Annotated in this window: 41 protein-coding genes, 2 tRNA genes and 1 pseudogene; 13 read left to right on the forward strand and 31 right to left on the reverse strand. The window is 65.7% G+C overall.

The window, feature by feature from the left end; all coding sequences use genetic code 11:
• Positions 1 to 230: 230 nt before the first annotated feature.
• Both NKF06_RS05500 and NKF06_RS05505 read right to left on the reverse strand, forming a co-directional pair.
• Positions 231 to 1,034: an ABC transporter permease subunit gene (locus NKF06_RS05500; RefSeq protein WP_253244774.1), complete on the reverse strand. Its 804-nt coding sequence runs from the start codon at positions 1,032 to 1,034 to the stop codon at positions 231 to 233.
• Entirely contained in the window at positions 1,027 to 2,028 is a 1,002-nt protein-coding gene (locus NKF06_RS05505; RefSeq protein ID WP_253244775.1) for an ABC transporter ATP-binding protein, read from the reverse strand. The genes NKF06_RS05500 and NKF06_RS05505 overlap by 8 nt, the downstream gene beginning before the upstream one ends.
• 134 nt (positions 2,029 to 2,162) lie before the next feature.
• Between NKF06_RS05505 and NKF06_RS05510 the strand changes: the two genes are divergently transcribed.
• Positions 2,163 to 4,115 carry a hypothetical protein gene (locus NKF06_RS05510; protein ID WP_253244776.1) on the forward strand — a complete coding sequence of 651 codons (1,953 nt, stop codon included), beginning with the start codon at positions 2,163 to 2,165 and terminating at the stop codon, positions 4,113 to 4,115.
• A 36-nt stretch (positions 4,116 to 4,151) separates the two neighbouring features.
• Here the strand turns inward: NKF06_RS05510 and uvrA are convergent, their stop codons facing one another.
• Together uvrA and sepF are read right to left on the reverse strand one after the other, a co-directional pair.
• Positions 4,152 to 7,100 (reverse strand): excinuclease ABC subunit UvrA, encoded by a 2,949-nt coding sequence (uvrA, locus tag NKF06_RS05515; RefSeq protein WP_253244777.1) that lies wholly within the window; start codon positions 7,098 to 7,100, stop codon positions 4,152 to 4,154.
• Positions 7,101 to 7,220: 120 nt separating this feature from the next.
• The gene (gene sepF, locus NKF06_RS05520) at positions 7,221 to 7,577 is read right to left on the reverse strand and encodes a cell division protein SepF (RefSeq protein WP_004969075.1); all 357 of its coding nucleotides are present in this window, start codon (positions 7,575 to 7,577) and stop codon (positions 7,221 to 7,223) included.
• 219 nt (positions 7,578 to 7,796) lie between these two features.
• Between sepF and NKF06_RS05525 the strand changes: the two genes are divergently transcribed.
• Entirely contained in the window at positions 7,797 to 8,477 is a 681-nt protein-coding gene (locus tag NKF06_RS05525; RefSeq protein ID WP_253244778.1) for a DUF1028 domain-containing protein, read from the forward strand.
• Between the two features lie 42 nt (positions 8,478 to 8,519).
• Here the strand turns inward: NKF06_RS05525 and NKF06_RS05530 are convergent, their stop codons facing one another.
• Complete coding sequence (locus NKF06_RS05530; RefSeq protein WP_004969073.1) at positions 8,520 to 8,999, reverse strand: RNA-binding protein; 480 nt, start codon at positions 8,997 to 8,999, stop codon at positions 8,520 to 8,522.
• Between the two features lie 196 nt (positions 9,000 to 9,195).
• Between NKF06_RS05530 and NKF06_RS05535 the strand changes: the two genes are divergently transcribed.
• Both NKF06_RS05535 and NKF06_RS05540 read left to right on the forward strand, forming a co-directional pair.
• Positions 9,196 to 9,498: a hypothetical protein gene (locus NKF06_RS05535; RefSeq protein ID WP_058826715.1), complete on the forward strand. Its 303-nt coding sequence runs from the start codon at positions 9,196 to 9,198 to the stop codon at positions 9,496 to 9,498.
• Positions 9,499 to 9,618: 120 nt separating this feature from the next.
• Positions 9,619 to 10,938 carry a ribonuclease R family protein gene (locus NKF06_RS05540; RefSeq protein ID WP_042661929.1) on the forward strand — a complete coding sequence of 440 codons (1,320 nt, stop codon included), beginning with the start codon at positions 9,619 to 9,621 and terminating at the stop codon, positions 10,936 to 10,938.
• A gap of 137 nt (positions 10,939 to 11,075) precedes the next feature.
• Here NKF06_RS05540 and NKF06_RS05545 read toward each other — a convergent pair whose 3' ends face one another.
• On the reverse strand, positions 11,076 to 11,315 hold the full coding sequence (locus NKF06_RS05545) for a hypothetical protein (protein ID WP_004065334.1): 240 nt from the start codon (positions 11,313 to 11,315) through the stop codon (positions 11,076 to 11,078).
• 82 nt (positions 11,316 to 11,397) lie between these two features.
• Complete coding sequence (locus tag NKF06_RS05550; protein WP_253244779.1) at positions 11,398 to 11,772, reverse strand: hypothetical protein; 375 nt, start codon at positions 11,770 to 11,772, stop codon at positions 11,398 to 11,400.
• Between the two features lie 173 nt (positions 11,773 to 11,945).
• Between NKF06_RS05550 and NKF06_RS05555 the strand changes: the two genes are divergently transcribed.
• Positions 11,946 to 12,365, forward strand: a complete 420-nt coding sequence (locus tag NKF06_RS05555; RefSeq protein WP_253244780.1) for a hypothetical protein — start codon at positions 11,946 to 11,948, stop codon at positions 12,363 to 12,365.
• 545 nt (positions 12,366 to 12,910) lie between these two features.
• On the opposite strand, the gene NKF06_RS05560 is transcribed toward NKF06_RS05555, so the two are convergent.
• The 5 genes from NKF06_RS05560 to NKF06_RS05580 all read right to left on the reverse strand — a co-directional run bounded on the left by NKF06_RS05560 (position 12,911) and on the right by NKF06_RS05580 (position 16,521).
• Positions 12,911 to 12,982, reverse strand: a tRNA-Ala gene (locus tag NKF06_RS05560).
• A 252-nt stretch (positions 12,983 to 13,234) separates the two neighbouring features.
• Complete coding sequence (gene rpsJ / locus NKF06_RS05565) at positions 13,235 to 13,543, reverse strand: 30S ribosomal protein S10 (protein WP_004044563.1); 309 nt, start codon at positions 13,541 to 13,543, stop codon at positions 13,235 to 13,237.
• 2 nt (positions 13,544 to 13,545) lie between these two features.
• Complete coding sequence (tuf, locus tag NKF06_RS05570; RefSeq protein ID WP_004969067.1) at positions 13,546 to 14,811, reverse strand: translation elongation factor EF-1 subunit alpha; 1,266 nt, start codon at positions 14,809 to 14,811, stop codon at positions 13,546 to 13,548.
• Positions 14,812 to 15,001: 190 nt separating this feature from the next.
• Positions 15,002 to 15,955, reverse strand: a complete 954-nt coding sequence (locus tag NKF06_RS05575) for a homoserine dehydrogenase (RefSeq protein WP_058826734.1) — start codon at positions 15,953 to 15,955, stop codon at positions 15,002 to 15,004.
• The gene (locus tag NKF06_RS05580) at positions 15,952 to 16,521 is read right to left on the reverse strand and encodes an amino acid-binding protein (RefSeq protein ID WP_008091513.1); all 570 of its coding nucleotides are present in this window, start codon (positions 16,519 to 16,521) and stop codon (positions 15,952 to 15,954) included. Before NKF06_RS05580 ends, NKF06_RS05575 begins: the two co-directional genes overlap by 4 nt.
• 432 nt (positions 16,522 to 16,953) lie before the next feature.
• On the opposite strand from NKF06_RS05580, the gene NKF06_RS05585 reads away from it, so the two are divergent.
• Complete coding sequence (locus NKF06_RS05585) at positions 16,954 to 17,688, forward strand: plastocyanin/azurin family copper-binding protein (protein ID WP_253244781.1); 735 nt, start codon at positions 16,954 to 16,956, stop codon at positions 17,686 to 17,688.
• A gap of 307 nt (positions 17,689 to 17,995) precedes the next feature.
• On the opposite strand, the gene NKF06_RS05590 is transcribed toward NKF06_RS05585, so the two are convergent.
• On the reverse strand, positions 17,996 to 20,179 hold the full coding sequence (locus NKF06_RS05590) for an elongation factor EF-2 (protein ID WP_004969064.1): 2,184 nt from the start codon (positions 20,177 to 20,179) through the stop codon (positions 17,996 to 17,998).
• Positions 20,180 to 20,369: 190 nt separating this feature from the next.
• Here NKF06_RS05590 and NKF06_RS05595 point away from each other — a divergent pair, with 190 nt between their 5' ends.
• Positions 20,370 to 21,125, forward strand: a complete 756-nt coding sequence (locus tag NKF06_RS05595) for a DUF5781 family protein (protein ID WP_058826735.1) — start codon at positions 20,370 to 20,372, stop codon at positions 21,123 to 21,125.
• Between the two features lie 112 nt (positions 21,126 to 21,237).
• Here the strand turns inward: NKF06_RS05595 and NKF06_RS05600 are convergent, their stop codons facing one another.
• The 9 genes and pseudogenes from NKF06_RS05600 to NKF06_RS05640 all read right to left on the reverse strand — a co-directional run bounded on the left by NKF06_RS05600 (position 21,238) and on the right by NKF06_RS05640 (position 31,687).
• Positions 21,238 to 21,852 (reverse strand): 30S ribosomal protein S7, encoded by a 615-nt coding sequence (locus NKF06_RS05600; RefSeq protein ID WP_058826736.1) that lies wholly within the window; start codon positions 21,850 to 21,852, stop codon positions 21,238 to 21,240.
• Positions 21,853 to 21,854: 2 nt separating this feature from the next.
• Positions 21,855 to 22,282: pseudogene (locus tag NKF06_RS05605) on the reverse strand (30S ribosomal protein S12).
• A 225-nt stretch (positions 22,283 to 22,507) separates the two neighbouring features.
• Positions 22,508 to 23,401 (reverse strand): mechanosensitive ion channel family protein, encoded by an 894-nt coding sequence (locus NKF06_RS05610; RefSeq protein WP_253244782.1) that lies wholly within the window; start codon positions 23,399 to 23,401, stop codon positions 22,508 to 22,510.
• Between the two features lie 54 nt (positions 23,402 to 23,455).
• Positions 23,456 to 23,875, reverse strand: coding sequence for a NusA-like transcription termination signal-binding factor (locus tag NKF06_RS05615; protein WP_004973575.1), 420 nt, complete (start codon positions 23,873 to 23,875; stop codon positions 23,456 to 23,458).
• A gap of 2 nt (positions 23,876 to 23,877) precedes the next feature.
• Positions 23,878 to 25,137 (reverse strand): DNA-directed RNA polymerase subunit A'', encoded by a 1,260-nt coding sequence (gene rpoA2 / locus NKF06_RS05620; RefSeq protein ID WP_058826738.1) that lies wholly within the window; start codon positions 25,135 to 25,137, stop codon positions 23,878 to 23,880.
• Positions 25,130 to 28,054: a DNA-directed RNA polymerase subunit A' gene (locus NKF06_RS05625; protein ID WP_253244794.1), complete on the reverse strand. Its 2,925-nt coding sequence runs from the start codon at positions 28,052 to 28,054 to the stop codon at positions 25,130 to 25,132. Before NKF06_RS05625 ends, rpoA2 begins: the two co-directional genes overlap by 8 nt.
• 12 nt (positions 28,055 to 28,066) lie before the next feature.
• Positions 28,067 to 29,896 carry a DNA-directed RNA polymerase subunit B gene (gene rpoB, locus NKF06_RS05630; RefSeq protein ID WP_058568216.1) on the reverse strand — a complete coding sequence of 610 codons (1,830 nt, stop codon included), beginning with the start codon at positions 29,894 to 29,896 and terminating at the stop codon, positions 28,067 to 28,069.
• A gap of 1 nt (position 29,897) precedes the next feature.
• The gene (locus tag NKF06_RS05635) at positions 29,898 to 31,463 is read right to left on the reverse strand and encodes a DNA-directed RNA polymerase subunit B'' (protein ID WP_004969057.1); all 1,566 of its coding nucleotides are present in this window, start codon (positions 31,461 to 31,463) and stop codon (positions 29,898 to 29,900) included.
• Positions 31,460 to 31,687, reverse strand: coding sequence for a DNA-directed RNA polymerase subunit H (locus NKF06_RS05640; RefSeq protein ID WP_004044577.1), 228 nt, complete (start codon positions 31,685 to 31,687; stop codon positions 31,460 to 31,462). Before NKF06_RS05640 ends, NKF06_RS05635 begins: the two co-directional genes overlap by 4 nt.
• Before the next feature lie 267 nt (positions 31,688 to 31,954).
• Between NKF06_RS05640 and NKF06_RS05645 the strand changes: the two genes are divergently transcribed.
• Together NKF06_RS05645 and NKF06_RS05650 are read left to right on the forward strand one after the other, a co-directional pair.
• Positions 31,955 to 32,027: transfer RNA gene (locus NKF06_RS05645), tRNA-Asp, on the forward strand.
• Positions 32,028 to 32,469: 442 nt separating this feature from the next.
• Positions 32,470 to 33,258, forward strand: a complete 789-nt coding sequence (locus NKF06_RS05650) for an SDR family NAD(P)-dependent oxidoreductase (RefSeq protein WP_253244783.1) — start codon at positions 32,470 to 32,472, stop codon at positions 33,256 to 33,258.
• 18 nt (positions 33,259 to 33,276) lie between these two features.
• Here NKF06_RS05650 and NKF06_RS05655 read toward each other — a convergent pair whose 3' ends face one another.
• From NKF06_RS05655 to NKF06_RS05665, 3 genes are read right to left on the reverse strand one after another with little or no spacing between them, the layout of a single operon-like run.
• On the reverse strand, positions 33,277 to 33,633 hold the full coding sequence (locus tag NKF06_RS05655; RefSeq protein WP_253244784.1) for a CrcB family protein: 357 nt from the start codon (positions 33,631 to 33,633) through the stop codon (positions 33,277 to 33,279).
• A complete protein-coding gene (locus NKF06_RS05660) occupies positions 33,630 to 33,965 on the reverse strand; it encodes a CrcB family protein (protein ID WP_253244785.1) in 336 nt (111 codons plus the stop codon). Before NKF06_RS05660 ends, NKF06_RS05655 begins: the two co-directional genes overlap by 4 nt.
• A 20-nt stretch (positions 33,966 to 33,985) precedes the next feature.
• Positions 33,986 to 35,035, reverse strand: a complete 1,050-nt coding sequence (locus NKF06_RS05665; RefSeq protein ID WP_253244786.1) for an ATPase — start codon at positions 35,033 to 35,035, stop codon at positions 33,986 to 33,988.
• A 75-nt stretch (positions 35,036 to 35,110) separates the two neighbouring features.
• Here NKF06_RS05665 and NKF06_RS05670 point away from each other — a divergent pair, with 75 nt between their 5' ends.
• Positions 35,111 to 35,554: a carboxypeptidase regulatory-like domain-containing protein gene (locus NKF06_RS05670; RefSeq protein WP_253244787.1), complete on the forward strand. Its 444-nt coding sequence runs from the start codon at positions 35,111 to 35,113 to the stop codon at positions 35,552 to 35,554.
• A 45-nt stretch (positions 35,555 to 35,599) separates the two neighbouring features.
• Here NKF06_RS05670 and NKF06_RS05675 read toward each other — a convergent pair whose 3' ends face one another.
• Positions 35,600 to 36,868, reverse strand: a complete 1,269-nt coding sequence (locus tag NKF06_RS05675; protein ID WP_253244788.1) for a tRNA(Ile)(2)-agmatinylcytidine synthase — start codon at positions 36,866 to 36,868, stop codon at positions 35,600 to 35,602.
• Between the two features lie 142 nt (positions 36,869 to 37,010).
• Between NKF06_RS05675 and NKF06_RS05680 the strand changes: the two genes are divergently transcribed.
• A complete protein-coding gene (locus NKF06_RS05680) occupies positions 37,011 to 37,985 on the forward strand; it encodes a transcriptional regulator (protein WP_058568222.1) in 975 nt (324 codons plus the stop codon).
• A gap of 70 nt (positions 37,986 to 38,055) precedes the next feature.
• On the forward strand, positions 38,056 to 38,439 hold the full coding sequence (locus NKF06_RS05685; protein WP_253244789.1) for a hypothetical protein: 384 nt from the start codon (positions 38,056 to 38,058) through the stop codon (positions 38,437 to 38,439).
• A 49-nt stretch (positions 38,440 to 38,488) separates the two neighbouring features.
• On the opposite strand, the gene NKF06_RS05690 is transcribed toward NKF06_RS05685, so the two are convergent.
• The 4 genes from NKF06_RS05690 to pyrE all read right to left on the reverse strand — a co-directional run bounded on the left by NKF06_RS05690 (position 38,489) and on the right by pyrE (position 41,834).
• Positions 38,489 to 38,743 carry a glutathione S-transferase N-terminal domain-containing protein gene (locus NKF06_RS05690; RefSeq protein WP_058826747.1) on the reverse strand — a complete coding sequence of 85 codons (255 nt, stop codon included), beginning with the start codon at positions 38,741 to 38,743 and terminating at the stop codon, positions 38,489 to 38,491.
• A 110-nt stretch (positions 38,744 to 38,853) separates the two neighbouring features.
• On the reverse strand, positions 38,854 to 40,326 hold the full coding sequence (locus NKF06_RS05695) for an NCS2 family permease (RefSeq protein WP_253244790.1): 1,473 nt from the start codon (positions 40,324 to 40,326) through the stop codon (positions 38,854 to 38,856).
• A 189-nt stretch (positions 40,327 to 40,515) separates the two neighbouring features.
• On the reverse strand, positions 40,516 to 41,229 hold the full coding sequence (locus tag NKF06_RS05700) for a phosphoribosyltransferase family protein (RefSeq protein ID WP_004969046.1): 714 nt from the start codon (positions 41,227 to 41,229) through the stop codon (positions 40,516 to 40,518).
• Between the two features lie 74 nt (positions 41,230 to 41,303).
• Entirely contained in the window at positions 41,304 to 41,834 is a 531-nt protein-coding gene (gene pyrE / locus NKF06_RS05705) for an orotate phosphoribosyltransferase (RefSeq protein WP_253244791.1), read from the reverse strand.
• A gap of 109 nt (positions 41,835 to 41,943) precedes the next feature.
• On the opposite strand from pyrE, the gene NKF06_RS05710 reads away from it, so the two are divergent.
• Positions 41,944 to 42,444: a hypothetical protein gene (locus NKF06_RS05710; protein ID WP_253244792.1), complete on the forward strand. Its 501-nt coding sequence runs from the start codon at positions 41,944 to 41,946 to the stop codon at positions 42,442 to 42,444.
• Positions 42,445 to 42,591: 147 nt separating this feature from the next.
• Here the strand turns inward: NKF06_RS05710 and NKF06_RS05715 are convergent.
• Positions 42,592 to 42,900: CDP-archaeol synthase (locus tag NKF06_RS05715; RefSeq protein ID WP_253244793.1), on the reverse strand; the 309-nt coding region annotated here is incomplete at its 5' end.

Consider the following 42,900-nt stretch of genomic DNA (forward strand, 5'->3'; position numbering starts at 1 on the left):
CGCACTCGATTCGGTGGTCGCCGAGTCGCCGGCGGGCCGGTCGTGTCGTCTGGCGACCCCGACGACCGCGAGGACCGCGCCGTTGGCGGCGGCGTAGAGGTGCATGGGTGACATAAGGCGCTCGGCGGTGAAAAGCGCGGGTGCGAGGCGGTGGCTCCGGTTCGAAGCGGTGGCTTCGCGGTGGGCGCGCGGACCGCGCGGGCCGCGCGTGGCGGAGGACGGCACTATGACTACGACAGGTCGCGCCGCTCGAACACCTCGGCCGCGAGGACGACGAGAACGCACGTCACGGCGACGAGCACGGCGATTCCACCCCAGTCCACGTCGCCGGCGACGAGGAGTTCCCCGGGGTCGAGGTAGCGCGTGAGCGACAGGGCTCCGAGGAACTCGTAGTCGGTGTCGACCGTCAGGGAGTCGAGGAGGAACGTCCCGAAGACGACGCCGATGGCCGCGCCCTGTGCCCGGCGGACGCGCCCGAAGAACGCCGACGCGAGGAGGCCGACCGCGACGCAGGCGACGAGGTAGAGGCCGCCGACGGCGTGGACCGCGAGGAGGCGAGAGAGGTGAATCTCCTCGTCGATGAGGCCCGCGCCGACGACGACGGCCGCGAGGAGCGCGAGGTCGACGACGGCGACCGCGGGGAGCATCGCGAGGAACTTGCCGACGACGAACCGGGTGCGCGAGACGGGACGGACGAGGACGAGTTCGACCGACTGACGGTCCACCTCGCCGGCGACGAGCGACCCCGCGGCGTAGGCGAAGTAGCTCCCGACGATGAGGAGCCAGACGAGTTGGTAGAGTTCGACCACGAGGTAGCCTTCGAGCGACGAGAAGTCGGTGACGCTCCCGACGAAGGCCGCCCGGAACTCATCGGGGTACGACTCCAGCAGTTCGGCGAAGTCGATGTCCGACTCGCCGAACGACGGGAAGACGGCGATGGTGAGCCCCGCCGTCGCCACGAGAAGTGCGCTGACGATGGCGAGACCACGCCGACGCTGGGCAAACTCGAAGGCCGCGATGTCGAGTTCACGCATTCGCGGACTCCTCGGCGTCGGCGGGCGACGGCTCCGCGTCGTCTTCGGTCTCGTCCGGTTCGTCGGCGGCGGCGCTGTCGCCGGCGGCAACGCCGTCTTCTGCGCCGTCGCCCTTGTCGTAGAAGTGCATGAACACGTCCTCGATGGCCGTCTCGCGGACTTCGAGGTCGTCGATTCGATAGCCTTCGAGCGCGTCCACGAGGGCGTCGTAGTTGCCCGAGGTGACGAGTCGGAGTGAGCCGTCCGGTTCGATACGGGCGTCGATGGTCTCCGGGAAATCGAAGTCAGCGAGGTCGATGGCGTCCGGCGACTGGACCGTGACGACCTTGCCGCTTCGGGCGAGCAGGTCGTCGATGTCCTCGACGGCCACGAGGCGACCGTCTCGGATGATGGCGACGCGGTCGCAGACCTCGCGGACCTCGCCGAGGATGTGCGTCGAGAAGAACACCGTCACCCCGCGGTCGCGCTCCTCGCGGAGGAACTCGTAGAACTCCTGTTGGACGAGTGGGTCCAACCCCGAGGTCGGCTCGTCCATCACGACCACCCGCGGGTCGTGCATGAACGCCTGTACGATGGCGAGTTTCTGCCGATTACCCCGCGAGTAGGCCCGGACCGGCCGGTCGAGCGGCACCGGAAAGCGGTCGAGGAGTTCGTCGCGGCGGTCGTCGCCGGAGAGCCCGGCGAAGTAGTCGAGGGTCTTCCGGCCGGTCACGTCGTCGTAGAACCGCGGGTCGCCGGGGATGTGGCCGACGCGGGCGAGCACGTCGAGAAAGGCCGCGCGGTCGTCCACCGGCACGCCGAGGACGCTCGCCGTGCCGTCGGTCGGTTTGAGCAGGCCGAGGAGGAGGCGAATCGTCGTGGATTTCCCCGCGCCGTTGGGGCCGAGGAAGCCGAACAGTTCACCCTCCGAGACCGAAAGCGACAGCTCCTCGACGCCGCGAACGTCCCCGTAGAACTTGGTCAGACCGTCGATGTCGATAGCGGGGACGGACATACTCACACGTAGGCGCGCCCCGAACGTATCCCTTGCGTGACGTTACCGCCGACTGAGAGCCGAGCGTGTTGTTAAGCTTACATACCGCGTATCTAGCGCGACTGAGGCGGGTTCGGCCGCCGGTCTCCCTCACCATGACTCGTCGTCCCCGGCGGGCGAGCGCCGTGCTCCTCGCCACGCTACTGGTCCTCTCCGCCCTCGCCGGCGCAACCGGGAGCGCCGCAGCCGCCAGCCGAGTGACCGGAAGTCCCGACCTCTCGATTATCGCGCCGGAGAACCGACTCGTCGCCGGCACCGAGACCACGGTCGAAGTGTTCGTCGTCAACAGCGGGACGGTCACGAGCGACGGCCCCGAGGAGTACGAGGCGCTCGTGCAGACGGCGCGCGCGCTGACCATCCGCGGCGAATCCGAGGGACCGATTACCGTCGTCAGCGGCGAGATTCCCATCGGAACCGTTCCCGAGGGCGTCTCCGGGCCGGCGTCGCTCCGCCTCCGCGTCGCCGAGGGTGCGCGGCCCGGGACCTACGAACTCCCCGTAACGTTCACCTACGACTACACCGCCTCGGTGTACGTGGACGGCGACGACGTGGACACGACCCACCGGAGCCGCATCATCAAGCGAGACCTCGAAGTGGTCGTCGAGCGCCGACCCGCGTTCGCGGTCCGGGCGGTCGACGCCGCCCTCGCGGTCGGCGACAGCGGAACCGTCGCGCTCGACGTGGAGAACGTTGGTCCCGTCGGGGCCGCGGACGCGACCGTGACCGTCACCTCGACCGACCCGGAGATAACGTTCGGGAGCGGCGTCGCCACCGCGGAGACGTTCGTCGGCCAGTGGGAGGCGGGTGCGACAGAGCGCGTCGAGTTCCGCGCCCGCGTCGCCGACGACGCAATCGTCCGCAACTACTCGGTCGAAGTGGCCGTGACCTACCGCGACGAGGACGGCCAAACGCGGACTTCGCGGTCGGTCGTCGCCGGGGTCAGACCGACTCGTGGGGCCGACTTCGAACTCGCGGACGTGGACGCGGCGGTCGCCGTCGGCGACACCGGTACGCTGACGCTCGAACTCGTGAACGTCGGCGACGCGACCGCCGCGGCGACGACCGTCGGCGTCTCCTCCGCCGACTCCGAGGTGACCTTCGGAGCCGGCGCGCCCGCCGCGGAGGCCTACGTCGGCGCGTGGGAGCCGGGCGAGACGAGGCGCGTGAGCTTCCGCGCCCGCGTCGCCGACGACGCCCTCGACCGGCCCTACTCGCTCAACGTGGCCGTCTCGTTCCGCAACCCCGGGGGCGACCGGAAGACCCAGTCGCTCGTCGCCGGCCTCGACCCCGGCGCTGGTCCGGCGTTCGCCGTGACGGTCGAAGAGAGCACGCTCAGAGTCGGCGGGGTCGGCCGCGTCGTCGGCACCGTCGAGAACGTCGGCGGGGCCGAAGCCCGCGACGTGGTGATGCGCCTCGAAACCGAGGACCCGGCGCTGACGCCGACGGACCTCGACGTCACCGTCGGTACGCTCGCGCCCGGGGAGGTCGCCGAGTTCGAGTACGCCATCGGCCTCGCCGCGGGCTCAACGCCGGGGACACGTCGGCTCCCGTTCGTCGTCGAGTACCGGCCGCCGGGCGACGAACTGCGCGCGGCCGACCGGACCGACGTGTTCGCGGCGGTGAGCACCGGCTCTCCCGCCGTCGCGATCGAACCGCGGAACGCGACGTTCGAAGTCGACTCGAACGGTCGGCTCGTCCTCGCGGTGACGAACACCGAGTCGACGCCGCAGACCGACGTGACGGTCAGACTCGTCGCCGAGGAGCCGCTTTCGAGCGAGGACGCCGTCGCGTTCGTCCCGCGGCTCGACGCCGGCGAGACGCGCCTCGTCGTCTTCGACCTCGAAGTGAGCGGCGACGCCGTCCCGAAGACGCAGGTCGTCGGCGTCGAGGTGAGCTACGAGGACGACGCCGGCCGACAGCTCTCGACGGGCACCCAGCGGGTCGCCGTCGAGGTGGTCGAACCGGCGACGACGTTCCCCGTCCTTCCGGCGCTGGTCGTGGTCCTCGCGCTCGCTGGCGTCGGCTACTGGTGGTACCGTCGGCGCTGAAGAACAGTCGGCCTGCGAAAAAATCGGTGCGCGCGCTCAGTCGTCGTTCGCCACTTTCGCGGGCTTGCGACGGTCCGAGCGCGGGCCCTCCTCGTCCACGTCGGGGAGGTAGTCGCGGAGGTACCGACCCGTGTGGGAGTCAGGGTTCTCGGCGATTTCCTCGGGCGTGCCGCTAGCGACGATAGTGCCGCCGCCCGCACCACCCTCGGGGCCGAGGTCGACGATGTGGTCTGCGTTCTTCACGAGGTCGAGTTCGTGTTCGACCACGAGGACGGTGTTACCGTTGTCCACGAGGCGCTGGAGCACCTCGATGAGCTTCCGTTCGTCTTCCTTGTGGAGGCCGGTCGTCGGCTCGTCGAGCAGGTAGAGCGTGTCGCCGGTCTGCTTCTTGCCGAGCTCCTCCGCGAGTTTGACGCGCTGGGCCTCGCCGCCGGACAGCGTGGTCGACGGCTGGCCGAGCTGCATGTAGCCGAGGCCCACGTCGTGGAGCAACTGGAGGCGGCGGCGAATCTGCGAGTTCGCCTCGAAGAACTCGAGCGCCTCGTCGACTTCCATGTTGAGCACGTCGGCGATGGTCTTGTCCTTGTACGTCACGTCGAGCGTCTCGGCGTTGTAGCGCGCGCCGTTACACTCCTCGCAGGGCACGTACACGTCCGAGAGGAAGTTCATCTCGATTTTGACGTTGCCCTGTCCCTTGCAGGCCTCACAGCGGCCGCCCTTGACGTTGAAGGAGAACCGACCCTTCTCGTAGCCGCGCTGTTTCGAGAGCTTCGTCTCGGCGAACAGCTCGCGGACGTAGTCGAAGACGCCGGTGTACGTCGCCGGGTTCGACCGCGGGGTGCGGCCGATGGGCGATTGGTCGATGAGCCGGACCGTCTCGATTTCGTCGTAACCCTCGATGGCGTCGTGCTCGCCGGGGTCGACGGAGGTGTTGTCGTTCATCCGGCGGGCGAGCCCCTTGTAGAGAATCTCGTGCATCAGGGTGGACTTGCCCGACCCCGAGACGCCGGTGACGGCCGTGAACGTCCCGAGGGGAATCGGCACGTCGAGGTCGTCGAGGTTGTGCTGGCGCGCGCCGCGAATGACGAGTTCACCGTCGCCGTCGCGGCGCGCGTCGGGCACGTCGATGTCCTTGCGGCCCGAGAGGTAGTCGGCCGTGATGGAGTCGTCGGCCGCGACGATGTCGTCGAAGTCGCCCTGCGCGACGACCTCGCCGCCGCGCTTGCCCGGGCCGGGGCCCATGTCGATAATCTCGTCGGCCCGGCGCATCGTCTCCTCGTCGTGTTCGACGACGATGAGCGTGTTACCGAGGTCGCGGAGGCCTTCGAGCGTGTTGAGCAGTTTGTCGTTGTCGCGCTGGTGAAGGCCGATAGACGGCTCGTCGAGGACGTAGAGAACGCCCACGAGGCCGGAACCGACCTGCGTGGCGAGGCGGATGCGCTGGGACTCGCCGCCCGAGAGCGTGGCGGCCTCGCGGTCCAAGGTGAGGTATTCGAGGCCGACTTCGGTCATGAAACCGAGACGGGCGCGAATCTCCTTGAGAATCTCCTGTGCGATGGTCCGGTCGCGCTCCGAGAGGTCGCGTTCGAGGCCCTCGAAGTGTTCGAGCGCGCCCGCGATGGTCATGCGGTTGACTTCGGGGAGCGTCGTGCCGCCGACGCGGACGTGGCGGGACTGCTCTTTGAGCCGCGACCCGTTGCAGTCGGGGCAGGTCGTGACGGCCATGAACTCCTCGATGTGGTCGCGCGTGCGGTCGGAGTCGGTCTCGACGTGGCGGCGTTCGAGGTTGCCGACGACGCCCTCGAAGGGGTGTTCCTTGTGGCGCGTGCCGTTTTTCGTCGTCCACTCGAACACCACGTCTTCGGTGGTGCCGAACAGGAAGGCGTCCTGTACCTCGTCGGAAAGCTCCTCGAACGGCGTGTCCACGCTGACGCCGAAGTGGTCGGCGACGTTGTCGAGCTGGCGGCGGTAGTACGTCCGGTTGTAGCTCCACGGCTCGAAGACGTGCTTGAGCGGCTTCGACGGCTCGGTGACGATGAGGTCGGGGTCGACCTCCTTGGCCTTACCGAGGCCCTCGCACTCCGGGCAGGCCCCGTGGGGGCTGTTGAACGAGAACGACCGCGTCTCGATTTCCGAAAAGCGGAACGACGAGTTCGGATTGCCGAGCTCCTCGGAGAACTCGACGACAAGGCGGTCGTCGCTCTCGCCCGCGAGCGACCCGGTCGACCGGGTGTTGGAGGCGAAGGGGAGGTCTTCGGGCGGGTCGGGGACGATGAGTTTGAGCACGCCGCCGGCCTCGTCGAGGGCGGTCTCGACGGAGTCGGCGATGCGGGAGCGCGCCTCGGGCGCGACCTTCACACGGTCGACGACCACGTCGATGGTGTGATCGTAGTTCTTGTCGAGTTCGGGCGTCTCGAACGAGAGGTCGAACTCCTCGCCGTCGACCTCGACGCGGGCGTATCCCTCGGAGACGAGGTCCGAAAACAGGTCCTTGAACTCGCCTTTCTGATCGCGAACGACCGGCGCGACGACCTTCGCGCGGGTGCCCTCGGGGAGTTCGAGAATCTGGTCGACCATGTCCTGTGCGGACTGCTCGCCGACCTCCTCGCCCGTGATGGGGTCGTACTGGGTGCCAACGCGGGCGTACAGGAGGCGGAGGTAGTCGTGGAGTTCGGTGACGGTCCCGACGGTCGACCGAGGGTTGTTGGCCCCGTTCTTCTGATCGATGGAGATGGCGGGCGAGAGGCCCTCGACGGCCTCGACCTTCGGCTTGTCCATCTGGCCGAGGAAGTTCCGCGCGTAGGCCGAAAGCGACTCGATGTACCGCCGCTGGCCCTCCGCGTAGACGGTGTCGAACGCGAGGGAGGACTTGCCTGACCCCGACAGGCCGGTGACGACGGTGAACGTCTCGCGGGGGATGCGAACGTCGAGGTTCTTGAGGTTGTGCTCTTCGGCACCACGAACCTCGATGTAGTCCTTGCTCATTCGGACGACTCTAGGAACGAGAGGACCGAATAGGCATCGGTTCGGGCCGTTCGAACCGCATCGCTCGCGTCTGCGAGTCGTGGAGAAATCGGAGTGTAAGCGGGGTGTCGTCCGCCGCCGTCAGCCGTTGAGCTTCTGCCGCGAGATAGAGATGCCCGTGGGCGTGATGACAATCTGGTCGTCGCCCTTCTGGACGATGTCGCCGTCGACCTCGCGCGCGACCTGCCGGAGGTCGTCGATGATGTGTTCCATCGTGTTGTCGGAGGTCGTGTGGCGAGTGATGTCCGCGATGACCAGATTGCCGTCGTAGACGGCGTCCTTGATGGCGATAACGTCCTGCTGCCCGCCGATTTCGGCGATGTGAACCGAGAGACCGGCGTCGCCGCGAGCGGTGTCGAAGTCGTCGAGGTCGAGTTCGACGTAGTCCTCGGTCGTGCGGGAACCACCACCACCGAGAATCTTACTCATGATACCCATAGGACGTAGAGAGGCCACAACGGGGTTAGTTCTTACGTCAGACGACTGTCTGTTTTCAGACACTTCTCGCCTCGTCGACCCGACGAATCGACGGCAGTACCGTCACACGAGAGCGGTGCCACGGGAAGCGGCGACGCCGGCGGATATCCAGCGCGTGCGCCACTCACGGCGTTTCGCCGGGTGTTTTTACCTCGCGGCGCGCGGGAGCAGACGAACACGATGACTTTCAGCATCTGCGTCCGCGAGTCGTACGTCGACGCCGACGGCGACGACCAGCACCGCTTCGGCGTCGCCGTGACGACCCGCCTGCCGGGGGTCGGCGCACTCTGTCCGTTTGCAAGTGAACACGGCGCGGTGGCGACACAGGCGCTGACGAACGTCGAGCTCGGGGAGAAGGGTCTGGACTACCTCGAAGACGGTCTCGCCGTCGACGACGCCCTCCGGGCGCTGTTGAACGCCGACGACGGCCGGGCGGAGCGACAGCTCCACGGCGTCGGCTCCGAGGGGACGTTCGCCTTCACCGGCGACGACTGCCTCGGCTGGGCGGGCCACCGCGAGGGCGACGACTACACCGTCGCGGGCAACCTGCTCACGGGCGCGGAAGTCGTCGAAGCCGCCGCCGACGCCTACGAGCGGGACGTGGACGGCGGCGAACCGCTCGCGAAACGGCTCATCGACGCGCTCGGCGCGGGACACGCCACGGGCGGCGACAAGCGCGACGACCTCGACATCCAGAGCGCGGCCGTCGTCGTGACCTCGACCGAGGACCGCGAGATGGACCCGTACTACAACGACCTCCGCGTGGACGCGACGGAGACGCCGCTGCGCGACCTTCGAGAGACGTTCTCGATGGCGCGTGAGGGGTACGAGGCGGCGCTGGAGAAGTACGCAGAAGAGTAACGAGAGTTCTGAGCGCCGGGGCCTGAGACCCCGGGGGTCGGCTCAGACCGAGAACTCGAAGAGGTCGTCGCCGACGTGGTGGATGGACTCGACGACTTTGCCGGAGTCACCGACGAGATCCGCCCCATCTTCGAGCGCGCGCCCCACGGCGAGCACCTTGCCGTGGGTCTCCTCGGCGATGACGACGAGGTCGCCCGCCTCGATGGTGTCGTCGGCCTCGGTGATGCCGGGTCGCATCACGTCGGCCCCGCTGGAGACGAACGAGACCGCGCCCGCGTCGACCGTGACGACGTTCGTCGTCGGCGGGAACTGGTTCGCGCCCTTGACCGTGAGAAACGGCTGGTCGTCGACGTACATGACCGCCGGCTCGCCGTCGACGAGAACGACCTCGTAGTCGGCGTCGGCGAACTCGACCGCCTCGAACGCGTCGCCGTCGAGGGCGACGCCGAGGGACGATTCGATAGAGTCGCACAGCGCGTCGATTTCGTCGCTTCGGAGGTGGTGGCGGGACTTGACCTTCATACCGGGTCGTGGACGCTCACGGCCGATAAATCGACCGCTCCGCATCGGGCGGTCGGCGACGCCTCCCGACGGCCGACCGGACGCGTGGCGAGGTGAGTCACCTCGGAGCAACCCGAACCGAGTCGCGTCGGCGTCCGACGCGCGTCAGACTGTGACAGGATAAACTGCTAAGTACGATTGGGTCCACTCCAACGATATGTGGCGCTCCCGGACGAACCGGGACCGGAAACGTGTCGTGTGCATCGCATGCGGTGACGCGGTCCTCCGGTCGGCGGCGCGCGAGTACGACAAAGAGGGGAACCGCTGGGAACGGCACGGCAAGCGGTTCGAACACCTCTGTAAGTCCTGTTATCGAGGGCTCTGTCACCAGCCCCGCGAGGAGCTCGAAGGCCTCCTCATCGACATCGAAGAACACAGCATCTCCAACGAGGAGTTCCTGCTTCGCTACTTCGACGCGGTCAAAGAGCGGTACGAATCGCCCGGCGAGCGCGGCCGCTGAGGGCGCAGCCGTCGGACCGCCGCCGAGGCGAACGAGGTCACGGTCGCGAGCGATATCGTTTCCTTCTCGTCGCGGGCCGTGCCCGACACTCATTTCTCCCTGCCCCGTCTAGTCGGGACTATGTCAGACGACGCGCAGGCGTACGCCGGGACCGCCGAAGGGCAAGGACCGGTGGAGATAGACGCCGAACTCGCGCGACACCTCCAGAACAAGCGCGAGGACCTGTTCGAGGAGTTCGAGATTCGAGACAAGTTCCCGCCGGAAGTCCTCTCGGAGGCGCGTGCGCGCACCGACGGCGTCCACGAGGAGATCGAAGACGAGTTGGAACACCGCAAGGACCTCCGAGACCTTACGACGTGGACGACCGACCCCGTCGACGCCCAGGACTTCGACGACGCCCTAAGCATCCGCGAGAACGAGGAGACGTACACGCTGTGGGTCCACATCGCCGACGTGACCCACTACGTCCACCCCGGTTCGGAGATGTGGGCCGAGGCCGTCAAGCGCGGCAACACCGTCTACCTCCCCGCCTACACCATCCACATGCTCCCGCCGGCGCTGGCCGAGACGGTCTGTTCTCTCGTCCCCGAGGAGGACCGCCTCGCCCACACCGTCGAGATGGAGATCAAGAAGGACACGCTCTCGTTCGAGTCTATCGACATCTACAAGTCCGTTATCCACTCCAACGAACGGCTCACCTACACGCAGTGTGAAAACCGGCTGGAAGACCCCGACCTCCCCCTCCACGAGGAGAACTCGCTGGTCTTCGACCTCGCGGACCAACTCCACGAACAGCGCAAGGAAGACGGCTCGCTGGTCCTCAACCCGAGTCGGGACCGCGCCCACACCATCATCGAGGAGTGCATGCTGAAGGCGAACAAGGCCGTCACGCACGAACTCATGTGGAACCGCGGCGTCGAGGCGATGTACCGCGTCCACCCGCAGCCGACCCCCGACCAGTGGGACAAGGCGCTCCGCGAAATCACCGAACTCGACGGCGTGAGCATCAAGTCCACGTCGTGGGACGAGCCCCGCAAGGCCGTCAACGACGCTTTGGAGAGCGCGAACTCCCGCACCCTCAACAAGATTCAGCGCGCCGTGCTGAAGGTCATGCCCCGCGCGAAGTACATGAACGACCCCTTCGGCGGCCACTACGCGCTCAACTTCGACATCTACGGCCACTTCACCTCGCCCATCCGCCGGCTGTCGGACCTTATCAACCACTGGATCGTCCACGAGAACGACGTGCCCGAAGACCTCGTGGAACTCTGTGACCGCGCCTCCGACCGCCAGAAGGACGCCGAGACGGCCGAGCGGCTCTACAAGCAGTTCCTCCAAGAAGTCGGCTTGGACCCCTACGCGGTCAACAACCGCGGTATCGTCACCGTCGACGACGACGGCGAGGTCATCGACGAAAACGGTCTCCCGCCGCGCGAATAACCGGGCGGTCGTCGCGCAACCACTCGTTTTTGGCCGACGAGAATTCACCGACCGCTACTGGAGAGACGGGCACGGGGTGACGGACTCGTAACTGCGAGACTGAAACGGTGGACCGCGTCCCACCGTCGCCGGCCGCGTTACTCCTCCTGTTTGTGCGTGAACAGCAGCACGTCGCCGTCGTGCTGGGTCACACAGAGGTCGAGCATCATGCTCAGTTCGAGACTGTTGTAGTCGTTCTCGCAGACGACCAAGTCGTCGAACGGTTTCTCGCACGCCGGACAGGCGATAGAGACGGTGTTCTGGTAGGTGGTGACGCCCCCGCTGGACTCGTAGGGCGTGAGCGACGACCGGAGTTCGTCGAGTTCCTCGTCGTTCATGGACGTGTTGTGCGCGCGGCGTGCGTATAATTCTTCACGGTCGGACACCGGTCACGGTCGGACGCGACTCACGATTCTCGACTCACGGCTGCCCGGCGTCGTCCAACCCGCAGGCCCACCGAAAGTGCGGGTGGATCCACGACAGCCCCGCCGCGTTGGCCTCGACCCACGACGACGGGTCGCTCAGCCGACGCGACAGCACCTCCGCGCGCTCCTCGTGAGTTCCCTCCCGGTCGAAGGGTATCAGTTCGAGCGTCCGCGACGCGGGGTTGAAGAAGACCGCCCGCTCGGTGTTCTCGTCGAGTCCGACCAGCCGCGAGCCGTTGGCGTCCTTCTGGAGGAGCGCCTGCGCCATCCGGTGTTGGTGGACCCCGCGGCGCGTCTCGCGGAGTTTCGAGACGATGGCTCGAAAGAGGGCCGTTGGGTCCGACGGGGGTTCGCCTCGTCGTGTTTCCATACCGACGGCCTCGGAGCGAGGCGATAAGAGGGTCCGCCATGAGCGGGGTGAAAGTGTCGGGTTCGGCGGAAGTGAAGGCGTGTCAAGCAAGCCAACCGACTCCGCGGCGACGACGCGTCCCCCGCGAGCGCCACAGAAAACACTTCACGAGGGTTCCGCAAGCTTCGAACGGTATGTCCCCACATTGTCGCGCCTGTCTCGTCGCCTGCGTCCTCCTCGCCGCCGGCTGTGTCGGCACCCCGGCTCCGACCGGGACCACGACAACAGCTACGACCGCGGCCGAGACGACCCAGACGACGACCGCGACGGCGGCGACCACGACGACTGCGACCGATTCCCCGACGTACGGGACCGAGTTCGTCTCCGTCTCGAAACTGGAGAATCAAAGTCGGGCCGACGAATGGCCCGATAACAAGACCGCCCGCTTCGAGAACCTCTCCGAACCGCGGAAAGAGGTGTTTCGGGACGCGCTCGACGGCCGAGTCACGTTCGGACCCGACGAGGAGAATCCGTTCGCGTTCAACGATTCTGACCGACCCGAACTCGTCCGGTACGACGAGGAGTGGTACTTCGTTCGGATCGCGATTGTGTAGTCGTAGAACGCGACGACTCAGTATTCGCCACGGTGGGAAGCGTCACAAAAACAGCGGTAGCCTAGGCCGTGAGGTACTGGGCGGAAATGACAATTTTAAAACAACTCTTTGCGTATGATTATAGTATGGATGCCCCTCCAACAGACTTCATGCTGGGGCGGTCCAGCGCATGGTCCAGTAGATTTGTACTGATGATTGCTTCGTTTCCTTCGGTTGGATTCGCTGCGATCGTATCACGATTTCTGGGTGTCAGCTCACCGAATTCAATCGTTGAACTTCTCTATTTTATAAGCACGTTCTGCACTCTACTTGCCATATCGATGCTCAGTACGTACTTCGCGGCATATCAACTCGGCATTGGACGGAAATGAGAAACTGGACGTACATCTGTTCGCGACGCAGTTGATACTCGTCGGACTCCTGACGAAGTCACGACTCGTTGTATTGCGTCGCGAAAATGGTAGTGGACTCGCGGGGTCCCCGTGAGCGAAGCGAACGGGGGCAAGCGAGTCCATTGACTGAGGGAGTGAAACGACCGAAGGAAATGGACTCGCGGGGATTTGAACCCCGGGCCTCTTCCTTGCGAAGGAAGCGATCTGCCACTGATCTACGAGCCCTCATTCCCACGGAGTCGTGGGATACACTTATACCCTATGTTTTGTCCGCGGTCGGGCATGCGATAGCATCCCGTTCCGTCGGGCGATTCTGCGGGCGTCTGCTCGCGCGTCGAACGGAAGTGAGATGACACGCGCCTTAGCGCTGAAAGTCAGCTCGGAGGCAGAGTCCTCCGGACGCGCGCCTCGACAGCCGCGAGTGTGACGGGCCGACCGTCACGAACGGGCGGTCCGGGGGTCCGGACAGCGCCGTCGTTAGTCTTCGAGGACGATCTCGATGCTGACGTCGTTCGGAACCTGAACGCGCATCAGCTGGCGCAGAGCGCGTTCGTCAGCGTCGAGGTCGATGAGACGCTTGTGGACGCGCATCTCCCAGTGCTCCCACGTCGCCGTCCCCTCGCCGTCAGGCGATTTGCGGGCGGGGACTTCGAGCGTCTTCGTGGGCAGCGGGATCGGCCCGCTGAGGTTGACGCCCGTCTTGTTCGCGATCTCGCGGACGTCGTCGCAGATATCGTCGAGGTCTTCCGGACTCGTGCCGGCGAGCCGAACGCGTGCCTGTTGCATCGTTATCGCTCGTTGACTTCGAGCACTTTGCCGGCCGCGATGGTCTGACCCATGTCACGGACAGCGAAGCTGCCGAGCTCCGGAATCTCGGAGGACGGCTCGATGCTGAGCGGCTTCTGCGGACGGACGGTCACGATGGCGGCGTCGCCGGACTTGATGAAGTCCGGGTTCTCCTCAGCAACCTCGCCCGACGCGGGGTCGAGCTTCTGGTCGATCGACTCGATGGTACACGCGACCTGCGCCGTGTGGGCGTGGAAGACCGGCGTGTAGCCAGCGGTGATGACCGAGGGGTGCTGCATGACGACGACCTGCGCCTTGAACGTCTCGGCGACCTTCGGCGGGTCGTCAGCCGGGCCACAGACGTCGCCGCGGCGGATGTCGTCCTTGCCGACGCCACGTACGTTGAAACCAACGTTGTCGCCAGGTCCGGCCTGGTCGACTTCCTCGTGGTGCATCTCGACGGTCTTGACCTCGCCGCCGACGTCAGAGGGCTGGAAGCTCACGTTGTCGCCGGGGTTGAGGGTACCCGTCTCGATACGGCCGACCGGGACCGTACCGATGCCGGAGATGGTGTAGACGTCCTGGATGGGCAGGCGCAGCGGCGCGTCCGTCGGCGGCTGCGGTGCCGGCAGGTTGTTGAGCGCTTCGAGCAGGATGTCGCCGTCGTACCACGGCGTGTTGTCGGAGCGCTCGGCGATGTTGTCGCCTTCGAAGGCCGAAATCGGGACGTAGGTCGCGTCGTCGGAGTTGAAGCGGACCTGCTTGAGGAGCTTGTTGACCTGCTCCTTGACGTCCTTGTACTTGTCTTCGCTGTAGTCGACGACGTCCATCTTGTTGACCGCGATGATGAGTTCGCCGATGCCCAGGGTGCGGGCAAGGAAGACGTGCTCGCGGGTCTGCGGCGCGACACCGTCGTCGGCGGCGACGACGAGAACCGCGTTGTCAGCCTGCGAGGCACCGGTGATCATGTTCTTGACGAAGTCGCGGTGGCCAGGACAGTCGACGATGGTGAAGTAGAACTCGTCCGTGTCGAACTCCTGGTGGGCGATGTCGATGGTGACACCGCGCTCGCGCTCTTCGGCGAGGTTGTCCATGACGTAGGCGAATTCGAATCCGCCCTTGCCCTTCTCCTCGGCTTCCTCTCGGTGCTGCTCGATGACGTGCTCCGGGACGGAGCCGGTCTCGAACAGGAGTCGGCCGACGAGCGTACTCTTACCGTGGTCGACGTGGCCGATGATGGCCAGATTCTGGTGGGGTTTGTCGCTCATTGGTGTGTTCACGCGCTAAGGCGCTCTGTGGGGAATGTTTTTGCTGAAACCCCTAAAACGATTTCGATACGCGCTACGGGCCGTCTAACCGCCGTACTGCGATTTGCGGAACCATACCACGGTCGCGGAAATGGAGTGTCCGGTGGATATCGACAGTCGAAAGAAACAGAGGGTACGGGCCGCCTGTCTGCTATTCGAGGCGTGAAACGTCGGACAGGACGGCGGTCGCCGTCTCCGGACCGCCCGCCCCGCGGCCGCTGATATTCAGTTGGCCCGCGTGTTTGGTCTCCAACTGGACGATGTTTTGCGTGCCCGTGACCGACAGCGCGGAGCCCTGCGGAATCAGCCGCGGAGCGACGCGGACCCCGTCGGCCGTCGCCTCGCCGATGAGGCGGACTGTCCGACCGTCCTCGGCGGCGAGATCGAGCGCCGTTCCCGGGACGTTGCGGATGCCCTCGACCTCGGCGTCGTCGAGCGCGTACTCGGTCTCGCCGTCGGAGAGGACGTTCGCGAGGATGACGAACTTCAGCGCGGCGTCGATGCCGTCGACGTCGAACGTCGGGTCCGCCTCGGCGACGCCGAGGTCCTGTGCCTCCGCGAGCACGTGCTCATAGTCGAGTCCCTCGGCGGCCATCCGTGAGAGGATAAAGTTCGCCGTCCCATTCAGCACGCCGCGCGCGGCCGTCACGTGGGGCGCGCCGAGGTCCGAGATGGTCGAGAGGACGGGAATCGCGCCGCCAACAGCGGCCTCGAACTGGACCGTCCCCTCGCTCTCGGCTTCGAGCGCGCGCAGGTCGGCGTACCGTTCCGCGACCGGACCCTTGTTCGCAAGCACGACGTGACGGTCGTCGGCCAGCGCGCGCTCGACGTGCGAAAAGCCGGGCTCGGCGTCGCCGAGCGTCGTCGGCGTCGCCTCCACCAACACGTCGTAATCGGCGTCGAACACCGCCGCGGGGTCCGCCTCGCCGACCACGCCCTCGCGTTCCTTTCGGTCGTGGACCGCGCTCGGATCGAGCCCGGCGGGGTCGACCGCGGAGGAAGACGAGTCCGCGAACGCAACGACATCGTGACCGTAGTCGCCCGCGAGGTCGAGGACCGAGCCGCCGACCGCGCCCGCGCCGAGCACTGCGAGTCTGAGGCTCATTGGGATCCCTCCGCGAGCGGCTCGACGACGTGCAGTCCCTTCTCGGCGGCGAGGTCGCGAACGACCGACAGCGTCTCGTCGACGCGGCCGGAGCGGACCGCGAGTCGGAGTCGGGCGCTCGACGCCTCGTTGGTCCCCTCGCGGGCGGACAGCGACAGGTCCTGCAGGGTCGCGTCCGCCGAGGACTCGATGCGGTGGAGCGTGTCCGAGAGGTCGGAATCGACGATGTCGCCGACGAGAATGACCATTACCTCCTCGCCGAAGTGCTCCGCGCCGGCGCGGATGACGTTGACGCCGGCGTCGCGGAGCGCCTCGACGATTCGCTCGAAGCGGTCGGGCGGGCATTCGAGGTCGACCTCCACGGGGATGTGTCCGCGGGGAGTCAGGCTCCCTCGTTCGTGGAAGATGGAAAGCAGGTTACCGCCGTTGTCGGAGATGGGCTTGAGCGCGGCCAAAAGCTGTCCGGGCTCATCGACGAGTTCGAGCCGAATCGTGTGCGGTTTCGGCATCTCGCCGCTCCCGTCGGTCTCGGCGTCGCTCCCGCCGTCGAGGTCCTGTGCGCTCATTGTCCCACCCCCGTGGGCCGTCCCGACGCTGTTGTCCGCGACGCGCGGTTCGGTCGTGGTTTCGCGTCGTCGCGCCAGGAGTCGAGAGACGTACCCTTACGCATACGTATCCGTGATTCGGCCACGCGGTATAAGCCTTCGTAGCCGACACGGTTTGCCGACGCCGACAGCGTGCTGGCATTTGACATGGGTGTCAGTGCAGTTCGGCCGCGGCAGTTGGGACTCGGTCGGAGAGAACGGATCGCCGTGTGCTCATTATCACGTGATTTGGGCGGAAGCCCACGGCTTCAGTCGTGCTAACGAGCGTCTGAAAGTCAGCCTTAGGCGAAGAATATTCGAGTTAGTTGATGGGTAGCAAACTCAGTTTCCGTAGATATATACACGCCATCACGTGCCGCGTCACGCGGTGGGACAGTGACGGTAGGAAAACAGATGACCAAACAAACAGATACCGACGACCTCGAACTCAGCGACGACGAACTGATAGAGGTCATCAAGAATCACGGAATCGACCGGCGATCACTGCTGAAAGTATTCGGTGTGGGTGCAGCCGTGTCGGCACTCGGGGGGACGGCAGCCGCGACCAGCGGCCGTGGAAACCGAATCGACGAGGTGTACGGCGCGCCGTACTCGGCGGATGACACCGTTCCCTCGGGACTCGTCGACCACGTCGTCGAACTTCACACCCACGAAGAGAACATCCACGACGACTTCCCGATTGACCCCGAGTCAGGGAACGAGGTTCCGGCGGAGTTCATCTTCGACCCGGTTGGACTGCACGTGCGCCCCGGCGAAGTCGTCGAATTCCGCGTCCACCATGGGCTTCACACGGTGACGTCGTTCCATCCGAAGTTCAGCGAACCTCCGGTATTCACGTTACCGAGCCGGGTTCCAACGTCACACGGTTTCACGTCGCCTCCGGTGGTGGGCGGTGACTCGTGGCTCTACCGCTTTACGAAACAGGGCGTGTACGACGTGCTTTGCCTCCCCCACCTCACCCTCGGGATGGTTGCCCGAATCGTCGTATCCGGCGGCGGAGCTGTCCCGTCGGACACATACGGACCGCTTCCGATTCCGAACGCCGGAGCTGTTCTGGGCGCTCCCGAGATGACACCGGAGAATATCGTCAGCGAAGGAAGCGTTGCCTGGGAAGACCTGACGCTGTAACCGAACTCCACGCGGCGGTGAAGCCGATCTCCGTTTTTATTTGTTCTATTTATCAATCAGTACTACGTCAAGGGCGGTGTTTCGAGAGCCCGTTATCGTGGCGTAGTTCGGACTCTCATCGGACAGCGAATGTACGGAGAGTCTGACGGCGCTCGACGTCGGCGCCCCCGGTCGTCCGATTCACCCCTGAAGGGACGACCGAGCGACCGGAAAACGGAGCGGCGAGAAGCAACCGCTGCGACCGTTAGTGTGACACACTGCGGTCGCTCCCGGGCCGGTGACCGAAAGAAGGCGCGAAAGCTCGCGCTTAGATGTAGTCGATAGCCTGCGAGAGCTCGAGCTTCATGCCCTTGCGCTCGCGGATCTCCATGATCTTCTCGCGCTGGAGGTTGTCCGAGAGCACGCGGAAGCCGGCGTTCTCCGTGTTCCAGGAGGCGCGACCTTCCGTGGCCGAACGGATGTCCGACGAGAAGCCGATCATCTCTTCGACGGGCGCGATGCCCTCGATGACCATGAGGTCACCTTCCTGGTACATGTCGTCGACGCGGCCGCGGCGACCCTGAATCTCGCCGGAGGCCGAGCCCATGTATTCGGAGGCGACGTCGATGCGGACGTTCTGGATGGGTTCGAGGAGCTTCACCTGACCCGCGATGAGCGAGCGGTGGACCGCGTCACGCGTCGCAGGGATGACCTGTGCGGGACCGCGGTGGATGGTGTCCTCGTGGAGGCGCGCGTCGTGGAGGCGCAGGAGCGTCCCCTGGACGGGCTCCGCAGCGAGCGGACCGTCGTCGAGCGCCTCTTCGAGACCCTCGATGACGAGTTCCATCGTCTCGTTGAGGTGCTGGATACCCTTCGTGTCGTCGATGAGGATGTTCGTCCCGTGGATGTGTTCGACGTTCTGGGACGTGTCCTTGTCCATGCCGGCTTCCTGGAGGGCCTCGCGGCGCTCCAGTTCGGGCATGTCCATCGAGATTTCGCCGAGCTTGATGGAGTCGACGATGTCCTGCGAGAGGGGTTCCGCCGTGATGTAGAACTTGTTGTGGCGGTTCGGGGAGACGCCCTCGACCTCGTGGGACTTGCCCTGGACCTGCTCGCGGTAGACGACAATCGGCTCACCGGTGCGGACCGGGATGCCCTGGTTGTCGCGGATACGCTGGGTGATGACTTCGAGGTGGAGCTCGCCCTGCCCGGAGATGAGGTGCTCGCCCGTGTCCTCGTTAATCTCGATGCGGATGGTCGGGTCTTCCTTCGCGACCTGCTGGAGCGTCTGGATGAGCTTCGGCAGGTCGTCCATGCGCTCTGCCTCGACGGACTTCGTGATGACAGGCTCGGAGATGTGCTCGATGGACTCGAACGGCGTCATCTCGACGGAGGAGACGGTGGAACCGGCGATGGCGTCACGGAGACCCGTGACGGCCGCGATGTTCCCCGCGGGAACGCCGCGGTCGAGTTCCTCGCGCTCGCCGCCCATGAAGACACCGACGGACTGGACGCGGTTCTTGCCCGCGGTCCCGGAGACGTAGAGCTCCTGACCCTTGCGGATGGTGCCGGAGAACAGGCGACCCGTCGCGATTTCGCCCGCGTGGGGGTCCATCGAGATGTCGGTCGCCATGAAGACGACTTCGCCTTCGTCGTCGACTTCGCGCATCTGGCGCGCGAGGTCGGACTCGGAGTCACCGCGCCAGACCGTCGGGATACGACGGGGCTGAGCGTCGAGCGGGTCGGGGAAGTGCTCCGCGACCATGTCGAGGACGACGTCCGAAAGCGGCGTGCGCTCGTGGAGTTCCTGGCGGTCGCCACCGCGCTCGAGTTCCATGATGTCGCCGAAGGAGATACCGGTCTCCTCCATCGACGGCATGGAGACGCCCCACTTGTACAGGGCGGACCCGAAGGCGACGGTCCCGTCTTCGACGGAGACCGTCCAGTCGTAGTCCTTCTCCTCGGTCATCCCGCGGATGAGCTCGTTGACGTCGGAGATGACGTCGACGAGGCGCTTCTGCATCTCCTCGGGACCTTCCTGCAGTTCGTTGATGAGGCGGTCGACCTTGTTGATGAAAAGCGCCGGCTTGACGCCCTCGCGGAGCGCCTGACGCAGGACCGTCTCGGTCTGCGGCATGGCACCCTCGACGGCGTCGACGACGACGAGCGCACCGTCGACGGCGCGCATCGCGCGCGTCACGTCGCCACCGAAGTCGACGTGGCCCGGCGTGTCGATGAGGTTGATAAGGTGGTTCTCGCCTTCCCATTCGTGGGTCATCGAGACGTTTGCGGCGTCGATGGTGATGCCGCGTTCCTGTTCGTCTTCCTTCGTGTCCATCGCGAGCTGCTGGCCGGCAGTCTCGTCAGAGATCATGCCTGCACCCGCGAGGAGGTTGTCGGAGAGGGTCGTCTTACCGTGGTCGACGTGAGCGGCGATGGCAATGTTCCGGATCTGCTCCGGCTTGTCCATCAGTTTCTCACATTCCTGGACGATCTTCTTTCGTCGGCCCATTATACAGTGGTCTACCGGCAGGAGGGTCAAAAGAGTAGTGTTTTTGCCGAGCGGATTTCCCATTTTCAGCCGTCCTACCGCCGGGGTATGAGCATTTTTGTCACGATAGGTGAGACTGTCCGCCGGACGCGAATCTCGTTGCCGGGGTCGGCGTAAGAGTCATGTTGATTGATAACATTTCTCAACTCGAATGGACCTCCGAGTCGTCGGGGGCGCACCGGCAGACCCGTTCTTGAGCGCCGCCGACCTGTTCGAAACCGAGTTCGAGCTTTCGTACCCCGTGTACGTGCGCGTTCGCGATGATCCCGACTCCCGCACGTGGGCCGGCCACTATCAGGACCACCACGTCCTCAACATCTCCCGGCAGGCCGCCACCAGCGCGATGGCCCGCGAACTCGCGCTCCACGAACTCTCACACATGGCCCGAAACGAGGAAGGCCACGTCTCGCACTACCAATCCACGCGCGAGGCGGTCTTTCTCGCGCTCGCGGGCAGAACCGTCGAGCGTCGGAAGCTCGCGCACTGCTATCAAATCGCTAATCACTGCAAGGATATCTATGCCGACGACCTGACGCTGTCTGTCGCGCCCGCGGACAAACTCGTCCAGTTCCTCGAATCGCAACTGGCGGCGGCGCTCGCCGACCGACCGCAGGCGTCCGGACGCCCCGGCTCTCGACTTGTCACCGCGGGTTCGGACCCCGAAATCACGGCCGTGAACGCCGCGTTCGCCCTCGCGCTCGTGGAGCGACACGACCTCGTCGAGCCCGACCACCGGCTGTACGACCTCGCCCACGCCGCGGGCGACGACGCACCGTCGGTGTCGCTCGACACGTTCAAAGAACAGTTCCGGACGCTCGCCGACGACCCCTCGAAAAGCGAGTACCGCCGGACGCTCGTCGACGTGGTGAAACACTACGTCGTCAACCCGGGAATGGCCGCCGACTGAGTGCTACGCTACGCACCGGTCACGAGGCGCCAGACGAACGGTGTGAGTCCCACCAGACCGACCGTACGGCGTCGTCACTCGGCGCGGTGAAAAACGGAAGAGAGTGGAGAGATTACCGGGCCGCTTCGGCGACGCGCTCTTTCTCCTCTTTCTGGGAGATAGCGTACGTCTGGACGTCGTAGTCGGCCGCGCCGATGAGCTGCTGTGCGAGCGCCTCGGCGGCGGTGGTCGTCGTCTTGTAGGAACCGCTGAGCGTGCCCTGTGCGATGAACTTCAGCGCCTCGTCGACGCGGCGCTGCGGGGCGACGTCGACGGCCTGCGGGACCGAGATACCGCCGTACTTGAGGCGGACGGTCTCCTCGCGGGGACCAGCGTTCTCGACCGCGCGGATGAGCACCTGCACGGGGTTCTCCTCGGTGCGCTCGTGGACGATTTCGAACGCTTCCTTGACGATTTTACTCGTCTTCTGCTTGTGTCCCGTGTTGTCCTCGGTCTGCATCAGACGGTTGATGAGCCGCTCGACGATGCTGATTTCGGACTTCTGGAACTGCTTCGAGGCGTGACGACCCATCGTGTGGGCGATGGGCGTCGCCTTGATGTACCGGCTCATGCTGGGGTCGGTGTACTCCATCTCGGAGACGTCCCAGACGCCGAACAGAAGCGCGTTCTCCTTTGCTTCCTCGCTGCTCGCGGGGGACTCGGGCTCGGGTGCGTCGCTTTCCGACATGGTTAGCGCACCGGCTTTTCAGCGTTCCCGCGGACGAGTTCGATCATCGAGACGCCGTTGACCTTCTCGACCTTGTAGTTGACACCCGAAAGGTCACCCATCGCGCGACCCTTCGCGCCGCCGATACCGGCATGGTGACTTCGTCGTGTTCGTCGATGAACGAAATCGCGCCGTCACCGGGACAGAAGGCGGTGACCTGCTTTCCGTTCTTGATGAGCTGAACACGGACGCATTTCCGAATCGCCGAGTTCGGCTGCTTCGCTTCGATACCAACCTTCTCGAGGACGATGCCGCGACCCTGCGGGGCACCCTCGAGCGGGTCGGACTTCTTGCCGAGACCGCGCTCACGGCGCGCGTACTCAGAGTCGGACCAGCGGCGCTTCTGCCGGTCCTGCTTGAGCTTGCGCGCGGCGTATTTGCCGTTCGCCATAGTGAACAACAGTTCCAGATGGAGCTACTTAAGCCTCCCTTTTCGAATCCGACGAGACGGCTTCAGGAGCGATTAGCGCCCCCTAAGGAGGAATCTGAGGTCGTTTCTCCGATTCGAACGACGGCCCCTCCGCGTCGAAGAGGGACTAAACCGCCCGGAGATTGTGTCGTTTCGTCCACCCGTGCGAACGATGCGCACACGGGCCGACGCGCCCGTCCAGCGGGGTCACTCGCCGCCGCGCTCGCCGACGAGGTCCACGTCGAGGCGACCGCTGACCTCGCGGCCCGACGCCGGACCGAGTGTCAGCCCCTCCTCGTCGAACCGCCGCTTGACTCGACGACGGTACTGCGAGCGAACGTCGACGAGACTCACGTCCATCGGCGAGGCGACCCAGAACTCCGCCTGTAGGCCGATCGAACTCCCGGCGAACTCGAGGATGCGCGCGGTCGGTTCCGGGTCGTCGAGCACGCGGTCGTCCTCCCGCGCCGTCTCGACGAGTTCGCGAAGCGCCAACTCCGCGTCGTCGGTGTACGCGATATCGACGCGCTCGGTGATTCGGTACCGCTCTCGGCCGTACGGGCGAGTGAGCGCGTTCGTCGTGAGTTCCGTGTTCGGTACCGAGATGGTCTCGTTGTTCACCGTCCGCACGCGCGTGACCCGGAAGTCAACCGCCTCGACGACCCCCTCGCCACCGGGCCACGATATCCAGTCGCCGACGTTGAAGTCCGGGTCGGCTACGAGAAAGAGGCCGCTGATGAGCGCGCCGATGACCTCCTGTCCGGCGACCCCGACGACGAGCGTCAGCGCCGCGACGATGAGCGCCGTGTCGGTCAGGACTGACGCGTAGCCCGCGCCGATGACGCCGGCGAGCCCGGCGAGGACGATGACGAAGGCGTGCGCGTAGGTCTCCGTCGCCGACTTCAGCGTCGGGTTGTTCCGGTTGCGGGAGCTGACGAGTCTCGTCACGCCGGGGACCAACAGGAGCCGACCGACGAGATAGACCACGACCGCGGCGGCGGCGAACCCCGCGGTCGCGCTCGCGAGCTCCTCGTACTCCGAAAACTGCGTCGGGTCGAGTTGCCCGACTGCGACTCCGACAGACTGTCGTATCGGCGACATGCGTAGCTCGCGGGTCGGTGGAGACAAAAACGTGTGGTCGAGCAGACCGCCGCCCTACGTCAACTGGATGTCGTCGATGTCGTAGTGGCGACGCGCCAGTTCACGGGCGGTGTCGATTGTCTTCCCGCTCGCGCCGATGGCGACGCCGCGGTCGGCTTCGGCGACCTCGACGTACGCGACGGTGTCGTTCTGCCGCGAGAGAGTCACGTGTCGGACGGCCGCCGGCGCGAGCGCGCTCGCGACGAACGCCTCGGGCGTGTCGGCGTCCTCGACCAGCTCGACCGACCGACCGAGTTGCCGCTCGACCGACTGGACGGTCCGCCCGCCGGGGCCGATAGCCGTCGCCATGTCGCCCGCGGCGACGAGGAAGACGACCCGGTCCTCGAACACGAGGCAGTCGTGGGCGGTCGCCTCCGTCTCCTCCTCGAAGAGGGCGATGAAGCGGCGGGCCGTATCCGACAGCGTAACTTTCATCGTCAGTCGTCAGACGGTTCTGGTGCCGCGTTGGCGTCCGCGTCTTCGACGTCGAGCGAACCCATGCGCAGGTCCACGTCGCCGGTGCCGATCGCGATCGGCTTGCCGACGATGACGTTCTCGATGACGCCGTCGAGGTCGTCTTCCTCGCCGTGGATGGCGGCGTCGAGCAGGTGGTTGACCGTGACCTCGAACGCGGCGCGGGCGAGGACGGAGTCCTTCGACCCGGAGATACCGTGGCGACCGATGGACTCGATGGTCCCGTCGTTCGTCATGATGTCTGCGACGAGCATCAGGTGGCGGATGTTCACGTCGTCGAGACCCTGCTCGCGGAGCGTGTTCATCGTCTCGTCGATGATCGCCTCACGGGCGGCCTCAATGCCGAGCTGCTTGTGCACCTCGTGGATGTTGTTCGAGGTGGTCCGGGAGGCGTCGACGCCCTCGATGGCGAGCGCGTCGCCGAACGCCGAGCCCTCGGTGTAGAGGACGAACTCCTCTTCGTCGGTGTCCTCGTTGTTCTCCTTGCGGATGACGACGCGGGAGACCTCCTCGATGCCCTTGAACACGATGTCGCGCAGTTCCTCGACGAGTTGGAGGAGCCGGCGGTAGCTCGGGCTCTCGGGGCCGAACTCGATGAGCGTCCCCTCGCGGCGGGTCTTGATGCCGAGCGCGTCCTCGATGGTTTCGGCGATTTCGCTCGCGACGACGCCCTCGTCGTCGTAGGTCGGCCAGCGCTCGAGGAGCGTCTCGTCGTTGAGGTCGATCTGGACGACCATGTCGGCGACGTTGGTCGAGATGTCGCCGAGCGCCAGAATCTTCGTGGACTCGATGTTCCAGACGACCTGGTGGGCGAGTTCGCGGTTGTTCGCGTACTCGTCTTCGAGGTACACCGTCATCATCGGCGTGTCGGGGGTCTTCCGCGCGTCCACCAGTTCGATGAGGCGCGGCAGCCCCTGCGTGACGTCAATTTCGGCGACGCCCGCGTAGTGGAACGTGTTCATCGTCATCTGCGTCCCCGGCTCACCGATGGACTGCGCCGAGACCGTCCCGACGGGGTCGAGCGGGTCGACGCGGGTGTCGAGGTAGCGCGCCTCGACGGCCTGCGCGATTTCGCCGGCCTGTTCGAGCGAGACGCCCTCGCGCTCTTCGATGGTCTGGTAGATGCGGTCCTTCAGGCGTCGAGACAGCTCTTTGGACTCGACGACGTCGACGATGGCGTCGTCGACGAACTCGTAGTCGGCGGTTGCGTCGTGCTTAGTCATCGGATTCGACCCCCGCACGGGCGTCGACACGCGGTTCGGCGTGCTCGGAGAGGTTGGTCGGCGGTTCGCGCTCGCCGAGGAAGCGTTCCTTCTCCTCGTTGGAGCTGAACTCCGAGGTGAGGATGCGGTCGGCGATGTTCTCGACGTCGATGGGGTTCTCGTCGTCGGACGAGACCTTCACCGGACTCGTGCCGTCTTCGCCGAACTCGAACTGAACGATGGTCCCCGACGTGTCGCGGACGGAGCCGTCGTACTGTGCCTCGAGTTCGGAGAGGGCGTTGATGAGACGACGCTGCAGGTACCCGGACTTCGAGGTACGGACTGCGGTGTCGACCAGCCCTTCGCGGCCACCCATCGCGTGGAAGAAGAACTCGCGCGGCGTGAGGCCGGCGCGGTAGGAGTTCTCGACGAAGCCGTGGGCCTCGGCCGAGAGGTCGCCTTTCTGGTAGTGGCTCAGGGTGCGGCCCTCGTAGCCGCGGTTGATGCGCTCGCCCCGAACTGCCTGCTGGCCGACACAGCCGGCCATCTGGGTCAGGTTGAGCATGGACGCACGCGCGCCGGACTTCGACATCACGACCGCGGGGTTGTCCTCCTCGAAGTGATCCTCCGCGATTTCACCGGCGGAGTCGCGCGCCTTGCCGAGGCGCTGCATGATCTTCATCTCCAGCGTCTCGTCGACGGAGCGACCCGGCAGGGACTCGAGTTCGCCCGCCTCGTAGATTTCGATGAGTTCCTGAATCTTGTCGTAGGCGGCGTCGATGGCCTCGTCGACCTGCGCCGTCGCCTCGTCCGGGATGGACTCGTCGTCGATACCGATAGACAGCCCGAAGTGCATGATGGCGCGCATCGCGAGCGAGGCAATCTCGTTGATGAAGATGCGCGAGCGCGTCTTCGAGTAGTCCTTGGCGAGGGCGTCGACGATTTCGCCGCCGAACGCGCCGACTGCGTCCTCGTCGATGGTGCCCTGCGTGAGTTGGCCGTCCTCGATGGTGACCGTGTCGCCGACCTTCGAGGTGAACTCCATGTTCAGGTCGTCCGGCAGGAGCTCGGAGAAGATCTGCTGGCCGGTCCAGTAGGGCTGGCCGTTGTCGTTTTCGCCCGCGGGCTCGGGGAGCGTGTCCACGCGCGTCGCGCGGAGCAGGTCGAGCGCCTGCGTCTCGACGAACTCGGGGTTGTCGTGAGTGAGCAGGTAGGTGCCCGAGATGTGGTCCTGAATCGCGCCGATGATGTTCTCACCGAAGCGCGGCGAGAGAATCTGCTCTTGGACGCGCATGAGGACGCGCGCCTCGGCACGGGCCTCCTCGTTCTGGAGGGCGTGCATGTTCATCTCGTCGCCGTCGAAGTCGGCGTTGTACGGCGGGCAGACGACGGTGTTCAGGCGGAACGTCTTGTACGGCATCACGACGACTTCGTGCGCCATGATGGACATCCGGTGCAGCGACGGCTGTCGGTTGAAGATGACGATGTCGCCGTCGACGAGGTGGCGGTTGACCTCCCAGCCGAGTTCGACCTTCTCCGCGAGTTCCTCGCAGTTCTTCTCTGTCACCTTCAGGCGGCGGCCGTCCGGGCGGCGGACGTAGTTCGCGCCGGGGTGGCTCTCGGGTCCGTTACGGACGTACTGTCGAGCCTCGTCGATGTTGCGCTCGGTGACGTTCATCGTCTGGGTCATCTCGGACGCGACGCGGTCCGGGACGCCGACCTCGTTCAGAGAGAGCGTCGGGTCCGGCGAGATGACGGTACGCGCCGAGAAGTTGACGCGCTTGCCGGACAGGGAGCCGCGGAAGCGACCCTCCTTGCCCTTCAGGCGCTGACTGAGCGTCTTCAGCGGGCGGCCGGAGCGGTGGCGCGCCGGCGGCGTGCCCGAAATCTCGTTGTCGATGAACGTGGTGACGTGGTACTGGAGCAGTTCCCACAGGTCCTCGATAATCAGCTGCGGGGCACCCGCCTCGCGGTTCTCCATGAACCGCTGGTTGATGCGGATGATGTCCACGAGCTTGTGGGTCAGGTCGTCCTCGGAGCGCTGGCCGTTGTCCAGCGTGATGGAGGGACGCGCCGTGACCGGCGGGACGGGGAGGACGGTCAGAATCATCCACTCGGGGCGCGACCGGTCGGGGTCGATGCCGAGCGTGATGAGGTCCTCGTCCGGGATGTCCTCGAACCAGTCGCGGATGTCCGAGGGCATCAGCTTGTTCATGTCCTCTTCGGTGAGGTCGAGGTCGAGCGCCTTTTCGAGCGCCTTGCGGTCGTCGCCGACCGGGCGGAACTCCCCGGCGAGCACCTGATTGACGCGCTCGGCGTCGAGTCCGGTCTCGTTGGCGAGGGTGACGGGGTCGACGCCCTCGTCGTCCTCGTCGTCGGGGTCCGGCTGCATCGCTTCGGCGATGCGCTCGGAGTAGTCCCCGGCGAGCACGTTCTGGACCTCGTAGTAGGTCGTCGGCTTCTCGTGTTTGATGTCGTGCTGCGGCGAGCCGCAGTGGGGACAGCGGTGGGCCTTGCGGGCCTGCCGGACCGCCGACTTCATCACGTCGCTCCAGTCGTCACCGAGTTCCTTCGTGCGACCGAGCTTGTCGCGGTACTCGTCTGCCTCCTCCTGGGTGAGCGAGAGGCGACCGCACTCGCGACACGTCGAGCGGAGCAGGCGGCGGATGAGCTTCGTGAAGCCGACGTGGATGACGGGCGCGGCCAGTTCGATGTGGCCGAAGTGCCCGTTACACGACCCGGAGTGCTGGCCGCAGGTGCGGCACTGCAGCCCGGGGTCGATGACGCCCAGCCGCGGGTCCATGAGACCCATGTCGATTGGGTAGCCGTCGTCGTCGTAGGTGTCCGCGGTGATGACCTTCGTCGCGGACATGTCTCGGTACGTCTCCGGGTCCATCAACCCGAACTGGATGCTGCCGATTTCTTTGGGTGTCTGCATTGACATGAGTGGTTAGACCGCGTCCTTCAGTTCGATTCGCGGCCGGACGCCGAGCGCGACCATCTCGTCGAGGAGCAGCTTGAACGCGTAGCTGATCTCGATCTCGTGGATGTTGTCCTCGTCGCCGGTGACCGGGTCGTAGATGCGGCGCTGGTCGCGGTCCTCGACGGCGACCATGCCGGTGTCGGCGGAGATGTAGACCTTCTCCTTGTCGGAGGAGTCGAGCAGGCGCTCCTGGAGCACCATCGCGGCACCGTGGCCGATGACGGTGTCGCGCTCCATCTCCCCGAGACGGAGGCCACCCTCGCGGGCGCGCCCCTCCGTCGGCTGGCGGGTGAGCACCTGCACGGGACCGCGCGAGCGGGCGTGCAGCTTGTTGCTCACCATGTGGTACAGCTTGTGGTAGAAGATGATGCCGACGAAGATTTCGGCCTCGATCTTCTCGCCGGTGACGCCGGAGTACATGACCTCCTTGCCGGAGGACATGAACCCGCGCTCTTCGAGCGCCGAGCGGAGTTCCTCTTCGTTTTCGCCCTGGAAGGCGGTGCCGTCGACGCGGCGGCCTTCGAGCGCGCCGACCTTGCCGCCGAGCATCTCCAGCACGTGGCCGACCGTCATCCGCGACGGCAGGGCGTGCGGGTTGAGCACGAGGTCGGGAACGACGCCGTCGGCGGTGAAGGGCATGTCCTCCTGGGGTGCCAGGTGGCCCACGACGCCCTTCTGTCCGTGACGGGACGCGAACTTGTCGCCGAGTTCCGGAACGCGCTGGTCGCGGACGGACACCTTGGCGAGTTTCGAGCCGTCTTCGCCCTCCATGAGGGTGACCGTGTCCACGACGCCGGACTCGCCCGAGCGCATCGTGACGGAGGTCTCGCGGCGCTTCTGCGGCGAGAGCCCCGCCATGTCGTCGGGTTCCTCGAGGAACCGCGGCGGCGAGGTTTTGCCGAGCAGCACGGAGTTCTCGTCGACGACCGTCTCGGGGTTGACGAGGCCGTCCTCGTCGAGGTGCGAGTACGCGTCTTCACCGCGCGCGCCGCGCACGTCCTGCGACGGAATCTCGAAGCGGTCTTCCTGACCGCCGGGGTAGCGGCGCTCTTCGCCCTCGTAGGTGCGGAAGAAGTGCGAGCGGGCGAGGGCGCGTTCGACGGACCCCTTGTTCATGACGAGCGCGTCCTCGATGTTGAAGCCCTCGTAGGACATGACGGCCACGACGAAGTTCTGGGCCGCCGGTCGCTCGTCGAACCCGATCTGCTCCGTGGTCTGCGTTTTGACCATCGAGAGCTGCGGGTAGTGCATGAGGTGCTGACGGGTGTCCGGGCGGATGCGGTAGTTCGCCGCGGGCAGCCCGAGGGACTGCTTCATCATCCCTGCACCCATCGTAATGCGGGGCGAGGCGTTGTGTTCCGGGTACGGAATCATCCCGGCACCGATGCCGAAGATGAGCTGCGGGTCGATTTCGAGGTGCGTGTGGTCCTCGTTGAGTTCGTCCTCGTCGACCGCGACGTAGATGTCTTCTTCCTCCTCGGCGTCGATGAACTCGACGAGTCCGCGCTCGACGAGGTCGTCGAAGTCGAGTTCGTTGTTGTCGAGCGCCTCGACGTGGTCGTCGTCGAGGAGCGGCTCGCCGTCTTCGACGACGATGAGCGGACGGCGGGCGCGGCCCGCGTCGGCGTTGATGATGACTTCGCGGGTGCGCTCTTTGACGGAGACGTTCACCATCTGGCTCACGTCGCCGCGGCGGCGCGCCTCTCGGATCTGTGCCGCGAGTTGGTTGGGGTCCGGGTGGGTCCCGACGAGACTACCGTTGACGTATACTTTCGCTTCTCGCTGTGCCTGAGCCATGTTAGTCGTCCGCGGGTGTGGCGTCGACGCTGTCGATGCCGGGGATACCCTCGACACCCATCGACGCGAGTTCTCGTTTCAGCGACTGTTCGTCTTCGACGTTCTGGGAGAGCTCCATCGCCTGCGCGAAGTTCTTCACCAGTCCACAGTTCGGTCCCTCGGGGGTCTCGGAGGGACAGATGCGACCCCACTGGGTCGCGTGCAGGTCGCGCGCCTCGAAGTGCGGCTGCGACCGCGACAGCGGACTGCGAAGGCGACGCAGGTGCGACAGCACACCCATGTAGTCGGTGCGGTCGACGAGCTGGGAGACGCCGGAGCGGCCGCCGACCCAGTTGCCCGTCGCGATGGGGTGTTCGAGCCGCTCGGTGAGCACGTCGGACCGGACGACGGTGTTGACCGTCAGGTTCCGGTTCCGCATGTTGGCGCGTTCGAGCTGGTACTTCACGTCGCGCGCCAGCTTGTTGAGCGCCGTCCGGAAGAGGTCCTTCATGAGGTCGCCGGAGACCTTCAGGCGCTTGTTGGCGTAGTGGTCCTTGTCGTCGGAGTCGCGGCGCTGCAGCGCGAGTTCGAAGCACGCCTCGGCCATGCGGCAGAGGTAGTACGCCTTGTTCATGCGCACTTCCTCTTCCTCCGCGCCCTCCTCGTGGAGGTGCGGGAGCAGGTAGCGGTCGATGACGTAGTTGGCGCGCTTGAGCTGGTAGTTCTTGCCCTGCCCGCCGGCGACGCGCTTGCCGAGCGCCTCGATGGCCTGTTCTTGGGTCTGCACCTCGGCCTCCTCGAGGTTCTCGAGCATGAACTTCACAATCTCCGGGTCGTCGGAGACGCGGTGGACGATCTCCTCGTCGGATTCGAGGCCGAGCGCGCGGACGAGCGTGACGAAGTTGACGCTCCCGGAGACGGACGGGAACGACACTTCGAGGAGCCCCTCGCGGTTGCGTTCACAGAGCACGAGCGCGCGGTAACCACGGCGCTGGCTGAACGTCTTCGCGACCTGAATCTCGTCGCCGTACTTCGTGTCGTACTCGGCGAGAATCTTGTTCGGTGCCAGGTCCTCCGAGGTCATGAGCACGCGCTCGGAGCCGTTGACGATGAAGTAGCCACCGGGGTCGACGGGGTCCTCGCCGATTTCGACGAGGTCCTCGTCGGAGAGTTCCGCGATGTTACACTTCGAGGAGCCGACCATGATGGGCATCCGGCCGACCTTCGTCTCGGCGGTGTCGACGACGACCTCCTCTTCTTCCTCGCCGCCGCGGACGATGGACATCTCCATGAACACGGGGGCGGAGTAAGTGATGTTGCGCAGGCGCGCTTCCTGCGGGAAGAGCAGTTCCTCGGAGCCGTCGGCCTCGCGGACGCGGGGCGTCTCCACGCGGACGCCACCGAGTTCGACGTAGACGGGTTCCTCGCCCTCCTTGTCGCCGATGTCGGTCTCGATGGTCGCCTTCTCCTCGACGACGTCCATCATGCCGCGTTCGAGGAACGCGTTAAACGAGCGGAAGTGGTGTTCAGCGAGCCGTTCTTCAGAGAAGTACTTGCGAGAGACCTCGCGTCGCGCTTGTCGGTTCATTCGATCACCAGTCGGTATACGACTGCTTTGTCTGTCGTTCGAGAGTTCCGAACGATCTTGATGACATCGCCGGGCTCTGCGTCCTCGGGGAGCGCCGGGTCCTTCAGCTTGATCTTCGGGAGGTTCGTCTTCTCGACGTTGTACTCCTGTAACACGTCCTCGACGGCCTCGTCGTCGAGTTTCGTGTGTTCCGGAACCAGTTTGTGTTGGCTTACGTCTACCATGTATGGTGCTGCTGGGTGCTGGAAGAAGCTGTCACGGGATACTACGGCTGATTTTGGGACGCACCCATTTAACACTTGCCAACTTCCTCGAAGAAAGGCGACGCTATCGGAGGTCACGCACCGGAGATGCGCGAATCGTCACGTGTTGGCATGGGGTATCCCAATATAAATGTCTTCGGGGCAAGAATCGCGGTACCGCGGGCCAAGGGCAACCCAGATGGTAAGTCTTATCTATAAACCTCGGCTACGGATGAGTGCAGACGGAGGGCCCGGGTGGTGTAGTGGCCCATCATACGACCCTGTCACGGTCGTGACGCGGGTTCAAATCCCGCCTCGGGCGTACTTTTCGATGAATTACTCGCTGAGCGCCGAGTCTCGTCTCGGCGCGGCCGTAATTCTCGTGAATACCCCAAAAGGGATTGAACCAAGGAGCGATGCGAGCGTCAGCGAGCAGAGCGACTGAGGTTCAAATCCCGCCTCGGGCGCTTTTCCGAACGTTACAAGCCAAGCGACGCGTCTTGTCGCGTCGCGACCCCTACGTGCTGTAACCGCCAGACAGAGGGATTTGAATCAGGGAGCGACGCGAACAGAGTGAGCGGAGCGACCGAGGTTCAAATCCCGTCACACCCGTTCGTTCACGTCGTTCACTCACGGGAGTTCCTGAGTTCACCTCACGCTGTTCGGTGAACTCCCGCCTCGGGCGAACTTTTCGATGAATTACTCGCCGAGCACCGGAGACGCGTCACTACCGCCATATTCTCGCGTGACGTCTGTACAGTATCGTGAACAGCACAACGGATGGGCGAGTCGTCGTCGTAACCGGCGCGAACGAGGGTATCGGCTACCACACGCTGACGGCGCTCCTGAAGAAGGGATATCGGGTCGCCGGACTCGACATTAACGTTGACAATCTCCGGCCGCTTCAGGAGGCGTCTCCCGACCGCGTCCGCGTCTACGAGTGCGACGTCACGAACGATGACGACGTGGAGGCGACGGTGGCCGAAATTCTCGACGAGTGGGGGCACATCGACATCCTCCTCAACAACGCGGCGATATTCAACTTCGGCCTGTTCGACGACCGAACGCTCGACGACACGCGCGAAGAGTTCGAGGTGAACTACTTCGGCTACCTCCGGATGATACGGGCCGTTCTACCACACATGCGGGCCCGGAACTCCGGGCACATCCACAACGTGAGCTCCGGCGTCGGACTCGTCGGCACGCCGGGACTATCGGGGTACGCGTCGACGAAGGGCGCAATCGAGGCGTTCACCCGGTCGCTTCGGATGGAACTGCAACGCGAGAACGTCTCCTGTTCCGTGATGCACCCACCTTACACCGCCACCCGGTCGGCGGCCCGACTTGGGCTCCCATCGTCGATGATGAGTGACCCCGAAGACGTAGGGCGGAAGTTCGCCGACAAAATCGAATCTACCCGCCTCGTCGTCACCGCCGACCTGACGACCAGAATCGGGCTGTACCTCGCCCGCCGCTTCCCGTTCATCGTCAAGCGGGGTACCAAGCAGTTCCTCGACGAGCGCGAGGCGACCGCCGAATCAGTCGGACGGTGACGGGCGCGAGCGCCGGACTCACCCGACGAGGCCGCCGACTGCTCCGCCAATCGCCACGCCGACCAACGCCGCAACGAGCGTCCCGAAGGCGTACCGGGCCGCCGTATCGTAGTCGCCCGCGTCCGTGAGTTCCGCGACGCCGACCGCGAACGAGGAGAACGTCGTGAAAGCCCCACAGAATCCGGTTCCGGCGAGCGTCGCGGCCGCGTTGCCGACGGGCGCGGAGACGAGAAAACCCAGCGCGACGCTCCCGAGGACGTTGACGGTGACGGTGCTCCACTTGCCGACGACTCGCTGGTCGACAGTGTGCCGGGCGACCGCGCCGGCCATCCCGCCGACGCCGACGAGGGCGGCCGAGAGAAGCGAGAGAGTCATTGCCGCCCTCCGAACGCGAGGCCGAGCGCGGCGGCGGCGAAGCCGAGCGCGTAGTTCGCGCCGACGTTGAGCGCGCCGCCCATCGGCGACAGCGACACGGTCTGGACGGCGAACGTGCTGTACGTCGTGAACGACGAGAGCAGCCCGGTCCCGAAGAACAACTGCGCCCGGCGGGAGGAGACCGACGTGATGAACGTCCCGAGGAGGAAGCTCCCGAGGACGTTCACCGCGAGCGTGCCGCCCGCGCCGGGAATCGCGACGGAGACGCCGTAGCGCAGTATCGCGCCGGCGAAGCCACCGAGGGCGACCAGCGCCAGTTCCGAGCGGTCCATACGGCTGTTCTCCGGCCAGACTACTCCATGGTTTCGGAACGGTCACGGTCGGGAACCGCCCGCGGCGTCGCGCCGCAGTCGGGCGTCTCTCGGGGACGCACCCGCACGTCGTGGACGGTCTCCGTGGTGTCGTCGACGACGAGCGCGCAGCCGCGTTCGCGCGGGAGCCGGGACCGGAGCGACTCGTCGAAGTACGTCGGGTCGGCGGCGGCCATCGCCGACACGTCGGGGCCAGCGGTGAGTCGGTGGACGACCCGGAGGTCAGCCTGTGAGACGGCGACCTCGGGGAGCGCGGAGGGTCGCTGGGTCGCGAGAACGACGCCGACGCCGGGGGCTCGGCCGCGCGTGAGAAGTGTCCGAAGCGCGGAGTCCGCGAGTCCGCCGGCGAACGCGTGGGCCTCGTCGAGAAGCACCCACGGAATGCGAGAGACCGAACCCGCGACGCGGGCGTCGTAGAGACCGCGGGCGACGACGCGGACGACCGCGCTCGCGGGGGTCTCGTCCAGCCCGGAGAGGTCGAGCACGTCGGGTACGGAGCCACAGAGCGACCGTGGGTCGAGCCCGTCGGGGTGGAATACGTCCCACGAGTCGGCGAGTGCGAGGTGGTTCGCCGCGGCTCTGCGCGTCTCGGGCGCTGCGTCGGCGTCGTCGACCGCTCCGCGCATCGCCAAGAGCGAGTCTTCCTCGGCCGCGAGTCGCCACACGAGCGACCCGGCGGGTGCGGTCGGGTCGAGACCGAGCAGGTCCGGCCACGCGCTCGGCGGGAACGCGTCGGCGCGGACAGTCGGCGCGTCGTGGATCGTCCCGTCTATCGGTGACTCGGCGAGCCCCCCGAAGACGCCCATCGGGTCGATTACGACTGGTGCGACGCCCACGGCGCGCGCCAGTCCCTCGGCGACGACGCCGAGCGTGTGGGACTTCCCGCTGCCGCGCTTGCCGACGACGACGGCCGCGTGCGGGCGGTTCACGTCGAGGCCGACGGCCGCCCCGTCGCTCCCGTCGCGGGCGCGGTAGTTCCCGAACCGGCAGACTGGACTATCGTCGTCCGACTCGCGACCGATGATGTGCATGAGACGGGTTGGTCCCGTGATGCGACTTGAACCCCGGGACGAGAGTTTATATACGAACCCGCGGCCAGACGGCCCATGCTCGATACGTTTCGGTCAGACACGCGCGCCATCGAAGGGCTCCCGGTCCGCCTCGTCGTCGCTCTCGTGGTCGGCGTCGCCAGCATGAGCGTCATGCTCAACATGCTCTCGGGAGTGCAGGGCCTCGCCACCTCGGAACTCGACGTGAAGCCGACGCCCGACGTGGTCGGCCCGGGCGCACAGGACCTCGACTTCACCGTCGTCGACCACGAGGGAAACCCCGTCGAGGGGGCGACGGTCATCGTGAAATCCGGTACCGCGGAAATCGACGGCGTTGCGACGGCAAAGACCGGCGGCGGCGGGGCAGCGACTGTCCACGTCGACGCCGAACTCGGCGCGAACCGCGAGGACGGAACGCTCGTCGTGGACGTGAAACCGCCCGCAGGGAGTTCGTTCGTCGACCGTCGCGAGAACACGAACGTGCTCGTCGTTCAAGACTGAGCGCGGTACTCGGCGTCCTAAACGCGGAAACCGCGGGCCGCGACCTCAGCGTTCGGGGTGCGTCGCCGCGTCGAATCCACCGCGAACGAGCGGTTTGGCGATGTGTCGGCGGGCGCAGGGCGGCACCTCGTACCAGCCGAGTTCGAGGTCGCGGTCGACCGCCCGCTCGACTTTGCCGGGCGCGTCGGTCCCGCAGTCGCGACACCGGTAGCCCTGATTCCGCCCGGCGCTTTTCATCGTCCGCCCGCAGTCGGGGCAGACGGGCGTCGCGGGTTCCGTGCGCACGAGGTCGCGGACCGCGAACTTCTCCAGTTTGAGCGTCCCGTCTCCGACCTCGCCGCAGGCGGTGAGCGCGTCGCCGACGCGGAGCGCCCGCACCCGGTGTCGGAAGCGCTTCGTCGGTTCGAAGGCGGCGACGGAGACCGTCGAGCCGCCGGCTTCGAGGTCGAAAAAGACGTGGCCGCCGGCGCGCGTCTCCGGGTCGGAGGCGACGGTCCCGGCGACGCGGTAGGCGCGGCCGTCACGGAGGTCCGAGACGACGCCGTCTCGAAGATGCGCGTCGGTCCCCTGGTTCGTGAGAAACGTCGCCGAGCGGTCGACGGGCTCCGAGTCGATGGCGGCGGCGACCTCGCGGACGGTGTCGGCGTCGTCGCCGCGGATGCCGTGGAGAATCGGCCCCGGCGCGTTCGGCACGCAGACGGCCTCGCCCTCCTCGCGGTCCACGGTGTCCCACGCGTCGGGATACGCCGCGTCGGCGGCGTCGAAAACGGAGTCGAAGTCGACCTCGCGGGGCGTCCCGCAGCGGTGGAACTCGCGGTAGGAGATGTGTTCGTAGGTCCACTCGTCGAAGGCGGCCCACGCGCCGACGGCCGCGAGCGCGCCGATGCGACCCCGCCCACCGTGCCAGCCCTCGGTCAGGAACCCGGAGCGCTCGGCGAGGTCGACCGCGGCGTCGAGGTCGTGGAAGTCGCGGACGGCGTCGCGAGCGAAGTCGGCGACGGCGGTCGAAACCGTGTCGGCGGACCCCGGCGCGACGACGATGCCCGGACTGGTTCGGTCGTCATCGAGGACGGCCCAGCGGTCGAGTTCCTCGCGGGCGAGGGCGAACGCCGCGCCCGCGGGAAGGTCGGTGTGAATCGCCAGCGCCGCGTTCCCGCGGGTCTTGTGTTCGACCGCCGGGTTCAGGCGGACGAGGAGTCGTCGCTCGACGCTCCCCCCGCGGGCCTCGACGGCCTCGGCGACGAGCGTCGCCAGGTAGGTCGTACACATCCCGAGGGTGCGGGAGTCGGTGTCGTCGAGGCCGATGACGGTCATCGGCGGAGATTGCCGGAGGGCGCAGTAACGCCTTTCGGGTCGGTCGCGGCTATATAAATGCGGCATCGAGAAGGGATACACGTCGGCGAGGGCGGCGATACCGGGGAAAACGCTTTATGGGCCGAATCGCTTATTGCCCCCTATGTCCCGGTCAGCGCTGGTTGGTAATGTCGCCGCGATGCTCCAAGACGCGGGCTTCGTCGTGAGCGACCGCATCGCCATCCGGCCGAAGAGCTTCGACCTCGCCGCGCGGAGAGGCGAGGACCTGTTGCTCCTCAAGATACTGGGGAACATCGACGCGTTCGACGGCATCACCGGCTCCGAGATGCGACGCCTCGGTTCGTACCTCGACGCCACGCCGTTGGTCGTCGGGCTTCGGACCCGAGACGAGGACCTCAAACCCGGCGTCGTCTACTTCCGCCACGGCGTGCCGGTGTTGAACCCCGACACCGCCATGGACCTGTTCGTCGAGGAGGTTCCCCCGCTCATCTACGCCGCCCCCGGTGGGCTGTACGTGAGCCTCGACGGCGACGTGCTCGCCGAAGAGCGGCAAGAACGCGGATGGAGCCTCGGACAGCTCGCGACCGAACTCGGCGTCTCGCGGCGAACCGTCTCGAAGTACGAAAACGGCATGAACGCGAGCATCGAAGTGGCGATTCACCTCGAAGAGCTGTTCGACCGGCCGTTCTCGAACCCGGTCGACGTGCTCACGGGCGCGGAGGACGTGCGCGACGCCGAGCCGACACCCGACGACCCCGACGTGGACCCCGACGACGAACACGTCCTGTCGGTGCTGACGCGCGCCGGCTTCACCGTCCACCCGACCGCCCGCGCACCGTTCAAGGCCGTCAGCGAGGACGCCGGACGCAAGAAGGAGACGAACGTCCTCACGGGTCACTCGCCGTTCACTCGAAGTGCCGAGAAGCGCGCCCAAATCATGTCTTCGCTCGGCGAAATCACGCGGACGCGCTCCGTCTACTTCGTCGAGGAACAGCAGAAGCGCGAGTCGGTCGACGGCACCGGCATCGTCAGCTGTGAGGAACTCGCCGCCATCGACGACCCCGACGAGATTCGCGACCTGATTCGCGAGCGAACCCGCGACCCCGCAGAGAGCTAACCGCAGGGTCGCGGCACGCTATCGTGCGGTTGGTACTATGGTTATTATCGTCGCCAGCGTAGCGGTTGCTATGTCGAACGTGCGAGGGCGGAGCGGGAAGGACGGGGTGAGTGAGGAATCGCGGGCCGCCGTCGAAACGCTCGCGGCCGCGGTGTGGCGCGAGGCCGCGTCGTGGCCGGCGGTCGAGCGGACGGTGCTTTTCGGCTGCCCGTCGTTCCGGGCGAACGGGACGCTCTTCGCCGTCGTCTCCGAGCAGGGGCTCTCGCTTACGTCGCTGTCGGCCGAGTCGCGAGCGGCGGTGGCGGAACGACACCGCGTCCTGCCGTTCGAGGCGAACGGTCGCGTCGTCGGGTCGTGGGCGACCGTCGATATCGAACCGAGCCGAATCGCCGAACTCTCGGACGCGCTCCGCGCGAGCTACGAGGCGGCTGTGGGTCGAAAACGAGAACAGTAAGCGAGAGCGCGACGCTCACCGTGGGACGAACCGGACGGAGGGGACGGAGTTACGCCGCCGAGCCGTAGGTCTCTTCGAGGTAGTCGACGATATCGTCGCTCTCGGGCATCCCCTCGACGCCGTGTTCCTCGTCGACGAGGACGGGGACGCCAGTCTGGCCGCTTACCTCCTCGACCTCCGTGCGCTCGGCGTGAGCGCTGGGGACCATCTGCGACTCGTATTCGAGGTTGAGTTCAGCGAGCTTGTTCTTCACTTTCGCGCAGTACGGACAGCCCTGCAGTTCGTAGAGGACGAGTTGAGACATCGCTCGGAGGTATGGAGTCCGAGCGGAAAAACGCGGCGGTGGTGTGTGTCGCGGACGCATCGGAGAGAAACGCACGCCTGCGGGGGGACCGAGCGGTCGCGAGCGGCGCCTCAGACCTGCGCTTGCAGCATGCCCGAGGTGCGGATGACGAAGTAGAGGAAGAACGCGACGGCGAGTGCCCACTGGCCGGCACTGACCTCGTCGTACTCACCGGCTGCGACCTTCACGAGCGGGTACGAGACGATGCCCGCCGCGATGCCGTAGGCGATGGAGTACGTGAAGGGCATGACGAGGATGGTCATGCCGGCGGGGATAGTGACGGTGATGTCGTCCCACGCGACGTCGACGACGTTGCGGAGCATCACGACGCCGATGACGACGAGCGCGATGTGGGAGGCGTACTGCGGGATAGCAGTTGCGAGCGGGACGATGGCGAGCGAACCGAGGAACAAGAGGGCGACGACGAGCGCGGTGAGGCCCGTGCGGCCGCCCTCTTCGACGCCGGTGGCGGACTCGATGTACGTCGTGACCGTCGAGGTGCCGAGCATCGCGCCCGCGGTGGTGCCGACCGCGTCGGCCATGAGCGGCTTGTCGATGTCGGGGAGGTCGCCGTTCTCGTCGAGGAAGCCCGCGACCTGACCGACGCCGACGAGGGTGCCGGCGGTGTCGAAGAAGTCGACGAAGAAGAACGTGATGACGATGAGGGCGAAACTGAACGCCTCGACGTTCCCGAAGCCGGAGATGAACGCGCCTGCGAGGGGCGTGATGTCGTAGGTGGCGGCACCTCCACCGGGCATAACGAGGTCAACAGCACCAAGCAGAGGGAGCGAAATCGTTGTCGTCGTTGCACCTACGACCAGACCCGCATCAGGAGCAACGAATCCGAAGGCAGTAACTGCCCATCCGACAATCGCCGTGCCGGCGATACCGATGATAATCGAACCTGGAATACCTGCGGCGTAGAGCGCGAACGTGAAGAACAGGCCGACGATGGAGACGATGGCGACGGGGTTCGACGCGAGGTCGCCCATCGTGATGAGCGTCGCGGTGTCGTTGACGACGATGCCCATCGCCTGTAACCCGATAATCGCTAAGAACAGCCCGATACCGGTTCCGACGGCCATCTTGACCGGTTCGGGGAACACCTTGATGATGGCTTCCCGCGCGCCGACGGCGGTGAGCGCGATGAAGATGACACCCTCGACGAAGACGGCCGCGAGCGCCGTCTGCCACGGGACGCCTAACGCGCCGACGACGGTGAACGCGAAGAAGGCGTTCAGGCCGAGCCCCGGCGCTTGCGCGAAGGGTCGATTGGCGTAGAACGCCATAACCATAGTCGCGATGGCGGCCGCGAGGATGGTGACGACGGCGAGCATGGACTGAACCTCCCCCGGCGTGTACCCGGCGATGGCGATGCCGTCGACGCCCTCGATGTACGGTTGGTCTGTGAGAAGCGACGGGTTGACGACGACGATGTACGACATCGTGAGGAACGTCGTGATGCCCGCGAGAATCTCGGTCCTGACCGTGGACCCGTGTTTATGCACGTCGAAGTAGTTTGCGAGGGTTTCAGAGAGCCCCATGATGCACGACTAAGCATACCCACGATTGCACACATAAGCATTACCATCCTCCCGAACAGAATTATCCACGAACGTGAGTTAAACTACCGATTCAGTGTGTGAGAACGGCACAGAAGTGCCTATTTCCCCACCAGTTGTAAGTGAACTAACGAGTTTTGAACCGTTTATTCGAGCGACCGCGGGAGCGCCTCAGTCGAAACTGCTCAGCGCGCCGACCGGGGCGTCGGTGAGCTCGCGGGCGCGGTTCGTCCCCTCGTCGCCGACGGCGATGAGCGCGAAGACGCCGGCGATGTCGGCGTCGGCCTGCAGCGCGATGTCCAAGAGGAGTTCCTGCGTCTCGCCCGAGCGGATGAGGTCGTCGACGACGAGGACGCGCTCGCCGTCGTCGATGGCGCTGGCGGGGAGGTAGTAGGTGAGTTCGATGCCGGACGCGAGGCGCTGGCGCGACTCGATGAAGTCCTCGACGGCGGTCTCTTTCGACTTCTTCGCGTACGCGAGGCGCGCGCCGAAGTAGCTCGCCATCGCCGCGCCGAGGGTGATGCCGTCGGTCGCCGCGGTCAGAATCACGTCGGGCCGTTCGAGGTTCAGCGTGTTCGCCGCGACGGGCGCGACGAGGTCGAGGAACGACTGGTCGAAGACGACGCCGGAGTTATCGACGTAGCCTTCGTCGTCGAATCGGACGCGGGCTTCGAGTTCGTCGGCGAGCGCGTCGCGGCCGACGCCCTCGACGACCTCGCGGGCGCGTTCGACCCCGGGCAGGACGTGCCCGTTGACGTAACGGTTGAGGTCGCCGGCCGGCAGTCCCGTGAGTTCGGCCAGCTCGTCGTACGTCCGGGTCTCTTTGAGCATCCGGAGCACGGAGACAGCCTGCAACTGGAGTGCGGCCTTCTCTGCTCTGTTCATGCCTCCGCCTTCGTACTTGCACAAAAATGAATACTTCGATTGCCGATTCCGAGTGAATTAGTCACAAGCGTGTATTAGCGGTCGGCGTCAGCCAGCAGGTCCTCGGCGGTGAGAAGCGACTCCAGTTCGATGTCGTGTTCGGCTAACAGCTCGGCTGCGCCCTCCTGTCGGTCCACGACGACGATGACGCGGTCAACAACCGCGCCGGCCTCGCGGAGCGCCTCCACGGCGTCGACGGCGCTCTGGCCCGTCGTCGCGATGTCTTCGAGGACGACGACCTCCTCGCCCTCCTCCAGTGCGCCTTCGATTCGCTTTGCCGTCCCGTACTCCTTCGCCTTCTTGCGGGCGATGACGTACGGCTTGTTCGTCTCGACCGCGGTCGCGGCCACGAGCGGGACCGCGCCGAGCGCGACGCCGGCCAGTTTGTCGTCGTCCGCGACGCGCTCTGCGAACGCCTCGGCGATGAGCTTCAGACATCGGGGGTCGGTCTCGAAGAGGTACTTGTCCACGTAGTAGCTCGACGTGCCGCCGTGAGAGAGTTCGAACTCGCCGAACTGGACCGCGTCGGCGGCTCGAAGCGCCTCGATGAGTGCTGCGTTCGCCATCTTGTTTCGAGAGGGTTCAGGGAGGCGCTTAAGCGGGACGGTTCGGGGTGAGCGGCACAAATAGTCGGCCGTACCCGAGAAATAGATCACCCTACCTGTAAGAGAAGATATGGATTCGTTCTCCGACCCGGACCACCTGTGGAACCGAGTTGAAGTTCCGTTCGACGACGAAACGAGACAGCTTCCTTCAGAGGCGTTCGAATCAGTCGCTGAGAGGGTCGACAGCCACGCAGTTGTCGGTATAACCAACGCCAAGGGAGACGTGCTGCTGCTGGACGATGGTTCTCACGGGTGGACACTTCTCGCCTTCCCTGTGGAACACGGCAAAGACTGGCTGGCTGTGGCTCGACAGGAAACCGGGTCACTTCTCGATACCTCAGTCGTCTTAGAGAAGGTTGAGTTCGTCCGCTGTATCGAGTTTCAATCCGCGGACGAGGACGACGGACGCACCACGATGCACAACGTGGTCTTTCGTGTTTCAGTATCTGATGATGTAGTTATTGGGGAGACACAGAAACAGGAAGACCGGGTGCTTAGCTGGTTTGCAGGAGTTCCTGAGGAACAGGAAGGAGACGTTGCCGACGATATTCGACAGTTCGTGGAGAACTGACGTGTCGAGGTCCGGTTGAACCGGTTCAGCAATCGTTCTGTTACTGTACCGCGAACGAGGCCGAAGGCCGAGTCTCGCGGCCTTTTTTCCTCCAGGTTTTTCAAGGAGCGGGTCGCCGGAGGCGACCCCGACGCAGAAAAAAGTGGGTCACCAGGGCTCGTTTTTCAGTCCGAGGAGGTACGCGCCGACGTTGGTGACGACGTGGAGCACGGGCGTCATCACGAGCACGACCGCGAGCACGGGCAGGGTGAACGTCGCCGAGAACCACCCGGGCGCGGCGACCAGCGCGAGGACGAGCGCGCCGACAACGAAGTCGAGTTGGTCGAGACCGGGGAACGCGGCACCGCGCTCGCGGCCCGAGCGGCGCTTGAGGAACGACGCGCCGATATCGCCGAGCATCGCGCCGAGCGCGAGGCCGAACCCGGCGGCGAGCGGGAACGTCGGAAGCGAGACGCC

Source organism: Haloferax sp. AB510, assembly GCF_024136985.1.
Classification (GTDB): domain Archaea; phylum Halobacteriota; class Halobacteria; order Halobacteriales; family Haloferacaceae; genus Haloferax.

Bases quoted from the DNA above. Each gene is read 5' to 3' on its own strand.
- NKF06_RS05585 (WP_253244781.1), top strand. From the start codon at position 16,954: ATGACCAAACAAACAGATACCGACGACCTCGAACTCAGCGACGACGAA.
- NKF06_RS05610 (WP_253244782.1), bottom strand. From the start codon at position 23,401: ATGTCGCCGATACGACAGTCTGTCGGAGTCGCAGTCGGGCAACTCGAC.
- NKF06_RS05595 (WP_058826735.1), top strand. From the start codon at position 20,370: ATGGACCTCCGAGTCGTCGGGGGCGCACCGGCAGACCCGTTCTTGAGC.
- NKF06_RS05710 (WP_253244792.1), top strand. From the start codon at position 41,944: ATGGATTCGTTCTCCGACCCGGACCACCTGTGGAACCGAGTTGAAGTT.
- NKF06_RS05530 (WP_004969073.1), bottom strand. From the start codon at position 8,999: ATGAAGGTCAAGTCCCGCCACCACCTCCGAAGCGACGAAATCGACGCG.
- uvrA (WP_253244777.1), bottom strand. From the start codon at position 7,100: ATGAGCAAGGACTACATCGAGGTTCGTGGTGCCGAAGAGCACAACCTC.
- tuf (WP_004969067.1), bottom strand. From the start codon at position 14,811: ATGAGCGACAAACCCCACCAGAATCTGGCCATCATCGGCCACGTCGAC.
- NKF06_RS05680 (WP_058568222.1), top strand. From the start codon at position 37,011: ATGTCCCGGTCAGCGCTGGTTGGTAATGTCGCCGCGATGCTCCAAGAC.
- NKF06_RS05505 (WP_253244775.1), bottom strand. From the start codon at position 2,028: ATGTCCGTCCCCGCTATCGACATCGACGGTCTGACCAAGTTCTACGGG.
- sepF (WP_004969075.1), bottom strand. From the start codon at position 7,577: ATGGGTATCATGAGTAAGATTCTCGGTGGTGGTGGTTCCCGCACGACC.
- NKF06_RS05660 (WP_253244785.1), bottom strand. From the start codon at position 33,965: ATGGACCGCTCGGAACTGGCGCTGGTCGCCCTCGGTGGCTTCGCCGGC.
- NKF06_RS05600 (WP_058826736.1), bottom strand. From the start codon at position 21,852: ATGTCGGAAAGCGACGCACCCGAGCCCGAGTCCCCCGCGAGCAGCGAG.
- NKF06_RS05545 (WP_004065334.1), bottom strand. From the start codon at position 11,315: ATGAACGACGAGGAACTCGACGAACTCCGGTCGTCGCTCACGCCCTAC.
- NKF06_RS05555 (WP_253244780.1), top strand. From the start codon at position 11,946: ATGTCCCCACATTGTCGCGCCTGTCTCGTCGCCTGCGTCCTCCTCGCC.
- NKF06_RS05675 (WP_253244788.1), bottom strand. From the start codon at position 36,868: ATGACCGTCATCGGCCTCGACGACACCGACTCCCGCACCCTCGGGATG.
- NKF06_RS05640 (WP_004044577.1), bottom strand. From the start codon at position 31,687: ATGGTAGACGTAAGCCAACACAAACTGGTTCCGGAACACACGAAACTC.
- NKF06_RS05625 (WP_253244794.1), bottom strand. From the start codon at position 28,054: ATGCAGACACCCAAAGAAATCGGCAGCATCCAGTTCGGGTTGATGGAC.
- NKF06_RS05535 (WP_058826715.1), top strand. From the start codon at position 9,196: ATGTGGCGCTCCCGGACGAACCGGGACCGGAAACGTGTCGTGTGCATC.
- NKF06_RS05695 (WP_253244790.1), bottom strand. From the start codon at position 40,326: ATGGGGCTCTCTGAAACCCTCGCAAACTACTTCGACGTGCATAAACAC.
- NKF06_RS05525 (WP_253244778.1), top strand. From the start codon at position 7,797: ATGACTTTCAGCATCTGCGTCCGCGAGTCGTACGTCGACGCCGACGGC.
- NKF06_RS05635 (WP_004969057.1), bottom strand. From the start codon at position 31,463: ATGAACCGACAAGCGCGACGCGAGGTCTCTCGCAAGTACTTCTCTGAA.
- NKF06_RS05575 (WP_058826734.1), bottom strand. From the start codon at position 15,955: ATGAGCCTCAGACTCGCAGTGCTCGGCGCGGGCGCGGTCGGCGGCTCG.
- NKF06_RS05655 (WP_253244784.1), bottom strand. From the start codon at position 33,633: ATGACTCTCTCGCTTCTCTCGGCCGCCCTCGTCGGCGTCGGCGGGATG.
- NKF06_RS05510 (WP_253244776.1), top strand. From the start codon at position 2,163: ATGACTCGTCGTCCCCGGCGGGCGAGCGCCGTGCTCCTCGCCACGCTA.
- NKF06_RS05550 (WP_253244779.1), bottom strand. From the start codon at position 11,772: ATGGAAACACGACGAGGCGAACCCCCGTCGGACCCAACGGCCCTCTTT.
- NKF06_RS05690 (WP_058826747.1), bottom strand. From the start codon at position 38,743: ATGTCTCAACTCGTCCTCTACGAACTGCAGGGCTGTCCGTACTGCGCG.
- NKF06_RS05700 (WP_004969046.1), bottom strand. From the start codon at position 41,229: ATGAACAGAGCAGAGAAGGCCGCACTCCAGTTGCAGGCTGTCTCCGTG.
- NKF06_RS05615 (WP_004973575.1), bottom strand. From the start codon at position 23,875: ATGAAAGTTACGCTGTCGGATACGGCCCGCCGCTTCATCGCCCTCTTC.
- rpoA2 (WP_058826738.1), bottom strand. From the start codon at position 25,137: ATGACTAAGCACGACGCAACCGCCGACTACGAGTTCGTCGACGACGCC.
- NKF06_RS05665 (WP_253244786.1), bottom strand. From the start codon at position 35,035: ATGCACATCATCGGTCGCGAGTCGGACGACGATAGTCCAGTCTGCCGG.
- rpsJ (WP_004044563.1), bottom strand. From the start codon at position 13,543: ATGCAACAGGCACGCGTTCGGCTCGCCGGCACGAGTCCGGAAGACCTC.
- NKF06_RS05670 (WP_253244787.1), top strand. From the start codon at position 35,111: ATGCTCGATACGTTTCGGTCAGACACGCGCGCCATCGAAGGGCTCCCG.
- NKF06_RS05540 (WP_042661929.1), top strand. From the start codon at position 9,619: ATGTCAGACGACGCGCAGGCGTACGCCGGGACCGCCGAAGGGCAAGGA.
- rpoB (WP_058568216.1), bottom strand. From the start codon at position 29,896: ATGGCTCAGGCACAGCGAGAAGCGAAAGTATACGTCAACGGTAGTCTC.
- NKF06_RS05580 (WP_008091513.1), bottom strand. From the start codon at position 16,521: ATGAGCGCACAGGACCTCGACGGCGGGAGCGACGCCGAGACCGACGGG.
- NKF06_RS05685 (WP_253244789.1), top strand. From the start codon at position 38,056: ATGTCGAACGTGCGAGGGCGGAGCGGGAAGGACGGGGTGAGTGAGGAA.
- NKF06_RS05590 (WP_004969064.1), bottom strand. From the start codon at position 20,179: ATGGGCCGACGAAAGAAGATCGTCCAGGAATGTGAGAAACTGATGGAC.
- NKF06_RS05500 (WP_253244774.1), bottom strand. From the start codon at position 1,034: ATGCGTGAACTCGACATCGCGGCCTTCGAGTTTGCCCAGCGTCGGCGT.
- pyrE (WP_253244791.1), bottom strand. From the start codon at position 41,834: ATGGCGAACGCAGCACTCATCGAGGCGCTTCGAGCCGCCGACGCGGTC.